Here is a 56,469-nt window from a genome sequence, read left to right on the forward strand (position 1 = left end):
GAGTGAAACGATTGGGTGAATTGATCCGCGAGATGCTGGTGTAGCGTTGTCTTTTCCCGGACGTTTATCTGACGATAAACATAAAAATGGCGCTGTATCCGCAACAGCGCCATTTTCGTTAAAAACGCCTCTAATGGAACAATGCGGCCGTCTGTTGCAGCGTGACCCATACCCCCCATAGCAACGGTACGCCAACAATCAGCCATGCCAACGCTACAACAGGCTTACTGCCAGGAGACGCATTCCATTCGAGTACAGCATTGGGATTCACGTTATACATTGAGCGAGCAGCCGCCAGCTCTGCCTCTGTCATATAGTATTTATCTGCGACCGGGCGAATCATCAGGTTACACAATAGTCCCAGCCCCAGCATCGCGGCCAGAATATAGAGAGTTATGTTGTATACATCAGCCTGAGGTACACCGGCGTTTAGCTGATATTCGCGCAGGTAGTTCACCAGCACGGGCCCCAGTACACCCGCTGCGGCCCAGGCGGTTAACAGCCGGCCATGAATTGCGCCCACCATTTGCGTCCCGAACAGGTCGGCCAGATAGGCGGGGATCGTGGCGAAACCGCCGCCGTACATTGAGATGATGATGCAGAATGCAATCACAAACAGTACCACATTACCCATTTGCCCCAGCCAGGGGACGGAGGCGTACAGCGCAATACCGATGGAGAAGAACAGGGCAAAAGTCGTTTTGCGCCCAAACCAGTCAGAGCAGGACGCCCAGAAAAAACGACCGCCAATATTGAACAGGCTCAACAAACCGGTAAAGCCCGCTGCAATAGCGGCGATACTGGTCAGCTGCGAAGCATTAAGTTGATTGTAGGTGAGCGTATTGCCCAGCAGTTTGCCGGCAAAGACTTCCTGCAGCAGCGGCGAAGCCATGCCGATAATACCGATACCAGCGGAAACATTCAGGCAGAGTACGGCCCAGCACAGCCAGAACTGCGGTGTTTTACAGGCCACGCTGACGTGCACATGCCGTTCTGTTATTTTCATCTTGTTAGCCTTAGGTTCCGGAGGCGTCCAGCCAGCCGGTTTCCAGCCAATTGGCGGAATACGGTAAGCAATAGCGCCTGAAACCATAAAGAGGGTGTAGATAACCGACATGACCAGGAAGCTCTGCCACACCCCTAAACCATCCGCGCTGGCAAAATAGGTCATCAGCTTATTCGCCAGAGGCGCGCCAACCATCGCCCCCCCGCCAAACCCCATAATTGCCATGCCTGTTGCCATACCACGCTTGTCGGGGAACCAGCGAATCAGGGTTGAAACAGGCGAAATATATCCCAGTCCCAGACCTATCCCGCCGATAACGCCAGAGCCGAGCCATAGCATCCATATCTGATGCAGATAGACGCCAACGGTTGAGATGAGCAGGCCACCGCACCAGCATAGCGTGGATACCAATCCAACTTTGCGTGGCCCGGCCTTCTCCAGCCAGGTGCCCCAGATTGCGGCAGAACAACCAAGAAAAATAAAAAACAACGTATATGTCCAGCCGAGCATAGAGATTTTCCAGTCACAGGTGGTTGAAATCACCTGCTGAAAAAAACGCATGTTTGCTGGACAGGTTACAGGTGCCGTAATACCAATTGCTTTTGAAAGCGGTAACCAGAAAACAGAGAAGCCATAGGCCATACCAATACATAAATGGATTGCTAATGCTGCAGGCGGGACAAGCCAGCGGTTAAATCCCGGCCTGGCGATAATACGTGCTTTTGAAAAAAATGGCGGCGGTGCGTTATTAGCTGGCGTCGGTGGTGCGACATCCAGAGTGTCATTATCCATATATCCTCCATTCTGTCTGGGCCTTAAACTGCTATTTGAAGGCATCTATGCTCGGCTTGCAGGTCTTTATTAACAGACCTTTCTTTTAAAGCATTTTCCATACCAAAACTAATGGGGGTTATATCGACGATCTATTTCAGTCTGTCGGCGAATGGATTGCGGCATAACTCGCCTCATCCATAAGAACCGCCAGCAGGCTGCTGTATTGCGGGGTGGAAATCCGTGTCTGGCGTACTTTTTGCGTTATCTGCCCCCCCGGTTTTGCCGCTTCGCAACGAGGCCAGTACGATTCAAAACGGTTCATCTTTTTTCTGCTCATTCGAATGATTTTGGGGGTAAATATGACCGTTTAATTTTATGATAGAAGCTTATTGATAATCGCCAATATAGTAATTTCCCTGATGTTTAATCATATTGGGCAATTAATGGTGAATGTGTTTTTTACTAAATTGACATAAAGGGCTATCAAAGTGATATCAATATATCGGCTATCATTTTTGATATTATTGCTCCGCCATTAGTCATAGGAAATATGCATAGTCGTTTTCTCCGGCTAACTCCTTGTCTATAATCCATAAAGTTATCCAGAGTATCTCGTTTTTTGCGTAATGCGCCCCTTGTCACAACCTGAATAAATTTCTCCTGGGGCCATAACGTGCCGTCTACTGTTATTAAGGGAGATATTTTTACGGCACGGCTGCCGCTAATTTTCTTGTGACAGGAGTAAGACCCGATGAGCAAAAAAATTGCCCGTGGTAGCCTTTGTGTGCTGGGTATGGCTTTTCTGACGGCGCAGGCCGCGGAGCCGCCGGTGTCTCTCGATAAAGGCGAAGGCCGTCTCGATATTATCGCCTGGCCGGGATATATCGAACGGGGACAGACGGATAAAAGCTACGACTGGGTCACCCAGTTTGAAAAAGAGTCCGGCTGCCAGGTAAATGTTAAAACCGCCGCAACGTCTGACGAAATGGTCAGCCTGATGGCTAAAGGCGGCTACGATCTGGTGACCGCATCCGGCGATGCGTCTCTGCGCCTGATTATGGGTAAGCGCGTGCAGCCGATTAACACCGCGCTGATCGCCAACTGGAAGACCCTCGATCCGCGTGTCGCAAAAGGCGCATGGTTTAACGTCGGCGGTAAGGTTTACGGCACGCCGTATCAATGGGGGCCTAACCTGCTGATGTATAACAGCAAAACGTTCCCGACCCCGCCCGATAGCTGGAGCGTGGTCTTTGTGAAACAAACGCTGCCGGACGGCAAAACCAATCAGGGCCGCGTGCAGGCCTATGACGGGCCGATTTATATTGCCGACGCCGCGCTGTTTGTCAAAGCCACGCAGCCGCAACTGGGCATCACCGATCCCTACCAGCTTACCGAGACGCAGTACCAGGCGGTACTGAAAGTGCTGCGCGCTCAGCACCCGCTGATTCATCGCTATTGGCACGATACCACCGTACAGATGAGCGATTTTAAAAACGAAGGCGTGGTGGCATCCGGCGCCTGGCCGTATCAGGCCAACGCCCTGAAAGCAGAAGGTCAACCGATCGCCACCGTCTTCCCGAAAGAAGGGGTAACCGGCTGGGCGGACACCACCATGCTGCATAGCGACGCCAAACATCCGGTGTGCGCCTATAAATGGATGAACTGGTCGCTGACGCCGAAAGTTCAGGGCGATGTCGCCGCCTGGTTTGGTTCACTGCCGGTGGTCCCGCAGGGCTGTAAAGCCAGCACGTTGCTGGGCGATAAAGGCTGCGAGACCAATGGCTACAATGCGTTCTCGAAAATTGCGTTCTGGAAAACGCCGGTGTCTGAAGGCGGGAAATTTGTTCCCTACAGCCGCTGGACTCAGGATTACATCGCGATTATGGGCGGTCGTTGAGCAGCCAGGGGCGAAGAGAATGCACGCGGTTGAATTTGATAACGTTTCGCGGCAATACGGCGATGTGCGGGCCGTGGATGGCGTCAGTATCGCCATTCGCGACGGTGAATTTTTCTCGATGCTGGGGCCGTCAGGCTCCGGCAAAACGACCTGTCTGCGTCTGATTGCCGGGTTTGAGCAGCTTTCCGGTGGGACGATACGTATCTTTGGTCAATCGGCCAGCGAACTGTCCCCCTGGCAGCGCGATGTGAATACCGTTTTTCAGGATTACGCGCTGTTTCCGCATATGTCGGTGCTTGATAACGTCGCCTATGGGCTGATGGTCAAAGGGATCGGTAAAAAAGAACGCCATGCCCGCGCTCATGAAGCGCTGGAGAAGGTCGCGCTCGGTTTTGTCCACGCGCGCAAACCCGCGCACCTTTCCGGCGGTCAGCGTCAGCGGGTCGCGATAGCCAGGGCACTGGTCAATCAGCCGCGCGTTTTGCTGCTGGATGAACCGCTGGGTGCGCTGGATTTAAAACTGCGCGAGCAGATGCAGGTTGAACTGAAAAAACTGCAACAGGATCTGGGGATCACCTTTATTTTTGTTACCCACGATCAGGGCGAGGCGCTCTCGATGTCCGATCGCGTCGCGGTGTTTAATCATGGACGCATTGAACAGGTTGATGCGCCTCAGACACTCTACCTGCGGCCTAAAACGGCGTTCGTTGCCGGATTTGTCGGCACCGCCAATGTCTTTAACCCTGCGTTTTCACAAAAATTGTGCGCGATGCCGGGGATGTGGTCGCTGCGCCCGGAACACATTCGTTTGAATGTTGCCGGAGAGGTTCAGATTGAGGGGGTGGTGCAGGCGGTACAATATCAGGGCGCTGCGACACGCGTCGAACTGAAACTGGCGGGAGGCGAAAAGCTGCTGGTGAGTCAGGCGAATAGTGATGGCGGCTCGGCGTTGAACGCGCCGCCGGTAGGGCAAACGGTGCTGGCCTCATGGTCGCGGGAATCAATGGTGCCGTTAGAGAGTGGAGACTGAGATGACCCTGGCTATTCCGTCGACTTCCGGTGGACGTCTGTCCGGATTCTTCTGGCGCAGGCCTTCGCTGGCATTGTTTTTACTGCTGTTGGGGCCGCTAATGTGGTTTGGCATTGTCTATCTGGGCTCGCTCCTGACCCTTTTATGGCAAAGCTTTTACACCTTCGATGATTTTACCATGTCGGTCACCAGCGAACTGACGCTGGCCAATCTGTGGGCGTTATTTAGCCCGGCAAATTACGATATTATTGTGCGCACGCTGGTGATGGCGCTTGCCGTCACTCTCGCCAGCGCCATTCTGGCGTTGCCGATGGCCTGGTATATGGCGCGTTACACCCGCGGCAAAATGAAGGCGTTTTTTTATATCGCGGTGATGCTGCCGATGTGGGCGAGCTATATCGTTAAAGCCTATGCCTGGACATTGTTGCTGGCGAAAGATGGCGTGACGCAGTGGTTTTTGCGGCATCTCGGGCTGGAAAGCGTGCTGAGCATGGTGCTGACTATTCCGGCGGTGGGGGGCAGTACGCTGTCGACTTCCGGGTTGGGACGTTTTCTGGTGTTTGTCTATATCTGGCTGCCGTTTATGATCCTGCCGGTTCAGGCGGCGCTGGAACGATTGCCGCCATCGTTGCTCCAGGCCTCCGCCGATCTTGGCGCATATCCTCGCCAGACCTTCCGCTACGTGGTGCTGCCGCTGGCGATTCCCGGCATTGCCGCCGGGTCGATTTTTACCTTCTCCCTGACGCTGGGCGACTTTATCGTCCCGCAACTGGTGGGGCCGCCGGGTTTTTTCATTGGCAATATGGTTTATTCCCAGCAGGGGGCGATCGGCAATATGCCGATGGCGGCAGCGTTTACCCTGGTGCCCATTGTCCTGATTGCTCTCTATCTGGCGTTGGTGAAACGTCTGGGGGCATTCGATGCACTCTGAACGCGCACCGCTGTTACTCAAAGCCGCAACCTGGGGGGGCGTACTGTTTCTGCATTTCCCGCTGCTGATTATCGCGCTCTATGCGTTTAATACCGAAGATGCCGCTTTCAGCTTCCCACCCCAGGGCCTGACTTTGCGTTGGTTTCATGAAGCGGCGGGGCGCAGCGATATCATTGAATCTGTGACGTTGTCACTAAAAGTGGCCGCGCTGTCGACAGCCATTGCGCTGATACTTGGCACGCTGGCTGCAGGTGCTCTGTGGCGCAGCCGTTTTTTTGGCAAAAACACCGTGTCGCTGCTGCTGCTGTTGCCGATTGCGTTGCCGGGCATTATTACCGGCCTCGCGCTGCTGACGGCTTTTAAGGCAGTGAATCTGGAGCCTGGGCTGCTGACCATCGTTGTGGGTCATGCGACGTTTTGCGTGGTGGTGGTGTTTAACAATGTTATTGCCCGTTTTCGCCGGACGTCGTGGAGCCTGGTGGAAGCATCAATGGATTTAGGTGCAACGGCCTGGCAAACCTTCCGTTACGTGGTGCTCCCCAATTTAGGGTCGGCGTTGCTGGCGGGGGGAATGCTGGCGTTTGCCTTGTCGTTCGATGAAATTATCGTGACCACATTTACCGCTGGCCATGAACGTACGCTGCCGCTCTGGCTGCTTAACCAACTGGGGCGTCCGCGGGATGTGCCAGTCACCAACGTGGTCGCGTTGCTGGTGATGGTGGTGACGATGATACCAATTTTGGGGGCCTGGTGGCTCACCCGTGACGGCGACACCAGCGCTGAAAACGGAAAATAATATACCGATACAGGATGCATGCTATGCAAAATAACCTTTTGATTAACGGTAAGTTAGTGGCTGGAGAAGGCGAGAAGGTGCCGGTATTTAATCCTGCCACCGGTGAGGAGATTTTGTCGATCGCGGAAGCCAGTGCGGCACAGGTCGATGCGGCGGTTGAGGCCGCCGATCGGGCGTTTGCCAGCTGGAGCCAGACTACGCCGAAAACCCGCGCGGAGTGCCTGCTTAAGCTGGCGGAGGCGATTACCGAAAATGCGCAGGCGTTGGCCGAGCTGGAGTCCCTCAACTGCGGTAAACCGCTGCACTGTGTGGTCAATGATGAACTACCGGCGATAGCCGATGTGTTCCGTTTTTTTGCCGGGGCAGCACGCTGTCTGCCCGGTATGGCCGCAGGCGAGTATCTCGAAGGACATACATCCATGATCCGCCGTGACCCGGTTGGCGTTGTTGCCTCTATTGCGCCGTGGAACTATCCGCTGATGATGGCGGCCTGGAAGCTGGCCCCCGCACTGGCGGCGGGTAACTGTGTGGTGATCAAACCTTCAGAAATTACGCCATTAACCGCGCTGAAACTGGCTGAACTGGCAAAAGATATTTTTCCCGCTGGGGTGCTGAACGTGCTGTCTGGTCGAGGGGCCAGCGTGGGTGATCCCCTGACCGCACACGCAAAAGTCAGAATGGTGTCATTGACCGGTTCGATTGCCACCGGGGCGCATATTATCAGCCATACGGCGTCGTCGATTAAACGTACCCATATGGAACTGGGTGGCAAAGCGCCGGTGATTGTCTTTGACGATGCGGATATTGACGCAGTGGTTGAGGGCGTAAGAACCTTCGGTTTTTATAACGCCGGTCAGGATTGTACCGCCGCGTGCCGTATTTATGCCCAGGCCGGTATTTATCAACAGCTGGTGGAGAAACTCGGCGCAGCGGTCGCCAGTCTGAAAATGGGGTCACCGGACGATGAAACGACGGAACTGGGGCCGCTCAGTTCCCTTGCGCATCTGGAGAGAGTCAGTGCCGCTGTGGATGCCGCTCGCGCGTTGCCGCATATACAGGTCGTTACTGGGGGAAGCAAAACGCCAGGAGAAGGTTACTACTATCAGCCCACGCTGCTGGCGGGGGCAAGACAGGAGGACGCCATCGTACAGCGTGAGGTATTTGGCCCGGTAGTCAGCGTTACTTCATTTGCCGATGAAGAGCAGGTGCTCGACTGGGCTAATGATTCACAGTATGGCCTGGCATCGTCGGTATGGACCAGGGATGTTGGCCGGGCGCATCGCCTGAGCGCGCGTTTACAGTATGGCTGCACCTGGGTGAATACGCATTTTATGCTGGTCAGTGAAATGCCGCATGGCGGACAAAAAAGCTCCGGCTACGGCAAGGATATGTCGATGTACGGTCTGGAAGACTACACCACCATCAGGCATGTGATGATCAAGCACGGGTAGGATAATCAGGGGTATCGCCTGTTTCATGAGGACGCCAGGCCGCGTCATTACATGACGCGGTATAATGCGAAAGTCAAAGGCTGTGTTCAGGTGAAAGTCTGACTGCCTTTCAGGTATTCTTCAGTGAAACAGTGAGTCTGGTCCTCAACAGCGATGTCGTTCACAGGATGGCGAAGTCAGGGTACAGGAGGTTGAGACAAAAAAAGATGGCGGAATACCTGCAATTAATCGTTATGCAGCAACGGATTTATTATTGATTAAAATGATTAGCAGGCTAATGTTTTGTTTTTTTCCTCGGCAAACTTGTTTGTCGGCGATCGCGAAGATAAGAAATAAGATTATAAATCGCAGTCACCAGTAAAATTAACGCCACAATAAGCACGGCGATTTCGGTCATGTACCACCTCAAAATCAAATGAGCAAAAAATGATCTTTATATAATTTTCGCTTATGAATTTATAATTTTGTGCAAAACATTGCAAATGATATTTTTTGTCATTTAAACCTGTATCCGTTATACGCAGACAGAGTAATTTAATTATAATTAATTGATATTTATCGTTTTTTTATGGTGGTTGTGCGTTTTTCCGCATACGGCTATCGCCCGGTCCCTGCCAAAAATGGTGATCGTGATATCGCCATGGGAACGCAAATGTATAAAATTTAATGAATATTGCGGATGGTTCGCTTATTTTCAACTTATCATTCGCAATAAAAGTAACCTTCTTTATTCAGCGGCAGCTATCGATAGTGGAAATAAACCATAATGATAATGCTGTTATTATCCGTCGGCGCCAGCCCTATTCAGTGCATGGCCTAACAGAGGTATTGGTGCAGCTACGCTGGGCCTACCGTGCGCTGAATCAGCCAGATGATAATTTAACGGGGCGGGGCGTTTGACTTCCTGTCGCGGCTCATGCGAACATTCGGCGCAATATGTGACTTGGTCGTTGATATTATTTTGAATAAAATAGCGTGTATTCTTTTTGTCGCTTGTGCCACCGCGATTGTCTACGGAAATTTTCCAGCCAGGCGAATCATTGGATGTGAAAAGCAGGGTGTTACGGAATCTATCTGTGTTGCAGCGGAGTGGGATAGTGAGAAGGTCGATCTGTTACCGGCCTGGGATCCTGAAAACCTGAAGATGCTGGCCATACAAAAGAACGAGTCCGCTGCCGGTCCTTTCAAATCATAACATGCAGCTTTTGATGGCTATTTTTTGAGAGCGCATATACGAAATTAAAACTAACAATATCCGGCTGATAAGCACATGCGTTGCGCCAGCATACTCAGAATGATTTTTTGCTAAAGACGTTCGCAACATCATCCATATAAATATTCCTCGACAGGTATAATACCCGCTCACAGATTACACTGGCGGATAAAACCGCTTTTAGCGTGAAACCTGCCACCCGCTTTATCACGTGGCAGGCTCTGACCTATTCCGGGATGTGAAAGGGTATTGCGCAGCACGCTATGACTTGTCAGGGAAGGAAGAAAAAATGACTTTATACCAGAAAATGCTAATTTTTTATGCTGTTATGGGGTGTATTTGCGCCATAATCAGCTGGTTTTTAACTAAGGATAAACTCTGGGTTCGCCTGCTGGCGGCGTTGCTGATCGGCGCGACCTGGCCGTTTAGCTTTCCGATGGCGCTGCTGATCTCATTGTTCTGATGGAGACCGGCAGTTAATCTCAGGATAGTCGGGTAAAAAAGAGTCATGTTTAACGGCAGTTATTCGACGAAGGCTTTCTTTTCGCTTTCTTTATCCAGGGGAACGGTCACGGGCCACCGTGCATCCGTTCCCCCGACGCGCCTTCTGCAGAACGTCAACTTACCGATAGCGTTTTTAATCTCCTGTAAGAATTTAATTACCGCTGGCGGCCAGGAAACCTAAAACGGCAGTTCACGCGGGCGAGTTTGCAGCGTGATCCAACGTAACTCAGTAAATTCCGCAATTCCTGCGCGTCCGCCAAAGCGGCCATAGCCCGAGGCTTTACAGCCGCCGAACGGCATTTGTGCCTCATCATGCACGGTGGGGCCATTAATATGACAAATGCCGGTTTGCAGATTTTGCGCCAGATTCCAGGCCCGGGCGCTGTCTGCGCTGTAGATCGCTGACGAGAGGCCATATTCACTGTCGTTGGCGACGGCCAGTGCTTCCGATTCATTTTGTACGCGAATAATGGATTTCACGGGGCCAAACGACTCTTCACGCCAGATGCGCATTTCCCGGGTTACGCCATCCAGCAACGTGGCGGGCATCTGCGTCGAACTGGCCGTGCCCCCGGCTAACAGGCGTGCCCCTTTCGCCAGCGCATCTTCGATCAATGCGTTGCAGTGAGCCACGGTTTTCATATCAACGACCGGACCGAGAAGGCTGGCGGGCAGGGCGGCAGCCCGGTGGGCAAGCAGGGCTACAAACTCTTCTGCGACGGCCTCATCAACGATGATCCGTTCTGTCGACATACAAATTTGCCCGGCATTGGCGAATGCACCAAAAATTGCGCCTGCCGCAGCCTGTTCGAGGTCGGCGTCATCCAGTACCAGCAGCGGCGCTTTGCCACCCAGTTCGAGCACTGCGGGCTTCAGGTGTTCGCCACAGGTGCGGGCGATTATCCTGCCCACCGCAGTGGAACCGGTAAAAGTGACACGGCGCACGGCAGGATGGGCGATCAATGATGCCACCAGGTCTGGCGCGTCGTCGGGGGTGCAGGTCAGATAGTTGACCACGCCGCCGGGAAAACCCGCGGCCGCAAGGGCATCAATAATCAGCCCCTGGGTCGCAGGAGACAACTCTGCGCCTTTAAGAATAACCGCATTGCCGCAGGCCAGCGGTGTGGCAATGGCACGCGTCGCGAGGATCAACGGGGCATTCCAGGGCGCGATGCTGAGCACTACACCCGCCCCCTGACGGATGCCCATCGCCAGGTTGCCCGGCACATTTGAAGGGATGACCTGGCCCTCAATCTGGGTCGTCAGCGCGGCGGCTTCGCGCAGAATATCAGCCGACAGATGAACATTAAAGGCGGCCCAGTGTGCCGTTGCCCCGGTTTCCGCCGCCATGGCGGCAATAAAACGCGCCTCGCGTAACAGGATTTGCTCTGCGGCCTCCAGCAGAAGGCGGCGACGTTCAGCCGGCGGTGTGTCGCGCCATCGCAAAAATGCGCCGTCAGCGGTATCAGCGCAGCGACGGGCATCCTCCAGGCCAGCGGCGCTGGCAATAGAGGCAATCTCTGCCGTTAATGGGTTGTGACGGGTAAAGGTGGCGTGAGTGTCGGCATCGTGCCACTGGCCGTTGGTGTACAGATTGCAGGTTATTGTCATTGTTAGCCTCTCCTGAGGTGGCGATTTTGCCGAGTGTAGCGGGTTGCTACGCGGCATAGTGCTAACGGGGCGGTTATCGCCCCCTTTTTTAATAACCTTCTGCAAACATCACATTTATTAGTGAAGCAAAGGTAAAAAAACAGACGGATGTTGAATTAATCGGCAACCTGGCAGTTTTTAGCATAACCTGATACCGATTGATTATTTGCCGGTTGAATTCACTTGTGCTGTGATTAGAGCACTTATAATAAATTGATAAGGCTTATAACCATGTCTACAAGGAAAACCGTTCTTGCGCTGGCGTTGAGCGCACTATTGCCAACGGCCAGCGTGCTGGCGGCGGGGAATGACACGTTGGTCTATTGCTCCGAAGCGTCGCCGGAATCTTTTAACCCACAAATTGCCAGCTCAGGGCCTTCTTTTGTCGCCAGTTCACAGGTGCTGTATAACCGCCTGATTAACTTCGACCCGGTAAAGAATACGCCAATACCTTCGCTGGCAACCGCATGGACCGTCTCTCCGGACGGCAAAACCTGGACTTTCACTTTGCGTAAGGGCGTGAAATTCAACAGTAATAAATATTTTAAGCCGACCCGTGATTTCAACGCCGATGATGTCCTGTTCTCAGTTCTGCGCCAGAAAGATGATAAACACCCGTACCACAATGTTTCGCAAGGGCATTATGAGTATTTCCACGATGTCGGCCTGGATAAGCTGATTAAAGAGGTCAAAAAGATCGATGATTACCACGTACAGTTTGTCCTCAACGAGCCGAACGCGGCCTTTCTTGCCGACTGGGGGATGGATTTTGCCTCGATCCTTTCTGCCGAATATGCCGATGCGATGCTGAAAAAAGGCACGCCGGAATATGTTGATACCTGGCCTGTCGGCACAGGCCCTTACGCGCTGCAGCAATATAAAGCGGATTCACTGATTCGTTATATCGCCAACCCGCACTACTGGGAAGGCCCCGTCCCGACCAAACATCTGATTTTCTCGATCACACCAAACGTCGAGACGCGTCTGGCGAAGCTGCAAACCAACGAATGCCAGATTATTCCGGCACCGTCGCCGGTACAGTTCCCGCTAATTAAAGGCAATAAAGACCTGGCGCTCCATTCGGTGGAAGCGCTGAACGTTGGCTATCTGGCGTTTAACACCGAGAAAAAACCGTTTGATAATGTGCTGGTACGTCAGGCGCTTAACTACGCCACTGACAAACAGGCGATCGTAAAAGCGGTCTTTCTGGATTCCGGCAGGGTAGCGAAATCGCCGATCCCGGCCAATATGCTCGGTTATAAGCAGGATCTGCCGGATTACAGCTATGATCCGCAAAAAGCGAAAGCGCTGCTTAAGCAGGCCGGGCTGCAAAACGGCGCTGAAGTGACCCTGTGGTCCATGCCGGTGCAGCGCCCGTATAACCCAAATTCGCGGCGTATCGCGGAGATGATCCAGAGCGACTGGAGCAAGGTAGGGGTTAAAGCTAAAATCGTCACTTATGAATGGGGTGAATACCTTGCGGGGATGCGTAAAGGTGAGCACGACAGCGCGCTGTTTGGCTGGATGTCCGATAATGGCGATCCGGATAATTTCGCCGGTACGCTGTTAAGTTGCGACAATATTAAGACCGGCTCTAACGTCGCCCGCTGGTGCGATAAGTCATATGATGCGCTGGTGAAAAAGGCTATCCTGGTCAGTGACCCGCAGGAACGCGCCAGACTATATGGTCAGGCGCAGGACATTTTTTACCAGCAGGCCCCCTGGATCACGCTGGCAACTGGTAAAACCTTCTACGCCACGCGCAGTAACGTCAGTGGCTATAGCGTGAGCCTGATGGGCAGCGATTTTTCCAAAGTAAAACTTAATTAAGCTGCAAGGAGATATGCATGTCGCATCTGGATGAGGTCATCGCCCGCGTGGATGCCGCAATTGCGGAAGGCGTCATTAGCCATATGAATGAACTGCTGATTGCCCTGAGCGATGACGCCGGGCTGGGACGTGAAGAGCGGTATAGCCAACAGCAGCATTTACGTACGGCTATTGCTCAACATGGGCGCCAACAGCAAGAGGCGCAGGACGCGCGCCGGGAGCACCTGACCCGCGGCGGCGAGATTCACTAAATACGCCTCATTGCCTGTTTTAATCGCGAGATGATTACAGGCGTAAATTCCGCGCTAAAACTGGCGTCTGGCCACCAGCCAGGCGCCAGCCACCAGCATCACCGCGCCACAGAGCGGGCCGATGAGCGCGCGAATTGGGACGTTGTGCGCACGAAGCAGATCAATCACCAACCCGCCGACCAACTGGCTGGCAATCAACAGCGCAATCGTCGTCGTCGCCCCGACGTGCTGGTAGCCGTTGATGCTGGCAAAGACAAAAAACGATCCCAGCAGGCCAGGAATGAGCGTCCACCACTTTACGCTGTACGCCAGTTCCTGAAACCCGGCAACGCCATGACGTAGCGCCAGTATCGTTACGAATATCACAATTCCCACCAGCGAGTTGAGCAGCATCGCAATCAAAATCGTGGAAGCGGACTGGGTGATTCGCACCATCAGCGTATTCTGCAAGACCAGCCCGACGCCAGCGGCAATCAGGCAGGCCAGGGTCAGCGACTGATTCATGCGCTGCCGTCCGGATCGCGGCGATCGTCGAGCTGGAGTTGCATAAAGGTCAGATCCAGCCAGCGACCAAATTTTGTGCCTACCTGCGGCATTTGTCCGGTCGTGATAAAGCCGAGGGCCTTATGCAGATGCAAAGAAGCCTGATTCTGCGCTTCAATGCCCGCGACCATCACGTGTTTGTTCTGGCGCTTCGCTTCGCTAATTAAGGCAACCAGCAGGCTGCGGCCTGCGCCTTTTCCCTGGTGTTCCGGATGAACATAAACAGAGTGTTCAACGGTATGACGAAACCCGTCAAAGGCACGCCACTCCCCAAACGAGGCATATCCGGTAATAATGCCGTTTTGTTCGCTGACCAGTACCGGATAACCGGCCAGTTGTCGGGCCTCAAACCAGGCGATACGGTTATCGGTATCCACGGTTTTATCATTCCAGATAGCGGCGGTATGCATCACCGCATGGTTGTAGATTTCAGCGATTGCCGCGCAATCATCTCTGCTGGCATGGCGAATGGTCATGGCGAACCTCAATGGTTGTACACTATAGTAGTACGATATTATTACAATAATGGAATTAACGTTGTCATCCGTTTCGGCCATTTTATTTGATAATGTTCAGGAATAAGGGCTGAGATGCCTGTCGTTATCGGCTTGTTGCCGATAATTTCATACACTATATTGTCACAATATGACTATCTTAGAAGATAACCTTAACCAGCGCATCAGCGCACGAATCCGAATCGAGCGGGAGTCCCGGGGCTGGTCGCTGAGCGAGCTGGCGGAGCGGGCGGGGGCTTCGCGGGCGATGATCCACAAGATCGAACGCGGTGAAAGCAGCCCCACTGCGTCGATGCTTGGGCGACTTTCCGGCGCTTTCGGCATGAGCATGTCGACGCTAATTGCCAGGGCAGAGATGCCTGAAGGCAAACTCCTGCGTTTTGCTAACCAACCAGTGTGGCACGATCCCCAGAGCCACTATCTGCGCCGTCACGTTTCGCCGCGCAGCGATTTGCCGATTGATCTGGTGCAGGTGGCGCTACCGCCCGGCAGCGATATTCCGATGCCCGCGGCCTCTTATGCGCAGGCCCGGCAGCTAATCTGGTTACAGCAGGGTGAACTGGTCTTTATCGAAGGCAACACCCGCCACGAGATGCTGGCGGGAGATTGTCTGGAGTTGGGCCCGCCTGCTGATTGTCGCTTTATTAATGAATCCACGCAGCCCTGCACCTACCTGGTGGTTCGCCTGAACCAATCTGCCTCATAATGTCAATGCGCTTTGCCCGAAAAGAGGCTAGCCTCAGTACAGGCATGTCAAAAAAGGAGTTTGTTATGGCTTTCAATCCACAACGCCATCGCCGCTGGCTGCTGGCCTCTCGTCCGCATGGCGAACCAACCAGAGACAACTTCCATCTGGAAGAGGGAGATGTCGCTTCTCCGGGGCCCGGGCAACTGCTGCTGCGTAGCGTGTTTTTATCATTAGACCCCTATATGCGTGGCCGAATGAGCGACGCGCCGTCCTACTCGCCGCCGGTGGCGATTGGCGAGGTGATGGTGGGCGGCACCGTGAGTCGCGTGGTGGAATCAAATCACGCTGATTTTCACCCCGGTGACTGGGTTCTGGCCTATAGCGGCTGGCAGGATTATCAACTCTCCGATGGCAGCGGGCTGGTGAAGTTAGGCAAGAACCCTGAACATCCTTCCTGGGCGCTGGGTATTCTTGGAATGCCTGGTTTTACCGCTTATATGGGATTGCTGGATATTGGTCAGCCGAAGGCGGGCGAAACGCTGGTGGTCGCAGCCGCCACCGGCCCGGTTGGCGCCACCGTCGGGCAGATCGCGAAGCTGAAAGGTTGCCGCACAGTGGGAATTGCCGGTGGAAGTGAGAAGTGTCGCTATGCAGTAGAAACCCTTGGTTTTGACGTATGTATCGACCATCGTGCGCCTGATTTTGCGGTTAAATTGCTCGAAGCCTGCCCGCAGGGGATCGATATTTATTATGAAAACGTCGGCGGTAAAGTGTTCGACGAAGTGCTACCGCTGTTAAATACCTCGGCCCGGGTACCGGTGTGTGGTCTGATCAGCGGCTACAATGCCACCGCGCTGCCCGATGGGCCGGATCGTCTGCCGTTGCTGATGGCGACGATCCTGAAAAAACGCATTCGTATGCAAGGGTTTATTATTGGCCAGGACTACGGCCACCGCATTCAGGAATTCCAGCAGGAAATGGGGCGCTGGGTGCAGGAAGGGAAAATCAAATACCGCGAGCAGGTGGTCGAAGGGCTTGAGAACGCGCCGCAAACCCTGATTGGTCTGCTGAGAGGCGAGAATTTCGGTAAGGTGGTGATCCGCGTTTCTCCTGATGATTAACGCATTTCCCGGCGGCGCAGGCCGCCGGTGCGCCGGATAATCGCGAAATAACAACAGATTATGCATAAAACTTCAGCCGTTCGGCCAGCAGGTCAACAAACGCCTGGCGGTCAACATTCAGCATTACTGTGGTCTTCGGCTTCCTGCCGGTCAGGTTATAAAAATCGACTACCGTCATTCCCTGCGTGTCAGCCGCCCTCGCAGAGCTGGTAAACGCACAAGGGAAAAGACCACTGGCGGCATTCTGGGGAGACGGGACAACGTCATCATCAGATGGACAGAATTTCAGAACAGGCAGCTCAGGCCGCTACGGAGGGCAGGTTAACCCGAAATATGGGCAGGAGCCCGGACGACAGTTTTATACCCATATATCGGATCAATACAGCCCGTTTTACACCTGTATAATCAGTCGAGTCAGGGATTCAACCCATGTGCTGATGGCTTGCTGTACCGCGAAAGTGACCTGGAAATCAGGGAGCATTACACCGATACCGCGGGTTTCACCGATCATGTCTTTGCCCTGATGCATCTGCAGGGGTTTGCGTTCTGTCCGCGAATCAGGGATCTCCACGACAAGAAGCTGTTTATCAAAGGGAAAGCGGGCCAGTACCCGGCGCTTCAGTCACTTATATCAACGACCAGCCTGAATCTGAAAGAGATCGAAATTCACTGGCGTGAAGTGCTGCGTCTGGCGACCTCGATAAAGCAGGGAACCGTGACAGCATCTCTGATGCTGAAAAAGCTAGCCAGCTACCCCAAGCAAAACGGACTTGCCAAAGTACTGAGAGAAATTGGCCGCATTGAGCGAACGCTGTTTATGCTCGACTGGTTCCGCGATCCTGCACTGCGTCGGCGGGTACAGGCGGGGCTGAATAAAGGTGAGGCACGTAACGCACTGGCGCGGGCGGTATTTATGCACCGCCTGGGAGAAATCAGGGACAGGAAGCCGGAAAATCAGAGCTATCGCGCCAGTGGTCTGACGCTTCTGACGGCTGCGATCTCGCTGTGGAATACTGTGTATACCCAATAAACTTCAAGACGCGGGTTTGAGTACCTGAAAGTGATCGTTAATTCTGGACGTCAGAGAACCCGCTATTCCCGGTAGCGTATGATCGAAAAATTCAGATATTGTATCCCTGAACTCCCTGCTACTACCGAAGTAGCGATTATTCCGGGCATGTTCGTTCATTAATTTCCACATTCGTTCTATCGGATTCAGGTCTGGACTGTACGGCGGGAGATAGTGGAGTTTTATATTTACCACTTCCGCCCAGTCTTTCACTAAAAGTGAACGGTGATAACCCGCACCATCCAGAATAACATGAACTTTCTGGTGATAATCCGGATAAATTTTACGTATCTCATTGAAAAAACGAGATACGTTGTATTCATTAATCGTTTTATATTCGCAGATTATCGGGTGTCCCGGAGCCTTCAGATTCAGCGCCCCCATAATATTCAGCCGTGTACGACTGCCTGTTGTTTTTACCGCTTTTCTCTGGCCTTTGCGTATCCAGCCATAACTGATTTTAGTGGCCTGAGTCGGATGGACTGCATCAATAAAAAGAACCGGTTCATCACCCGCGGTGGCTTTGAGTTCTTCATAATATTCAATGAATTGCTTTTGTTTCTCTTCACTGAATTTATGCGGGACGCCTGACGGTTTTTTGTAAGTAAAGCCGTTACGATGCAGCCACTTGTTCATTCCCGGAACGCTGAAAACGATATTCCATGTCCGGGCAACAAACTCGATAACTTCATGGGTATGGTGAAACAGATTATCGGTCAACTGGCTGATTAAAAAGCTCGTTTGCTCGGCATTAAGTTTACTGTCTGAACCGCCATTTTCGGGTTTCAGTTTCCCTTTGTTCAGAAACTCGCTGATATGGTGGTCAACGGTTGTCTGATGCAGGCGCAAAGCCTGAGCGATCATAGCGGAACTCCAACCTTCGGAAGCCAGAAGAATGGCTTTAATACGATCTCTGACCCGCCCGTCACGACTGGAGTCATGAAGACGTTCAAGGTCATTTTTTTGTTGGTCGGTGATGAAGATTTTCATGGGGGACAGCATGCTCTCCTGTTACTGAAAAATCAAGCATCTTCAATGATCACGGGTATATATGGAAAGGGCGATCGAAGCCCTGAAGCGTAAGGGACTAAAGATCAGCGAACAACTGCTGTCGCATTTGTCGCCGTTAGGCTGGGAACACATCAATCTGACAGGCGATTATATCTCGGATACCGGCTTCCGGTAAGTTTCGTCGGCTGAGGCCCGCTAAAGTAGAAAGGTCAAAAAACAACCTTAACGTACAATAATTTTCGATATCCAAACTGACCCCTCTATGCGCCTTTGGCGCATTCCTGGAATGCCTGCGCGCTGCTCGGCATTCTTAGGGGTTTGACGCTCAATGGAACGATTTCACACGTTAAACCTATTTAATCCGATAAATCAAAACATTGTGGACAGTGAAAAATGCGCCTAAAACGGTGTCTTTTTAATCGATAAATGGCACTTAACGGACACCGCTGTCCATTAATCGATTTTTCAGACGACTTTTCTCGCCTAGCGTGAGTTTTATTTCCGTTGAGCGTCAGATCCCTGACTCTGCTGCGACACCCACTGTTCGGTGGCTTTGAAGCCACAAACGCTACAGACTTTTGACTTGCAGCTCTACCAAAAAACGGAATCGAATGTAATTTACAATTTCTTACATAAATTCACTTTATGCATACATTTTGGTTGTGTGATATTAAAAGAACACTTTATATTAAAGTTTATAATAAGGTTTTTTATGACAAATATCAGAGAGTTGAGTTTTGATGAAATAGCCATAGTCAGTGGTGGTGAAGGGCATGGATCGGAAGTTAATCGTGACAAGCGGGACGCAAGAAATGCTCGCAATTCTCTTATTCAGGCTCGTCCATACAACGGACCCACTTATATTTACAGTGATCCGAGTACAGTCAAATGCGCTGATGCTGTCTTTGGTGGGATGATCGGAGGCGCAATTAAAGGTGGTGTTGTTGGAATGGCCAGGGGAACTATTGGTGGAGCCATTACCGGTCAGTGTCTTTCCGGCGGGGGAAATGGTAACGGAAACGGAAGTAAAGCTGGTTCCAGTAATTGCTCAGGAAGTAACGTCGGTGGTACCTGTAGTCGATAAGTAAGTATCAATGGAGGATACTATGGTGGTTTTTAAAATATTGTCTTTTATATTAAGTTTATTACTGGGTTTTGCGCTGTTAAGTGGTTCCTCCATAATCAACCTATCCTGGTTTTCATTTCCTGAGAGCTTTTCAAAAATAGTAATTACATTGATCACCTTATTTTCCACCGCTAGATTTACAGATATAGTTTTAGCGAAAATGAGGAAAATCATAAAGTGATGCCTGGTAATGAATGATCGTATGAGCCAATTTATATATAGCAAACACAATACTATTATTTTTTTTATAGTAGTTGCTATATCTACGATTGTGACGCTATCGCCAGCCGTGACGCTACATTATGTTGAACTGGATACTGCTTTTTACATTGTGTTTGTTACAGAAATTTTGATTTCAACTTTTGTTTATTTGTTTTATCTAAGAAAACTTTTTGAATCCAGTATAGAAATACAGGCGAGCTTAGTTTCAGTTAAATACTCAGTCGCTTCGCTTCTTATAATCATTGTTATACAGTTTGCTGTTTACTGCTATAGAGACTATTTGTATAATTACGAACCGACGCAGATAAACTGGATGACATTTTTAGTAATGACACTGGTAGTACCTTACTATGAAGAAATTGTGTACAGAGGTTGTGCTTTCGGGGTTATATGTTCAATCTACAGGAAGAATCTGTTCATTCCTTGTGTGGTTACGTCTGTGTTTTTTTGTCTAATGCATGGGCAGTATTATAACTTATTAGATCAGATGATCCTTTTTATTATATCGATGCTATTATTTTTAGTTAGAATAAAAAGTAGATCACTTTTTTATCCTATGCTTGTACACTCAGGCATGAACTTATTTGTTATTTTGTTAAACATTCAAAATATATTATAATTATGAGTATATTCAGGGAGGAAGCATTAAAGCATCACAGTGATGCCGAATACGGAAAGATTATCTTACCTGTATCATTTGGAATGTCTGTGTGCGCCATTGCTACGATATTTCTGGCTCTGGGCGCTGCATTATTTATTTGGTATGGAAGTTATACCCGCAAGGCTCATCTTACCGGTATCGTTATGCCTTCATCAGGACTGGTGAAAATAACACCGAAATACGCCGGATATGTCACCCGACAGACTGTTTCAGAAGGCCATCATGTCGTCGCTGGTGAACCCGTTTACCATGTCAGCGGCGAACATTATAACGGACAGGGCACAGGTATGCTGGCTGCCATGAGTATGTCCCTGAGAACTCAGTATACTATGCTGACTTCTCAGCAGGCTCTGGAATTGCATGACAACAGTCAACAGCAGCAAGCCATGCATCAGCGAATAGCGTCCCTGAAACAACAGGTTAAAAGTGCAGAGCAGCGTCTGGCGCTTGCCGGGCACCAGGCTGTGCTGGCTGTGTCCATTATGGGGCGTTATAAAAAACTTTCTGGTACACATTACGTATCAGATATCGAATATCAGCAGAAGCAAATTGAAGTTTCTGCGGCACAGCAAAACATTGAGGATCAGCGCCAGGGGCTTCTGCAACTACGTACTGCAATGGCGGCTGCTGAAGATGACCTTAACCATCTTATCGTTCAGGGAGAAAGCCGTAAGGCTGAGATAGACAGGCAGTTACAGGGGATCAGGCAACAGCAGGACGAAGTGGCCGGACAGGAGAACTTTACGTTGACGGCACCGGTATCCGGTACCGTTGCGGCGGTGCTGGTCAGGCAGGGACAATCCGTCAGAGCGTCGGAGCCAGTGATGACAGTAGTGCCGGATGACGCCAGCCTGCAGATAGAGCTCTATGCCACCAGTCAGAATGCAGGGTTCATCCAGCCGGGGCAGCGTGTAGCACTTCGGTTCGCCGCCTTCCCTTATCAAAAGTTTGGCGTTCAGTACGGGACTATCCGTGAGATAAGCCGTACAACGTTGACTCCTTCAGATTTACTCTCTGTATCCCCCGTAACCTGGAAAGAGAACGAAGGGCACTATCGCGTCATCGTCGAACCTGAGAATACCTTTATTCTGGCTTATGGAAAAAAAGAACCCCTGCGCCCCGGCATGGCCCTTGAGGGTGATGTCAGTCTGGATACCCGCCATTTGTGGGAGTGGCTGACAGAACCGCTCTGGAGTCTGAAAGGAAAACTGTAATGAATACACTTAAATGGGCAGCGAGAAAACAGCTTCCCCTCATCCGTCAGACAGAATCAGCGGAATGTGGTCTGGCATGTCTGGCAATGGTGGCCAGCTGGCATGGTCTGCAGACGGATCTACCCACACTCCGTGAACGTTTCAGTATTAGCACTCAGGGAATGACCCTGCAAAGACTGATTGAGTGTGCGGCCGGTATCCGGTTGTCTTCCCGCGCCGTAAGGCTGGAGCCGGAGGACCTGAAGTCCCTTTCTCTCCCCTGTATTCTCCACTGGAACATGAACCATTTCGTTGTGCTCTATAAAGTTCGTGGGAGCAGGCTGGTCATTCATGATCCGGACAAGGGAAAGGTAGCTCTATTTCTACAGGATGCAGGAAAACATTTCACCGGCGTCGCGCTGGAACTGACACCAGCCAGCGATTTTACCGCACGTGATGAAAGAAAAAAAATCCATTTGCGCCAACTGTCAGGTAAGACTTCGGGCCTGTTGCCATCAATGGTACGAATTATCGTTTTTGCTCTGGCGCTGGAAATCCTGGCACTCGCAAGTCCGCTTCTCAACCAGTTAGTAATTGACGAAGTACTGGTGGCTGCCGACAGGAGTCTGTTGACCGTCATTATTATTGCGTTGCTACTGCTGTCTCTGACACAGATGCTTCTCTCACTGGCACTTCAGTGGGCCAGTATTACCCTGTCCGTCAATTTCAACATGCAGTGGACAGCCCGGGTTTTCCATCATCTGGTGCGTCTTCCACTCGCCTGGTTTGATGCGCGCAGTAAGGGGAGTATCAATGCCCGTTTTGATGCAGTGAACACCATCCAGCAGGCGCTGACCACGCAGGTACTGGAAGGTATTTTGGATGTATTGCTCGTGATAACTGCGCTCTGCATGATGCTGCTATACAGTCCGGAAATGACGTTGATAGCCGCACTGGCCGCGATTCTCTACGGTTTGCTGAGAGCTCTATGGTATCCGTCCCTTCGACAGTCAGCAGAAGATGCCTGGGACGCAGGAGCCAGGGAGTCCGGGTATTTTCTTGAAACCCTCAATGGTATTCTGAGCCTGAGAATTAATGGTGTGACAGCGCATCGTGAGGCCGCCTGGCTGAATCTTAACGTCGTTCGCAGAAATACACAGCTGCGGCAGAGCCGTCTGCTGATGTGGTATGACATTGCGCATACCCTGACCGGTAGCATAGTATCGGCGGTAATTTTATGGAAAGGTGCCGGGGAAGTATTGAATGGTACGTTTACTGTCGGCATGTTGGTTGCTTATTTGTCCTATCAGATGCGTTTTTCATCCAGTATCAGCAGCCTGACCGATAAGTTTTTTTCCTGGCGGATGCTTGATGTCTACAACGAACGCCTAGCTGATATTGTGCTGACTCCGACAGAAGACCATCAGCGACAACCACCTCAGGAAGACAATTATACTTCTGTCTTCCCGTCCCCATTACGGGGATATGTGACAGATGATGCCCACCCCCCTTTATCCCTTGATCACATTACCTTCAGTCACAAGGGCGGGAATAAACCGTTACTCCGTGGGGTGTCGCTAACACTCCATCCAGGTGAAGTGGTCGCCATTACCGGTAAATCAGGATGCGGAAAATCGACGCTGGTGAAACTTATTCTTGGAATTCATGTCCCTGATGAAGGAACGGTCAGAACATTTGGCATACCGCAAACAAACCCCGATTATTTTCAGGTACGCCAGCGGATTGGTACCGTACTGCAGGATGATCACCTTTTCAGGGGATCTATTGCAGATAACATCATTTTCTTCAGTGAAGACCGCAATCAGGAAAGAATGGTCCATTGTGCCCGTCTGGCGCTCATTGACATCGACATCATGGCAATGCCGATGGGATATCAGACATTAATCGGTGAAACCGGTGGTGGGCTTTCCGGAGGGCAAAAGCAACGTATTTTGCTGGCAAGAGCGTTGTACAAAAAACCGGGTTTTTTGTTACTAGATGAAGCAACCAGCCACCTTGATGTTGAGAGTGAAATCCAGATAAGCCAGACGCTGCGCGAACTGGAACTACCTGTCCTACTGATTGCCCATCGTCCCGGAACCATTGCCTCTGCAGACAGGGTTCTGTCTCTGGCTGACGGATATTTTACTGAATTGAAACATCAGCGGGTAATGCCTCCAATTAGTAGAACATGTATTTCTCAATGAAGGAACCGATGAGTTTTTCATGCAGTTCAACAGAATGTGAGAAACAGATAGTCCGGCGAGCCAGACGCTTGATTGATAGGATTTAAAACCCCAAAATGGACAAAACTTAACCACAAAATGGCATGCTGAACTGACGCGGTTTTGTTGTTTTACCAATTAATCATTCAGCACTCATCGGTATTGTGTAAGCGTTAAGTAAGCGCCGTATTGACGGCTATCAACGTGGATTTGCGCTTTGTGGGTCACATCCAGTCCGGCCATTACCACAGGAATTCCTGACTGGAAAACGATCTCGGCGGCTTCCGGGTCGACATAGATATTAAATTCGACCGCAGGTTGCCAGTTACCCAGCACCATCGCGCCGCCCATAATCACAATGCGGGCGATTTTGGCATGCAGGTCAGGGTAGCTGTTGAGCAAGAGGGCGACGTTGGTTTGCGGCCCGGTGGCGACGATAGTTACCGGCTCAATGCTTTCACGCAGGGTTTTGGCCATTAACTCTACGGCGGTACAGGCGTGTGGGGCAAAGCCTGGCCGGCAGCGCCGGGCCATCAAGCCCGCTTTCGCCATGCACATTATCAGCGATAATCAATTCCCGCATCAACGGCTTGAGCGCGCCGCCAGCAACCGGAATATCCGGACGTTTAAGCAGGGTCAGCATCCGTAGCACATTGCGCAATGTTTTGTCCGGCGTCTGGTTTCCGGCAGATGACGTGACGGCTTTCACATCAAGTTCAGGCGACGCGAGGGCAAGAACGAGGGCAATCGCGTCATCATGACCGGGATCGCAATCAATAATAACGGGGAGTGTCATGGTGGTTCCTTATTGGCATTGTTTTGTGACAAGGATAACGCTTTGAAAGAAAGTGGACGAGAGGCGGAGTTGCGAAGCGTGATGGAGAGTGGATTAAGCATGAAGCGCGCAGCCCTGGAATAGGGCTGCGCTAAAGGCGTCTTACTCAAATCGCCATGCGAGATCCAAACCGATACCGTAGTTACGTCCCGGTGCTGGTTCAAAGTAGCGGCCGTTGGATTCATTAACGATAACCGAGCCCGCATAGCGGCGGTCGAACAGGTTATCGACGCGGCCAAACAGGTCGATATCCAGCTTGCTGTAGTGCCATTTATAGCCGGTCGTCAGGCCGACCACCGTCCATGAAGGCGCTTTCGCGGTATTTTTGTCATTGGCCATCATATCGCTCAAATAGCGAATATCACTGCCTGCGTACCAGCCGTGCTCGGGCTGATAGCCGAAGGAGGCATAGCCCATATTACGGGCGATCCCCGGAATACGATTGCCTTTGCAATTGGCATCGTTGCAGACATTTGTGCGATAGGTTGCATCCAGCCAGGTCCAGGCCGCTTTTAAACGCCAGCTGTCGCCGAACTGCTGATCCAGCCCCAGTTCCATACCTTGTCGACGGGTCTTACCTGCGTTCTTGTAGCTGGTGCGCCCGCCGCTGCTGGCGTCGACAACAATCTCATTATCGGTATCGGTCTGGAATAGCGCCGCCGTTAACAAACCATTGCCGATACGCGTCTTGCTGCCAATTTCCACGGTTTTATTGGTCGACGGTTTCAGGGCAAAATTAAGCCCGCTTTGGTTGCCGGAACGGTAAGAAAGTTCGTTAATCGTTGGGGTTTCAAAGCCGCGACCGGCGGACACATACAGATTCCACGCGTCGGTGACGGCATATTTCAGCGATCCTGCGGGTAGCCACTTATGATAACTGGCGTCGCCGCTGTCATCACCATTGCCGGAGGTAATATAGTCATCATTGGAATCGAACCATACCGAGCTGTAACGAACGCCCGCATCCAGCGAAAGTTTTTCGCTGAGCTGCCATCGGGTTTGCAGGTAGGGATCGAGATTCCACATCAGGTTACGTTCGTTACGGCGCAGATTGCCTTTTTCTCCGTACTGCACTGCACCGTTGCTGATCACGAAGTTTTCGAAACCTTTACGCCGCTCAGTCATGGTTTCGTAATCAAGGCCGGTGGTAAAGGTGACTGGTACCAGCAGTTCGCCACGGTGGGTCCAGCGGGTATCAATTCCCTGATAGTGTCGCGTCAGTTCAATCACGCCGCCAGCGTGGCTGGCATTGAGCTGTGGATCGCGGGGAATGGACTGATACTGCGTGGTTTCGCGCTCTCCGGCGTACATCATTACGCTCAGGTCATCCTGCTCGCTCAACTGGCGCGCGTAGCGCAGGCCTGCCTGGGTCTGCTTGATGGTTTTACGGGTGTTGTACTGATCGCCGCGAGGAGACTGGCGCGGATTGTTCTGCCATTCGTCATAGCTCAGGCCGCCTGCGTCATTAGCTTTGATATCCACGCTGTTAAACAGCAGCGTCAGTTTGCTGGCATCATCAATCCGCACGCCCAGTTTGGCGTTCGCGAGATTTTTACGCGCACCGCTATGGTCGCGGGAACCGTGGGTGGTGAAACGGTTGGTGGAAACGACATAGTCGACATCCCCCGCATGGCTTCCATCGCCGACCGCACCGGTCGCTTTCAGACCGTAATGCCAGGTGCCGAAGCTGCCATAATAGCTGCTGGCCTCAATGGTTGGCGGCTGACTGCCGGTCTGGCTGGTGGCATTAATCACCCCGCCGGAAGAGTTGCCATATAATGCTGAAAAAGGCCCGCGCAGGATTTCAATTGAATCAAGACTGGCAATATCAATATTTGACGTCTGTCCCTGACCATCAGGCATGGTAGCCGGAATGCCATCGACGTAAATACGCAGCCCGCGTACGCCGTAGGTCGAACGGGAACCAAAACCGCGAACAGAAAGCTGCAGATCCTGGGCATAGTTTTGTCGGTTTTGTATCTGTAACCCCGGAACCGCGCCCAGCGACTCAGAAAGGTTTACCCGTGGTGCGGCCTGGCGCATTTCATCGCCATTAACCACGCTAACGGCGGCGGGGGTATCGAGTTCAGAAACCGTGGACGGCGTGGCGGTGACCAGCAGGGTTTGTTCAGCGGCGCTGGCCGTTGGCTGCGTGGCAAAAAACGGTAAAAGCAGAGAGGGCAGCGCGGTGGCGCGCACGGAAAGGATTTTCATTAAAGTGACTCGCAAACGAACCAAACGGAACATAACGCTATATGTTAACTTGTTTGTAAATATTTTGAAAAGAACTAGCGGCATTTAAGTTAACGAATGACGAGGGGTTGGTGATATCCCGGGCATAAAACAGAATTAACGCTCCACATTAAGATAAATAATGATTACTATTCGCATTCCGAAGAGTAGCGCAAGGCAATGATTTTGCGCCACGGAAGCACCATCGACCCGGCATATATTTGTTTTATCAAAGGGAGTTCTCATGTCATTACGTCATCTGTCCGCGCCACGTCTGCGCCGTTCACTCTTGTTAACTTCGTTACTGCTGGCAGGAAGCTTCAGCGCCCATGCGGCGGAAGAAATGCTGCGTAAGGCCGTCGGCAAGGGGGCATACGAAATGGCCTATAGCCAGCAGGAGAACGCGTTGTGGGTCGCCACTTCGCAAAGCCGTTCGTTGGATAAAGGCGGAATTGTTTATCGTCTCGATCCAACGACGCTCGACGTGACGCAAATTATTCATAACGATCTGAAACCGTTTGGCGCGACCATCAACAACGCCACCCAGACGCTGTGGTTTGGCAATACCCTTGACAGCACGGTAACAGCTATCGATGCCAAAACCGGCAAAGTGAAAGGGCGTCTGGTGCTGGATCCGCGTGAGCGTAGCGAAACCGTGCGTCCGCTGGCTCCACGTGAACTGGCGGTTAATGAGAAAACGAACACGATCTATATCACCGGTCTGGGCAAAGAGAGCGTGATCTGGGTGGTTGATGGCGATAAGCTGACGCTAAAAGATACCATCGCCAATACCGGCGCGATGGCGACAGGCCTGGCGGTGGACCCGGAGGCGAACCGTATCTACACCACGAACGCCGATGGCGAACTGGTGACAATCGACAGCACAACCAACAAGATCCTGTCGCGTAAGAAGCTGCTGGATGATGGGAAAGAGCACTTCTACCTGAACCTGAGCCTGGATACTGCCGGGCATCGTGCCTTTATCACCGACAGTAAGCAGCCTGACGTGCTGGTGGTCGATACGCGCAATGGTAACGTGCTGGAGAAAATCGCCGCGCCAGAATCGCTGGCGGTGCTGTTTAACCCGGCCCGCAATGAGGCCTACGTGACCCATCGCAAAGCCGGTGAAGTGAGCGTGATTGATGGTAAGACTTACAAAGTGGTTAAAACCTTCAAAACCCCGACGCATCCGAACAGCCTGACGCTCTCACCTGATGGTAAAACGTTGTACGTCAGCGTGAAGCAGGAATCAACGCGCCAGAAAGAAGCCACCCAACCGGATGATGTTATCCGCATTGCACTGTGATCTGGACAGGAGGGAAAATTCCCTCCTGTGAGTTGTACTCGCATTTTTGCCGGATGACGGTTTTGCCTTATCCGGCCTGTAAAATCCATCATTTCCCGTCAGCGAAGCGCCGCCGGGTGACTGCTGCAAACAGCACTTGCGACTATGCTGCGCGAAGAGGTCATCCTTGCTTTTTTCCTGAATCACCTTCTGTTACAAACACTTATTAGCCGGGTAAATATAATGGTTATACACTTAAGACTTTCCTGCCTTCGCGGGAAAGGGATATTCATTCTGGAGAAAAGATGAAAAAATCATTAATGGTTGTCTGCGCTGGCACGCTGCTGGCTCTTCTGGCGGGCTGTAGCTCAAACTATGTGATGACGACGAAAAGCGGACAGACGATTGTAACGCAAGGCAAACCAAAGCTGGATAAAGATACCGGCATGACCAGCTATACCGATGAATCAGGCAATAAACGCCAGATTAACAGCAGCGACGTTGCGCAACTGGTGGAAGATAATTAAGTCCTGAAGTAGCGGTTTGCCCACCGGGGCAAACCGTAAACGTGATTGATTACTGCTTTTCAATACCTGGCGCGGTGCTGTGAATAGCATGCACGCGTTTACGCACGCCAAACCACCCGGCCACCAGCAATACGGCAATCAGCGGAATTGAGCCAATAGTATAAGTGCCATTCGGGTAATCGAACGCCATCAGCACCAGTACGCTAAGTAAAAACAACAGAGTCAGCCAGGAAGTAAAAGGCGCCCCTGGCATCCTGAAGCTGACATCCGCCGCTTTTCCTTCCTTTATGGCCTGACGCAGACGCATCTGGCAAATCACAATAAATCCCCACGACGCGATAATGCCCAACGAGGCGACGTTAAGGACAATTTCAAATACCTGTGAAGGCACCAGATAGTTGAGGAACACCCCGACCACATAGACCGCCAGCGTCGCCAGAATGCCGGCATAGGGGACGTGATGACGGCTCATTTTCGACATAAACTTCGGTGCGGATCCCCCCATCGACATGGATCGCAGGATACGCCCGGTGGAATAGAGGCCGGAGTTAAGGCTGGAGAGGGCGGCGGTTAACACCACGATATTCATGATGCTGCCAACATAGGGTACGCCGAGCTTTGAGAAGAAGGTGACAAACGGACTCTGTCCGGCCTGGTAGGCGTTCCACGGCAGGAGCAGCACCAGCAGCAGTACCGAACCAACGTAGAACAGACCGATACGCCAGATCACGCTATTAATGGCGCGCGGCACCATGGTCTGCGGATCTTTACACTCGCCTGCGGCGGTGCCCACCAGCTCAATGGAAGCGAAGGCGAAAACCACACCCTGTACCAGCACCAGCGCTGGCAGCAGGCCGTGCGGAAAGAGGCCGCCGTTATCGGTGATCAGGTGAAAACCGGTGGCATTGCCGTCCAGCGGCTTACCGCTGCCGAGAAAGACAGTCCCCACCACCAGAAAGATAACAATCGCCAGCACTTTCACCAGCGCAAACCAGAACTCCATCTCGGCGAACCATTTGACGCCAATCATATTCATGGTGCCGACAATCGCCAGCGCGCCGAGGGCGAAAACCCACTGGGGAACGTCGCCGAATGCGCCCCAATAGTGCATATACAATGCGACGGCGGTGATATCGACAATCCCGGTCATCGCCCAGTTAATAAAGTACATCCAGCCCGCGACGTAGGCCGCTTTCTCACCGAGAAACTCACGGGCGTAGGAGACGAAGCTACCGCTGGAAGGGCGATGAAGAACCAGTTCGCCCAATGCACGTAAAATAAAAAACGAAAAGATACCGCAAACCAGATAGACCAGCGCCAGGGCGGGACCTGCCATCTGTAAGCGTGCGCCCGCGCCGAGAAACAGGCCGGTACCGATAGCGCCGCCGATGGCGATCATCTGTACCTGACGGTTGCCCATCGCCTTGTGATAGCCGGAATCCTGCGCGTTTAGCCAGTGGCGTTTCGCGGCGTGCTGCTCCGCCACGCCAGAATGTTTTGTCTTCATTGGTGTCGCTATTTTCCTGTCAGTGTCGATGAAGTAGGTTGTGATGCCGGCTTTCTCATCATTCTGATGAATGAGATAAGCCAGCATGGCGGAGAATCCTACACGCATCGCAAAACAGACGCACGTAAAACATGACGAGACAGCACTTGCTTATAGATCAAGGAGATCGGATCGCTCAGCGCAGAAGGCGCGCCGGGAGGACGCCGGAAAAATTTTGCTCATCGTTTTGTGGTAATTACGCTATGATGCTCGGCCCGCATTTGCCCGAGAGACAACGATGAAAATCAATGTAGTAGGGACCAGCGGCGTCGGCAAATCTACTCTCGCGCGTCGGCTGGCTCAGGAACTGTCATTACCCTATATCGAAATGGATGTACTCTACTGGTTACCTCAGTGGCAAGGCACGCCAGATGATCTGTTTTTCGCTAAACTCGCCGCGGCTACCGCCGGACCTGGCTGGGTCCTTGACGGCAACTACAACCGCAGTCGTCCGGTAAAATGGCGCGATGTGGATCTCGTTGTGTGGGTGGATTACGGTTTCTGGCGCACCCTCCGCCAGGCGGTATCGCGAGCGGTTTCCCGTGCTTTTCACCAGCAAGAACTGTGGCCAGGTACCGGCAATCGCGAAACGTTCCGTCGTTCTTTCTTTAGTCGCGAATCCATTATTCTCTGGACGCTGAAAACCTGGCGTAAGAATCGCCAGCGCTATCAGGCGGATATGTTCGATCCGCAGTATCAACATATCCGCTTTGTGCGTTTACGCAACCAACAGCAGGCCGAGGCGTTGGTGCGCGAGCTGCAGCACCTGAGCTGAGCGCGGAACAGGCCCAACGCCCTCGTCTCCCGAGTCTTTGATACCGCTGCGGATTTCGCATATCTAATTTTTAGCAGAGCACATGTAAATAAATTGTTTCTCACAGACTCCGTGCGCTTCTCATAATGCAGGCATGTTAATTGATATGAGCCTGCAAAATGTCTTATCGAATCAGTATACTGGATAAAAGTCCGCTAGCGGCCGGGGAGACGGCTGCCCAGGCGCTGGCGCGTACATTAACGCTCGCGCAACAAGCGGAAGCCTGGGGATATCACCGTTTCTGGATTGCCGAACATCACAATACCGACCAGCTCGCGAGTCCGTCGCCGGAACTGGCAATCGCCTGGATACTCGGGCAGACTCGCAAAATTCGCGTCGGCTCCGGCGGAGTAATGCTGCAACACTACAGCCCGTACAAGGTTGCGGAAAACTTCAATATGCTCTCCACTCTGGCTCCGGGCCGTGTCGATCTTGGCGTCGGCAAAGCGCCAGGCGGCCTGCCGCTCTCCACCCGCGCGCTACAGCAGGGGCTCAACCCGCAGGAAAAGGGCACGTTCTCTGACCAACTGGCACAACTGGATAACTGGTTGTCACTAACCTATGCCGAGAGCGATGAGAGCGTGCGCGCAACGCCGATCCCGCCGTGTCGCGCCGAAGGTTTTCTTCTTGGATCCAGCATCGAGAGCGCAGAACTGGCGGCGCAGCTTGACTGGAACTTTGTCTTCGCAGCCCATCTCAACGGCGATAAAAAACTGCTGAACCAGGTGCTGACTCGCTGGCGCGAGCTTAGCCACCGCGCAGCGATTATTGCCGTTCAGGTGGTCGTGGCGGAAGATGCCGCTACGGCGACGGAGCTGGCGAAAGCCGTGGAGCTGTGGGGCGTTGAACTGGAAAATGGACAGCGTGTTACCGTCGGTAGCGAGGCCCAGGCCGCAGCGTTTGCTCGTCAGGCTGGCAGCAAGCCAACACGGATAGCCCGTCGCAAATCGGCCGTACTGTTCGGTACAGCTGAGGAGGTTAAGGCGCAGTTGGATGCATTACAGTCTGCCTTGCGTATTGACGAGTTTATTATCGACACGCCCATTACCGAAGGCACCGCGCGTCTGAATTCCTTACGTCTTCTGGCCCAGGCGCACCTCAATACGGAGGTGCGGCAATGAGCTTTGCTGAACAGTTAATTCGCTGGCGGCGCGAACTGCACCAGTACCCGGAACTCTCGTTGCAGGAAGTTGATACCACCGCGCGTATTCGCGACTGGCTACAGAGCGGGGGGCTGACCCTGTTGCCGTACGACCTGAAAACCGGCGTGGTCGCGGAAGTCGGCTCCGGCGATAAAGTGATTGCCCTGCGTGCCGATATTGACGCACTACCTATTGAAGAGGCGACCAGCGTGCCGTTCCGCTCGCAAAATACCGGGGTAATGCACGCCTGTGGGCATGATATTCATACCAGCGTGATTCTTGGTGCCGCCTTGCTGCTAAAGCAGCGCGAATCACAGCTTGCAGGACGAGTACGTGTTTTATTTCAACCTGCTGAAGAGAATTTTGGCGGTGCGAAAATCCTGATTCGTGCCGGGGTGCTGGAGGATGTTGCCGCTATTTTTGGCATGCATAATGAACCGGAGCTGGCGGTGGGCGAATTTGCCACCCGCGGCGGTCCTTTTTACGCGAACGTCGATCGCTTTATTTTCAAAGTGACGGGCAAAGGCTCGCATGCCGCGCGTCCACATGAGGGTAAAGATGCCATTCTGCTGGCAAGCCAACTGGTGACGCTGCTGCAAAGCGTCGCCAGCCGCGAAGTGAACACGCTTGATTCGGTGGTGCTTAGCGTAACGCGGTTCCAGGGGGGAAATACCTGGAACGTACTGCCAGAAAGCGTTGAGCTGGAAGGGACGCTACGTACCCACAATAGCGAAGTACAGCAACGAGTTAAGGCGCGGGTCAGCGAAATTGCCGCAGGATTCGCCAGCGCCTTCGGGGCGCAGATCAACGTGTTTTGGTATGCCGGCCCGACGGCGCTGGTTAATGACGAACGTTGGGCGACTTTCGCCAGAGAAGTGGCGGATAAGTCCGATTACCGCACGCGTCAGGCGGATTTACATCTCGGCGGCGAAGATTTCGCCGTTTATCTCCAGCACATTCCCGGGGCGTTCGTCAGTATCGGTAGCGCCAGCGAATTTGGTCTCCACCATCCGGCATTTAACCCGGATGAGCGTTTAATTGCACCCGCTGCGCATTATTTCGCTGAACTGGCGGAACAGGCGCTTCAACAATTATAATTTTAAATAAAGGCAGGAATAAGTATGTCTGAACAACGGCAACTGCGTCTTGGCACCATATTGCATGGCGCATCGGGAAATATGTCAGCCTGGCGTCATCCAGCCGCGCTGGTGGATGCCAGCATTAATTTTGATTTTGTTAAACAGACGGCGATAAAAGCGGAAGAGGGGAAGTTTGATTTTATTTTTGTTGCCGACGGTCTATATATTAATGAGAAATCAATTCCGCATTTCCTTAATCGCTTCGAACCATTAACCGTATTATCCGCGCTGGCGTCTGTAACCTCGCATTTAGGGCTGGTCGGCACCCTGTCGACCTCTTACAGCGAACCCTTTACAACCGCCCGACAGTTTGCCAGCCTCGACCATCTGAGCGCCGGTCGCGCTGGCTGGAACGTGGTAACATCGCCGCTGGAAGGTTCGGCGAAAAACTTTTCCCGCACACAGCATCCCGATCATGCGTTGCGCTATCGGATCGCCGATGAATATTTGCAGGTGGTGAAAGGGCTATGGGATTCATGGGAGCAGGATGCTTTTGTGCGTAATAAAGAGAGCGGGCAGTTTTTTGATAAAAATAAACTACACACGCTTAATCATCATGGCGATTTCTTTAAAGTCGCGGGTCCGCTAAATATTGCCCGCACACCGCAAGGACGGCCCATTATTTTTCAGGCTGGCGCTTCCAGCGATGGTAAAAAACTGGCAGCCAGTCACGCCGACGCTATTTTTACGCATCAGGCATCGCTGGCGGAAGCGCAGGATTTTTATCGTGATGTCAAAAGCCAGCTTGCAGCACATGGTCGTCGGGAAAATGAACTGCATATTTTCCAGGGCGTCAGCGTAATCGTTGGCGATAGCGCCGAGGATGTGGAGCAGCAATATCAGACAACCGCCGCACTGGTGTCAATTGACGACGCGCTGAATTATCTTGGCCGTTATTTTGAGCATCATGATTTTTCCCAATACCCGCTGGATGAAGCTTTCCCGGATATTGGCGATCTTGGACAAAACAGCTTCCGCAGCACCACCGACGAGATTAAACGCCATGCGCGCGAGCGTGGGCTCACGCTGCGCCAGGCGGCGCTGGAAGCCGCCAGCCCTCGCCCGCGCTTTGCCGGTACTGCCGAAGAGGTCGCTGACGGTTTACAGCTATGGTTTGAACAGCGCGCGGCGGACGGATTCATTATCCAGGGCGGGACACCGGATACTTTCCCGCGATTTGTGGATCAGGTGGTGCCGATTCTTCAGCAGCGAGGATTATTCCGCGAGGCGTATCCCGGCACTACGTTACGCGACAGTTTGGGGCTGGCTGAGCCCGTCAATCAATTCGAAAAACAATAACAGAGAACACTCGCTATGCAGAAAAAATCATTGTTACTGGCATTTGCGCTGGTCGCTAGCGCCTCATCATGGGCCCAGAGCGTCGATATCAACGGCACCAGCGTGAGTCTGGAAGCCAACAAAACACCGATTCATACGGCGAAAAACCCACAGGCTATTGCTCAATTGCCGAAAGGATTGCATCTCGCAGTGCCGGGTGAGTTGACCGTCGCGGTGGCTGCGCTTAATTCGCCGCCTCTGACCGTCTTTTCAGACGATAACAAAACCCTGCTTGGCAGCGAGGTGGATATCGCCCGCCTGGTGGCCGACAGCCTTGGGCTGAAGTTAAATGTCGTTCCCACCTCGTGGGAAGACTGGCCGCTCGGCGTGGCGTCCGGTAAATATGATGCAGCGATCAGCAATATTACCGTCACTAAAGCGCGCAAGGAGAAATTTGATTTTGCCACTTACCGCAAAGATTCACTGGGCTTTTACGTTAAGAGCAACAGCCCGTTGAACAAAATAGATAAAGCGGAGGATATCGCCGGGCTGCGGATCATCGTCGGCTCTGGCACTAATCAGGAAGCAATCCTGCTGGCGTGGAATAGCGAAAATATTAAGAAAGGACTGAAGCCTTTTACGCCGGTTTATACCAAAGATGACGCTGCGCAAACCCTGGCGTTGCAGTCCGGGCGGGCCGACGCCTATTTTGGCCCCAATGTGATTGGCGCGTGGAAAGCAGCGCTGACAGGGAAAACCAAACTGGTCGGCAGCGTTGATGGCGGCTGGCCTAAAGCGGCGCATATCGGTGTGGTGTTGAAAAAAGGCAACGGTCTGGTTAAGCCGGTGCAAACCGCACTGAATGGTGTGATCCAGAACGGAGACTACGCGAAAGTACTGCATCGCTGGGGGGAAAGCGTGGAAAGCATTCCGCACTCGGAAATTAACCCTGCCGGTCTTGGCGACTAACGGGAGGCGGTATGACAGATATTTTCCGCGATGTGTCTCCGGAAGCGCCGGAACTGCAGCCGATTATTGAGGGCCTGTTTGCCGAGTATGCATCACGCTACGGCGACTATTTCTCCCGTCATGCGGAAATCGAGCTAACCGAATGGTATCTGGCGCCGCAGGGGCTGTTTATTGTACTGGAGCGGGAGGGAGAAATTATCGCGACCGGCGCGTATAAGCCGAAAGACCACCATACGGCTGAAATCAAACGGATCTGGACTCATCGTCGCCTGCGCCAGCAGGGGCTGGCGGCGAAAGTCGTGCAGGAACTGGAGCGTCGGGCACAGCTTGCGGGCTACAGTCATATCTACCTGACAACCGGTTTTCGTCAGCCGGAAGCGGTACGGCTCTATCTGAGTCAGGGGTATAAGGCGCAGTTTGATCTCAGCCGGGACCCGGAAGAGTACAGCCAGCCGCCGTTCGATGGCCGACTACGCTTCACTAAAGCGCTGGCGGTCAGCGCACTGAGCCAAAGCGCTTAAGGAGCCAATATGTATACTCATGAAACAATTAAAGTTGTTCCCGCGCGCTATCCGTTGCGGGCAGTGGGAGCGGCGCTGGCTTTACTGGTGCTGGCGGTCGTGATTCAGTCCGTAGCCTTTAACTCTCGCTGGGAGTGGGGCGTCTTCGCCCACTGGTTCTTTGACCCGGTGATCCTTGAGGGGCTGGGGCAGACTCTACTGCTGACTCTTGTGGCTACGATACTCAGCGTAATTTTAGGCGGGCTGCTGGCGCTGGCCCGTCTCTCCAGTTCGTGGTTGTTAAGCAGCCTCGCCTGGGGCTATATCTGGCTGTTCCGTTCACTGCCACTGATTGTGGTGCTGATTATTCTCTACAACTTCTCTTATCTTTACGACAAGTTATCAATAGGCATCCCGTTTACCAGTATAAGCTGGGCCAGCTACGACACTATTAACGTGCTGGGGCAGTTTTCTACCGCCGTTGTTGGGCTAACGCTGGTGCAAAGCGCCTATACCGCTGAAATTATTCGCGGGGGCTTCCTTGGCGTCGATCACGGCCAGTATGAAGCCGCTGCGGCACTGGGGCTTTCGGCCAGCCGCCGCACTCTGCGCATCATCCTTCCGCAGGCGCTGCGCACCATTTTACCTGCGGGTTTTAATGAAATTATCAGCCTCGCCAAAGGGACGGCGATGGTCTACGTGCTGGCGATGCCGGAACTGTTTTATACCATCCAGATGATCTACAACCGCACGCAGGAAGTTATTCCGCTGCTGATGGTCGGTGCTGCCTGGTATCTGGCTATCACCAGTGTGCTGTCGCTAATTCAGTATCTGGTCGAACGCGGTCTGGCGCGCAGTGAGCGTCGTTCTGCTGTCAATAGCGCCCGTGGTAGCCGTCGTATTGAATCCATTCGTCGCTCACAACCGCAGGAGCCTGCTCATGTCCAACTCTCTTAATGGTCATATCTCCATTACCGGCGTCAGTAAATATTTTGGCCGCCATAAAGCGCTGGACGATGTGTCGTTGGAAATCAAACCCGGCACGGTTACGGTGATCCTTGGACCATCGGGTTCGGGAAAATCGACGTTGCTACGGACGATTAATCATCTGGAGCGCGTTGATGAAGGCTTTATCCAGATTGATGGCGACTATATCGGCTACCGACGTAAAGGCGACAAGCTATATGAGTTAAAGGAGAAAGATATTCTTCGGCAAAGGATCAACGTCGGCTATGTGTTTCAAAATTTCAATTTGTTTCCGCACCTGACGGTGCTGGAAAACCTGATTGAAGCGCCTGTCGCCCATAAAAAGGCGACCCGTAAAGAGGCGGTCGAGCAGGCGTATAAACTGCTGGATGTGGTGGGGTTGCGCGATAAAGCCGATGCCTGGTCGCGGCACCTTTCCGGCGGCCAGCAGCAGCGTATCGCAATTGCCAGAGCGCTGGCGCTCAACCCTCGGGTTATTCTGTTCGATGAACCGACTTCCGCGCTTGATCCAGAGCTGGTGGGCGAAGTGCTGGATGTTATTAAAAAGCTGGCGCGCTCCGGTACTACTCTTGTCGTGGTGACGCATGAAATTGGTTTTGCTAAAGAGGTGGCGGATCAGGTGGTGTTTATGGTTGACGGAAAAATTGTTGAGCAGGGCAGCAGCGATGAAGTGCTGAACCATCCTCAGCAGCAGCGTACACGGCAATTTTTATCGAGGGTGCTACCGGCATGAAAAAAGGACTTTTAGCGCTCGCGCTCTTCACCCTGTCTGCAGGCGTGCAGGCAGCCATCGATCTGCGCGCCAATGAACAGCCGCTACCGGTCATCCGCGATGAGCAGGCGATCGCGAAGATCCCGGCAAACTATAAATTTGTTGAGCCGGGTACGCTGACGGTGGCTATTTCGGCGCTTAATTCACCGCCGCTGGCGCTTCTGGCCAGCGATAATCGCACGCGTATTGGCAGCGATCCCGATATTGCCCGGCTGCTGGCCGGGAGCCTTGGACTCAAACTGAAACTGGTGCCCACCGCCTGGGAAGACTGGCCGCTGGGGATCGCTGCCGGGCGTTATGACGTGGCGTTAGTCAATATCGCCGTGACCGAGCAGCGCAAAGAGAAATTTGATTTTGCGACTTATCGCGTCGATTCATTGGCTTTTTCTGTTAAATCAACCAGCGATATTAGCCACATCAGCGGTCCGGCGGATCTCGCCGGTAAAAAAGTGATTGTCGGTTCAGGAACGAATCAGGAGCGGATTTTGCTTGGCTGGAATGCCGAAAACAAAGCCGCCGGGCGTCAACCTGCGCTACCGGTTTATTTAACCGATGATGCTTCAGGCAACCTCTATATTCAGTCCGGGCGGGCTGATGTTTTCTTTGGGCCTCAGTCGACGGCGGCTTATAAAACCGCGTTAAGCGGCAAAACGAAAGTCGTTGGGCTGGGACCGAAGAAAGCCTATGTTGCGACCACCACTAAAAAGGGAAACGGGCTGGTGTATGCCCTTCAGGCGGCGTTAAATGGCGCTATTGCTCGTGGAGAGTACCAGAAGATACTGGCCCGCTGGGGCGAGAAGGGCGAAGAGGTGACACAGTCGCAGGTCAATCCACCAGGGATCACCTACTAAAAGCTCACTGCTTCGCAGGCGCTGGATGCGAAGCAACGGATCTACCACGCAAAGCATATAATCAACGTCTCCGGCAGGGGCAACGAAATGCCGCACGGAACGAATTTAAAATATAAAAAGAGAATCAAACGTTGCCTGCTATGATAGTTTTATTATTCTGATAATAAGGAGCCTGCTATGCCGCATGTGGATATTAAATGTTTTCCCCGCGATCTGAATGATGAACAAAAAACGGCGCTGGCCGCCGAGATTACCGAGGTGTTGATTCGCCATCTGAACAGCAAAGAAAGTTCGGTGAGCGTGGCCCTGAAACAGATTGAACCGAGCGACTGGCAGCAGGTCTGGGACAGCGACATCGCCCCACAGATGGCGCAATTGATTAAGAAGCCCGGCTACAGCATGTAATCGCGGGCTTCCCGGTTATGGCGCTCAACATGGGCGTATTGTCTACCGCGTTCGTGTTAAAAACCGGCATTATTTTAAGGATACATGTTGTTCCTTTGCCCACTGACGCAATCGGGCGCAGGCGTTGGTATAAGGCGATGAGGTATTCAGTGAAATCATCCGCCCCAGCGTCCACTTGCCATACCAGGGATGCGCGTAGAGCGCGTCGTCGTTACGTGCTGCAATGTGGGCGATAATTTGCCGTTTCGCCTGATGCAGGGCGGTCAGCAGCGAAGGGTAGTCCAGCGAAGGGTAATCGAGGTAGAACTTTTGCGCCAGCAGCCCGAGCTGGTTCCATTTAAAGTCGGTCTCCGGGAAGTCGATGGGCTGTTGTGCAGCGTCGTGCGCCAGCCATTTGAGAACCAGTTCGTTCCATCCCAACAGGTAACAAACCAGATCGCGAACGCTCATCATGGTACCTTGCGCATGGCCGGGAAGGGTCTTTTCCTCCGTTTTATCTTCAGGGATATGCGCCAGATAACCGGCTAATTTAGCAAAGTTTTTCTCAATAGCTTCCAGTAGCTGAGCCTGAGTCTGCGGTATGCTCATCGCGAGTTCCTTTCTGAGTTGATGATTTGGCTATACAGCCGTTCCGCGGAGAGTGCCGCGCCTCTCTCCGGGTTAACGTTTGCCCTGTTTGCGGCTACGCTTCCGGGGTATTGGCCCGCACGTGGCGGCCGCTGGCGACAAAATTCCCGGTACCGAGATGATGCAATGTATTGATTTTATCATCGTCGAACTGCCAGCGTCCGGTGACAAAGGCGCGTTCATCGGCGGCGGCGGAAACCACTTCGCCAAACAATGTGTCGTACTGCTCCATGGCCGCCGTTGACGGCAATAGCCGACACTCCATCCACGCCAGACACTTCTCTTCAATCAGCGGTAATCCCAGTTCCGGGCCCTGCACGACCGGAATGCCGTAAGCGTTAAATTTATCTTCATCACGCCCGCTGATGCTACCGACGGCATACGTCCAACTGGCGGCCTCCACCCCAGGAACAACGATGCCGAAGGTGCCGTTGCGCTCAATAATCTCTCGCGTCCAGGCACTTTTATCCACCACAATCGCCAGTCTCGGAGGCGCAAACTCCACGGGCATCGACCACGCGGCGGCCATCACATTGCGGCGCTGGGAACGCGTGTCATAGCTGGTGATCAGAATGGTCGGACCATGGTTAAGCAGGCGGCTGGCGTACTGGAGTTCCACGTGGCGAAAACGGCTCATATGCGTTCCTTGATAAATTGGGCTGATGCCAGACAACACGTTAATCCGCAATGGAAATGTAATCAATACGTCATACAGTCGCCCTATAGTCGGCATCACAAAGTCCCAAAGAGGATAACAATATGTTAGCTCCCCTGTATTTGTCACAGGTGAGCGTGGGCCTGCGGGTGTTGACCGCGGGTAGAACATCATTTTTCCTGGGGGGAGGATGATTGTGCGCACGCTTACCACGATCAAACTTGACGGCATTTCTTTCGCCTTCGGCACCAATACCGTTCTTAATCAGCTCGATCTGCATATCAATGCGGGCAGCATTGTCGCGTTGCTGGGGCCATCTGGTTGCGGCAAAAGCACGCTGCTGCGACTGTTAGCCGGGCTCATCGTACCGGCCAGCGGCACGATTCACTTCGGGGATCGTCTGGTGGCGAAAAGCGGCTGGGGAATGCCGCCGGAGAAGCGCGATCTCGGCATGGTTTTTCAGGATTATGCCCTGTGGCCGCATATGACGGCCGCGCAGAATGTGGCTTTTCCGCTGCGTATGCGCGGCGTTGCGCGTCACCAACGACACAAGCGAGTCGATGAGGCGCTGGCAATGGTTGGGCTGAACGGGTTTGCGGATCGGAAACCGTCCGCGCTTTCCGGCGGTCAGCAGCAGCGGATCGCTCTGGCTCGCGCCATCGTTGCGGAACCGCGTGTACTGCTGTTCGATGAGCCGCTTTCCAATCTCGACAGCGAACTGCGCGAGTCGCTGTGCGTGGAAATGAGTCGCCTGCTGCGTCAGCTTGGCATCACTGCCGTTTACGTCACCCACGATCGCCGCGAAGCTGAACTGTTAGCCGACAAGATTATTCATCTCTCTGCGGGCAGCATTGCCGCCGTCCGTACCGTTACGTCATCCTCAGGGGAACTCGCATGAAAACCGTTATCACCGTTAAGAAAGGAGTTGCGTTCGCGATTATGTTATCGGCCACCATGATATCCAGCGCCCATGCGCTCACCGTATATACCGCCGGTCCGGGCTCCCTGGCGAAAAAACTTGCCAGCGGTTATGAGAAGAAAACCGGCGTGAAGGTGAATATTTTTCAGGCCACGACCGGCAAGGTGATGGCGCGACTTGAAGCCGAACAGGCTAACCCACAGGCGGATGTGCTGATCTCCGCCTCCTGGGATACCGCAGAGGATTTGCATAACCGCGGCTGGCTGCTGCCATATGAGAGCGCCAATGCCGATAAGGTTCCGGCAAACCTAAAAAGTAGCGATTATGTCGCACAAGGTATTGCTGCGCTGGGGATCGTCTGGAATACCAAAAGCGGCACCCCGGAGCCGAAGGAGTGGCGGGATCTCACCGAACCCGCCTTCAAAGACAACGTGACGACGCCCGATCCGGCACTCTCCGGCGCCTCGCTGGATCTGCTGATCGGCTTACAGAATGGCATGGGCGAAAAGGCCTGGACACTGTTTGCCGACCTGAAGAAGAACGGCATGGTGATCAGCGGGCCAAATGCCCAGGCGGTCACGCCGGTGATGCAGGGGGCAAAAGCGGCGGTGTTCGGCGCGGTGGACTATGTCTCTTATGGCAATATCCATCAGGGGGAATCATTGAAGGTGATTTTCCCGGCAAGCGGTACGGTGACGGCCCCGCGTCCGATGATGATCCTCAAAACCACACAGCATGCTGACGATGCCAAAGCCTTTGTCGATTATGTCCTGTCGCCGGAGGGGCAGACGATGGTTGCCGACGCCTGGCTGATGCCCGCCCGTAGTGATATTCAGGCGAAACGCCCACCGCTTGATGAACTGAAAATTCTGCCAACCGTCAGCGATGGCAACAGCGAACGCCGCGCTGTGCTTGCTCGCTTTAATACGCTTTTCGCACAATAAATTTTACGTCTTCGCTACCGAGAGCGGGATTTTTATCCGGGCCAGCGTTGCCGGAGGCGTCGCGTATTTTCAGGAATATACCGTGAAACAGAAACTGATTTCCGGCATCACGTTGACGGCGCTACTGGTGCTGGTAGCGTTACCGCTTTTCTTTATTCTTCTTCAGGCGATTTTTCCCCAGTTCAGCGCCGGTAGACTGACTGGGGCGTTGAGCGGCATATCAGCGCTGCTCGCCGACCCGCAACTGCCGACAATGCTTGGCGGTACGCTTTGGGTGGCCAGTGGCGTGGCGCTGATGAGCATGCTGATTGGCCTGCCGCTGGGCGTGCTGCGCGGATTATTCAATCTGCCACTCCCGCGTCTGTGGGATGTATTGTTTCTGATCCCGTTTCTTACGCCGCCCTATATTGCCGCGTTGTCATGGACGTTAATGCTGCAAAGCAATGGCTATCTGCAACAATTGACCGGCTGGGATCTCAACGATCTGCTTTTCAGCCGCTACGGGATCGTACTGGTGATGACCCTCAATATCTTCCCGGTGATCTATTTTGCGGTTTCCCGCAGTCTGCTGGCCAGCGGCCAACGACTGGCGATAGTGGCCAGAGTCCACGGAGCCAGCGCATGGCGGGCGTTCTGGCACATTACGTTGCCGATGCTTTCCCCCGCGCTGGCGGCGGGGATGCTGCTGGCCTTTACCCTGGCGATTGAAGAATACGGCGTTCCGGCGGCACTTGGGTCACGGGCGGGGCTGGTGATGCTTACTGTCGGGATAGAGAAAAAGCTCGCCGACTGGCCCATCGATCTGCCCGGCGCCTCGCTGCTGTCGTTATTGCTGATTGCGGTGGCGCTGCTGGCATGGTGGCTGCAAAAGCGGCTGGTTGGCGATACAGAGGTGACCAGCGTGATTGGCAAACCCGGAGAAAATAGCGGCGCGGATCTGGGCTGGCTGGTCACGCCGGCAGTGCTGCTGATGGCCTGCGTTGGCGGCCTTGCGGTCGCGCTGCCCGAGGCCTCCATGCTGCTGACCAGCCTGACGGGAACGTTATCTGGCGGTCTGCACCGTGACAACTTTACCTTTCGCCATTTCGACGCGTTGTTTGCTCAGCAGGGCGACGCGCTGTCAGCGCTGGGAACCAGTCTCTCTCTGGCGCTGGCCTCAGCATTGATCGTCGGCCTTATTGGCTTACTGGCCGCCTGGCTGGTGCAGGTACAAAAAATGAAAGGGAGCGCGATTATCGATGCATTATCACTATTGCCCGCGGCGCTGCCCGGAGTGGTGGTGGGCGTCGGGCTTATTCTGCTGTGGAATCAGCCATTCTGGCCGGTTTCACCTTATAACACCGGGTTTATGTTGCTGCTTTCCTATTGTTGCCTGTTGCTGCCCTGGCCCGTGCGTTATGTCGGCAGTGCGCTGCGCCAGTTGGGCAATAATCTTGAACCTGCGGCACGGGTGCACGGCGCTTCGCCGTTGCAGGCACTGCGTTTGATCGTGCTGCCGTTGGTATTTCCGGCACTACTGGCGGCGATGTTGATGGTGTTTGCCATCGCCTCCCGCGAGCTGGTGACCTCCCTGCTGCTGGCGCCGGCCGGAACGCAAACTGTGGCGGTATTTATCTGGCGTCAGTTTGAACAGGGGTCGGTAGGGCAAGGAATGGCGATGGCCTCGCTGACGCTGTTTACCGGTCTTGGGTTAATGCTCAGCGCGCTGGCATTGATGCAGCGAGGCGCCCGGGGGTAGAATCCGTTGAACAAAAAACACGGTCGGGTGGAAAAATAAGCTATAAATATCGGACACCGATTGCTGGAGAGATTGATGAGTCCATTTTTAAGCGCGTATTTTTCCCGGCTGGGCTGGACGGCGAGGCCGGATGTGTCCATTCACACTCTGCGTGAATTGCATCTCCACCATAATTGCGCCATCCCCTTTGAGAATCTGGATGTTTTACTGCCCAGAGAGATGCATCTCGACGATCGGACGCTGGAAGAGAAACTGATTCATGCCCGACGTGGCGGATACTGCTTTGAGCAAAACGGCCTATTCGAGAGAGCGCTGCGAGAGATGGGTTTTCATGTTCGCAGTTTGTTGGGGCGGGTGGTACTGGCCAGTCCACCGCATATGCCGCCGCGCACCCATCGCCTGCTGCTGGTGGAGGTTGACGGCGAACGCTGGATTGCCGATGTCGGTTTTGGTGGTCAGACCCTGACCGCGCCGATTAAACTGCTGGCTGATATTGAACAAGCCACGCCGCACGGCGAATATCGCCTGATTTATGAAGCGGATGAGTGGACGTTGCAGTTTTGTCATCATGGTCACTGGCAGTCGATGTACCATTTTGATTTGGGTCGCCAGTATGCGTCTGACTATGTGATGGGCAATTTCTGGTCGGCGCACTGGCCGCAATCGCACTTCCGCCACCATCTGCTGATGTGCCGCCATTTGCCGGACGGTGGCAAAATGACGTTAACCAATTTCCACTTTACCCGCTGGGACAAAAACCATGTGGTTGAGAAGATGGATTTCCCGGATGTCCCGGCGCTGTATGACGCCCTGCACAGTCACTTTGATCTCGGCGTGAATGACGCTAAATATGGTTTTAGCGAAGCAGAACTGGCGGCGGTGATGGCGGCGTTTGATACCCATCCCGAAGCGGGAAAGTAATGGCGGTGCGCATTTTGCGCGGCAATTCAGCGGACGCATGGGGAGAAACGCTGACGTTGAATTTTCCCCTTCAGAGCTGAAGAGAGAGCTCCATCGCTGCCCGTCGCAGCGGTGCAAGGGCCTTTTCTTTCAGTGCGCTGGCGTTGGTACATCCCGCCGGAACACCCACGTTAAGCGCCGCCATGACCTGACCGCTACGGGAGAGCAGCGGTACCGCCAGGGAACATAGCCCCACCTCGATTTGTCGGTCAGCGAGGGCATAGCCCTGCATGCGCACTCTGGCGATCTCTTCGCGTAATCCTGAGGCGTCGCAAAGCGTATGCGGAGTATAGCGAATCAGGTTCGCACGTGACAGCGTCACCTCAAGCTGCGCTTCCGGCAGGGCACTCAGCAGGACGCGCCCCATTGAAGTGGCCCACGCCGGTAAACGACTCCCCCGCCCAATATCCACGCTCAGCAGATTATTAACCGCCGCGCGGGCAATATACAACACGTTATCGCCATCTAAAGTGGCGGCAGAGCAGGTTTCCCCGAGGGTTTTACCAAGATTATCCAGCGTACTCTGCGCCGCTTTTGCCAGCGGCGTACCGGCAAGGTAGGCGTGGCCAACCGCCAGTACGCGCGGCAGCAGTTCATAGCTGCGTCCATCCGGGCTATGCACCATACCGAGTGCGGCGAGGGTATAAAGACAGCGACGCACCGCGGCCCGGGAGATCTGCGTTTTCTGGCTGAGCTGGGAGATGGTCAGGCGCTGACGCTGAGGGGTGAAAGCGCTCAGGACTTCAAGCCCTCGCGCCAGCGATAACATAAAATTAGGGTTGTGCTCCAACTGACAGGCGATGAGAGCATCTGGATTTTTTTCTCGCATATAACCCCTCTTTAATAATGGAAGACACCGCGCATGGAACATCACTATATCGCGGGTAAAAAACGCGGCGATTCCTTGTGCTGGTTTTACCACAACGATCACACTATTAACCTCGATTTAACATATGCGTCGATAATCGCACAACATTTCGATTATCGCCGTTGACCGTCTCCATCATGCAGACCTATTGTCAAAAGCACCGTTACCCCACGTTATGTTCAGGGGCATGAAAAGTTATGTATTTTATGAGCAGGTAAACAAGATGACCGCGACCATTGAACGAATTGAACACTGGCTGGTAGATGTTCCGACGATTCGCCCGCATAAACTCTCCATGGCCACAATGGGCTGTCAGACGCTGGTGATAATCCGCATGACGCGCTCGGATGGCATTTGCGGGATTGGCGAAGCCACCACCATCGGCGGTCTGAGCTACGGCGCTGAAAGCCCGGAAGGGATCGCGTCGGCGATTAACGATTATCTGACGCCGTTGCTGAAGGGCCAGCCAGCCGATAATCTCAATGCCCTGACCGAGCGGATGAACCGCGCCATTAAAGGCAACACGTTCGCCAAATCAGCCATCGAAACCGCGGTACTGGATGCGCAGGGTAAGGCGCTGAATATGCCGGTTTCGGCTCTGCTGGGCGGGGCGCTGACAACCACGCTACCGGTACTGTGGACGCTGGCAAGCGGCGATACAGAGAAAGATATTGCGGAAGGCGAAAGAATGCTGGCGGAAGGTCGCCATCAGGCATTTAAGTTAAAAATTGGCGCTCGCGAGCTGACGACCGATCTGCGACATACCCGGGCAATTGTTGAGGCGCTGGGCGATCGGGCCAGTATTCGCGTTGACGTCAATCAGGCATGGGATGCCACCGTGGCGGCAAAGGGGTGTCGCGAACTGGCGGCGATGGGGGTAGACCTGATTGAACAGCCGGTCAGCGCCCAGGATAGCGCCGCGCTGGTGCGGCTCAGTCAGCACATCGACACCGCCATGTTGGCCGATGAAGCCGTCGCGACTCACTACGATGGCTATCGGTTGGCTCAGCAAGGGTTCTGCGGAGCATATGCGCTGAAGATTGCTAAAGCGGGCGGGCCAAACAGCATACTGGCGTTAGCCAGAGTGGCGCAGGCGGCGGGGATCGGGTTGTATGGCGGTACCATGCTCGAAGGGACCGTCGGCACCGTGGCGTCGCTCCATGCCTGGTCAACACTGCCGCTTCAGTGGGGTACCGAGATGTTTGGCCCTCTGTTGCTCAAGGATGACGTGGTCAGCGTCCCGCTAACGTTTGCCGAAGGGCAGGTCGTTCTGCCGCAAACGCCGGGGCTCGGTGTTGAGCTGGATGAAGAAAAATTGCGCTTTTATAGCCGCAAAGTGTAATGGAGGATCATCATGTTATTTAAAGTCGAGATGACCGTGAATATTCCGCCGGGATTACCAGCCGATGAAATAGAGGAGATTAAACTGCGGGAAAAAAACTATTCACAGCAATTACAGCGGGAAGGCAAGTGGCGACATATCTGGCGTGTCGCCGGTCTGTACGCCAACGTCAGTATTTTTGACGTCCAGGATGTGGATGAACTGCATCAAATTTTAATGGCTTTACCATTATATTCCTTTATGCAAATTCGCGTCGAGGCGCTTTGCCGTCACCCCTCATCAATTCGCCAGGACGATCGCTAAAATAAACACTATCTGACCTCGTGCCAGGGAAACCTGGCGCATACCCTACAATTAAAAGTGAGCATGATTATGAATAATATATTTGTCCAACAAGACGCCGTGCAAAAATTATTACGTGACAGTGCGGGTTTAAATACTACTGGCGGCGATGAGCGTTTTAAATCCATTATTCACCAACTGCTGGAAAATATTTGTACGCTGATTGATGAGTATAACGTGACAGAGGAAGAGTTCTGGCACGCGGTAAATTATCTGCATGAATTAGGAGGCCGCCAGGAAGCGGCACTGCTGGCCGCGGGTCTTGGCCTGGAGCATTTCCTCGATCTGCGGCAGGATGCCATTGATGCCGCAGCGCAGCGTGAAGCCGGGACGCCACGGACGATTGAAGGGCCCCTGTATGTAGCTAACGCGCCGCTGGCGGAGGGATATACTCGCATGGATGATGGCAAAGATGCCGGGGAAGTGATGTGGCTGTACGGTCAGGTGAAAGATACCCAGGGCCAGCCGGTCGCCAATGCCATTGTCGATATCTGGCACGCCAATACCCTCGGCAACTATTCTTTCTTCGATCAAAGCCAGAGCGAATACAACCTGCGACGCCGTATTCGTACCACGGCTGATGGTCGTTATAGCGTACGTAGCATCCTGCCATCCGGCTATGGCTGCCCGCCGGATGGGCCGACCCAAACGTTGCTGGATCGGTTAGGTCGCCACGGTAATCGTCCGGCGCATATCCACTTCTTCGTTTCCGCGCCGGGCTATAAGCATCTGACCAGTCAGATAAATCTCAATGGCGATAAATACCTGTGGGATGACTTCGCTTTCGCCACCCGTGATGGTCTGATTGCCGATCCGGTTAAGGTGACTGATCGTGCGCTTATTCAGCAACGCGGACTGGAGGGGGAACATACCGAAGTACGCTTTGATTTTACCCTGTGCAAAGCGCTTAGCCCCGATGAAGAGCGGCGCGGAACGCGCCAGCGTGCGCAAGAGTAAGGCGCGGCGCTAATTATTTTCTCCGATCCTGTCGCGATCGGAGAAATCTCTGAAATTACCGGTTCACAACAGTTTTATTCCTGGATTACGCAGGAGGATTCGCTCATGAAAAATTTCTTCACAACATTAAAAGATAAAATCAGCAATGCACTAATGGTTGACCGTGAAAAGCATATATATCGTTGCCATCGTTCAATATTTACCGATCGGCAGTTATTTGATCTGGAAATGAAGTATATTTTCGAAGGGAATTGGGTATTTCTCGCCCATGAGAGTCAAATTGCAGAGCCGGGTGATTATTATACCCTGACGCTTGGCCGTCAGCCGGTTATTATCACCCGCGACAAAAAACATCAACTTCATGCATTAATTAATAGCTGCGCCCATCGCGGAGCGATGTTATGTCGACGCAAAACCGGTAATAAAAACTCATTTACCTGCCCGTTCCACGGCTGGACATTCAGCAATAATGGCAAACTATTAAAAGCCAAAGATGAAAGCACCGGCGGCTATCCGAATACCTTCAAACATGAAGGTTCCCACGATTTAAAGCAACTGCCGCGGTTTCAATCCTATCGTGGATTCCTGTTCGGCAGCCTGAATGCAGAAGTACAGCCGCTCGAAGAGTACCTTGGCGAAACGTGCAAGATTATCGACCTCATTGTCGATCAGGCAGCGGAAGGGCTGGAGGTACTTAACGGGTCGTCCAGCTATATCTATGAGGGCAACTGGAAACTGGGGGCCGAAAACGGTGCTGATGGCTATCACGTGAGCGTGGTGCACTGGAACTACGCCTCAACCATGTCGCGCCGTAACTACGCCGCAGAAGGAACGCATGCCGTTGATGCTAACGGTTGGTCGAAGAGCGTCGGCGGCGGTTACGGTTTTGATAACGGTCATATGTTGCTGTGGACCCGGCTGCTGAATCCGGAAGTCCGTCCGATTTATCCGCAGCGCGACCGTTTGCAGGCTGAATTCGGTGAGTCCCGCGCCGACCAGATGGTCAACGAAACGCGCAATTTATGCCTCTATCCCAACGTTTATCTGATGGATCAATTCTCGACGCAGATACGCGTGATCCGCCCGATCGCAGTGGATAAAACCGAGGTAACTATCTGGTGCTTTGCGCCGAAAGGTGAGTCAGACCAGGCACGGGCGCTGCGTATCCGTCAGTATGAAGACTTTTTTAACGTCAGCGGCATGGGAACGCCGGACGATCTTGAAGAGTTCAGCGCCTGCCAGCGCGGCTACCTTGGTGAAAACCTGGCGTGGAGCGACCTCAGTCGCGGCGCACTGCACTGGGTCGACGGACCGGACGACCATGCGCGGCAGGCGGGATTCAGTCCGCTGCTCAGCGGCGTAAAATCGGAAGATGAGGCGCTGTATATCGCGCACCACCATCACTGGCAAAACGTGATGCTCAGGGCGGTGGAAAAGGAGCAACAGCGTTACGAGCAGTCGATCACTCAACGCGTGGAGGTGGCCTGATGTTGACGATCGAACAGGTTCGCCAGTTTCTTTATTACGAAGCCCGACTGCTGGATGACCGGCAGTGGGATGAATGGCTGAATTGCTACAGCCCCAAAGTGGTTTACTGGATGCCCGCCTGGGGCGATGACGACAAGCTGACTGACGATCCGCAGCGCGAAATTTCGTTGATTTATTACCCCAGCCGCGAGGGGCTTGAAGATCGGGTTTACCGGATTAAAACCGAGCGTTCCGGAGCCAGTACTCCCGAGCCGCGCACCACCCATATGATCAGCAACATTGAACTGCTTGGCCACAGCGGGCAGGGCGTTGAGGTGCGCTACAACTGGGTAACCTATTGTCACCGATACCAGCATACCGATGCGTGGTTTGGTTCCACCTGGTGCACGCTGGCTGAAAGCGACGGCAAACCGTTAATTACCCGTAAAACCGTGCGTCTGAATAACGATTACATTCGTCAGGTGATTGATGTTTACCATATTTAAGAGGTGCCTATGACCTTCAATATTGCGCTCAATTTTGAGGACGGTATTACCCGTTTTATTCAGTGTCACGCGGGAGAGAAAGTACTGGACGCCGCCTATCGCCAGAAGGTGAATCTACCGATGGATTGTTCGGATGGCGTTTGCGGCACCTGTAAATGCCATTGTGCCAGCGGTGAATATGGCATGGGTGAGGATTACCTTGAAGACGCGCTCAGTGCGGAGGAGGCGGCGGCGCGTCAGGTTCTGACTTGTCAGATGGTGCCGACCAGTGATTGCGTCATTGATGTTCCGGTGGCGGCGGCACAGTGCAAAACCATGCTGACCACCGTTGGCGCTGAAGTCCGGCAGATTCGTTTACTCTCTGATACGACAATTGAGCTGGTGGTTAAACTGGACGAAGCCCTGGCTTTTCTGCCCGGACAGTACGTTCATATTCAGGTTCCGGAGACCTCGCAGGTTCGCGCCTATTCATTCAGCTCACGCCCGGGCGAAGTGGAAGGCCGCTTTCTGATCCGCAACGTGCCAGGCGGGCTTATGAGCCAGTGGCTGACGCAGCGCGCGCGCCCTGGCGATCGTCTGACCCTGAGCGGCCCGATGGGCAGTTTTTATTTGCGCGGCGGCGATCGTCCGCTGCTTATGCTGGCGGGCGGAACCGGCTTAGCTCCACTGTTATCAATGCTGCAAACGCTGGTTGCGCAGGGAAGCACCCGGCCTGTGACGTTGCTGTATGGCGTGAATCGTGATTGCGACCTGGTGAAAACCGACGTTCTGGAGGCCTGTATCGGCCAGCTACCAGGCTGTCGCTGGCTGCCCGTGGTTGCCGACGCGCAGAGCGCATGTCCACGGCGTGGTTTTGTCACTGCGCATCTTGATGATGCCATGCTTAATAATGGCGACGTCGATATCTATCTGTGCGGGCCGCCGCAGATGGTCAATGCGGTATCTACGGCGTTGCGCGAGCGGGGGATCGCGCCTCGCGGGTTCTGGTATGAAAGGTTTATCGCCAGTCAGCGTGTCGTGGCATAAGGAGTAAATATGCGATTTATCGATAAAGTCGTGGCTATCACGGGCGCTGCGCAGGGTATTGGCCGACAGACGGCAGAGCAGGCAGCCCGCGAAGGGGCCCGTTTGTTGTTAATTGATCGTTCAAGCCATGTGCATGCGCTGGCGACGGCACTGACAGATTCCGGCAGCGAAGTACTGGCGCTGGAAGCCGATCTTGGGCAATGGGAAAGCACCGAGCGGGTGTTTGCGGAAGGCGTGGCCCATTTTGGCCGCCTTGATGTGTTGATTAACAACGTCGGCGGCACAATCTGGGCACGGCCATTCGTCGAATATCAGCCCGCGCAGATTGAAAAAGAGATTCGCCGTTCACTGTTTCCTGCGCTGTGGGGCTGTCGTGCCGCGCTGCCGTGGATGCTGGCGCAGCATAAGGGCTGTATCGTCAATATCTCGTCGGTGGCGACGGCAGGCGTGAACCGGATACCCTATTCAGCCGCAAAAGGCGGCGTCAACGCGTTGACCCGTTGCCTTGCGCTTGAATATAGCGAGAGCGGCATCCGTATCAACGCCGTGGCGCCGGGGGGAACCGAAGCGCCTGCGCGTCTGACGCCGCGTAATGATGAGCAGCCATCGGTGCAGGAGCAGCAGTGGTATCAACAGGTCGTGACGCAAACGGTGGCCAGCAGTCTGATGCACCGCTATGGCACCCTGGTGGAACAGGCCAATGCTATTTTGTTTCTCGCCAGCGATGAAGCCAGCTATATCACCGGGGTCACGTTGCCGGTAGCCGGGGGCGACCTCGGTTAGCGCCGGGTCGCCTGCCAACAGAGCAGGGAGCCGATACACACCATCCCGGCGCCCTGCCAGAATGACCACGAAAGCGCGGCGCTCAATAAAACCGCCGCCAGCGCGGAAGAGAGCACCGGGGTAAAATAAGAGACGGCAGCCAGCAGGCTGACGTTGCCATACAGGATCCCAACGTTCCACGCAGCGTACCCGAATCCCAGGGCAACCGACACGGCGATCAGTTTGATCATCACCGGCCAGCTAAAAACCATCGGCGGCTGCTGGCTGAAGAGGAATTTTAACCATAAAGTCAGGGCAGTGAGCAGAACAAACAGGGTAATCGCGTTTTTGCCTTTGGCGTATTTAGCGGTAACCGTACAGTAAGCAGCCCAGATAAAAGCGCCGACAAAAGCCAGGATATAGCTCAACGGACTGGAGAACACATTGCTGATTATTTCATGGGTATTCAGGCCGTGCTCGCCGCCTAATACCCATGCGACGCCAAATAAAGCCAGTAATAAACCCGGAATGGTCAGCCAACTGCTTTTTTGCCCGTTAAATAGAATGGCGAACAGCACCGTCAGGCTTGGCCACAGATAATTCACCATTCCCACTTCTATTGCCTGTTGACGGGTCGCGGCGAATCCCAGCGAGAGCGCCAGGCAAATTTCGTAGCTGACGAACAGCAGGCTGCCCGTCAGCAAATAGGGTCGGGGGATCTGGCGTATTTGCGGGAACCCGACGGTAAAAATCAGCAAAACAGCGCTCAGGGTGTAGATCATCGCCGCGCCGCCCACCGGGCCCATTCCCTCGCTGACGCCACGAATCAGCCCGACCATCGAACTCCACAGGATGATAGCGGCGAATCCAATCAGTGTGGCTCTTTTCTTCTCCATAATTAACCCGATACGGTTCAAATGCAGTCGGTTTTTATAACACTTTTCTTGCCTGCAGGGGATATTTCCCGGCTGCTGAAGGTGCTGGCTACGCTCACGGAGCGTATTGAGGAGATGAATTTGACGCAAAGAAATCAGGCGTTTTCTACGAGGCGCGCTGAGTGGGTGTGACGGGTGCAGGGGGCATGGCCATTAATATGCCTTGTCATTCTTCATGAAGGCGATCACCCGCTGACGCATCCGGGGATCGGTTGTGTTAAATCTCCGTCGAATGTTATATTATAACATATCAAATAAAACAGTGTAAAATGTGTGCCTTTTGCCTTTCTTTTGAAATGATAGTGATTATCATATTTTCGGTATGCGGCAGAAAGATGAGAAAAAAAGGGGCGTTGCAGCCCGTCTGAAAGAGGCGAAAGTCTGCGAATGGAGGTAAGTTTGACAACGTGTTGTACGTCCATTGAACCGGTTCTCAGCGTCAATATTGCTTCATTGCTGCGTCCTGGCGGCGGCGAAGTGCTCGCCGATATTCATTTTAATGCCGCCGAGGGAGAGTGTCTGGCGGTGATTGGGCCCAATGGCAGCGGTAAAACCTCGTTATTGCGGGCGATCGATCAGGAACTGACCTCGCTGGATGGCGATATTCGCTTGTTCGGTCGTTCCGTTTGCACCTTGACGCGGCAGCAACGCGCGCAGCAGATTGCGGTACTCGCACAGAACGACACCCCCGATATGCGGCTAGCGCTCGAAGACTATGTCGCCCTCGGGCGTATTCCCCATGCGAGAGAGGTGTCGCGCCACGAACATGAAGCCATTGTCACCCGGGCGATTAATGATACGGGATTGCAAAAATTGCGCAAACGTTCGCTCGCTGCCTTATCCGGCGGTGAGCGGCAGCGGGCCGCCCTGGCGCGAGTGCTGGCCCAGTCGCCAAAACTGGTATTACTGGATGAACCTACAAACCATCTTGATCCCCATGGCCGGGTTGAACTGCTTTCATTAGTGAAACGTCAGGGCATTACGGTTGTGGCGGTATTGCACGATCTTTCGCTGATTGAGTCCTTTGCCGATCGCGTTTTGCTTTTATCGCATGGGCGTGCTGTGACCTGGGATGTACCGGAACGGGTGCTTGTCTCCGAGTGGCTTTATCCAGTCTTTGGATTGACCAGTTTTACTGTACCGCATCCCGGGACGGGGAAGGCGGTGCGGATTTTTGAGGTTCCAGGTTATGCGCAATAACGATATGAGGGTAAATAATAATGAATAAATGGTTTGCAGGCATGGTAGCTGTTCTGGCCGTTTCAGCGGTGAATGCGGCTGAGTATCCCGTTACCATTGAAAGCTGCGGGACGCCAGTCACGTTCACCCAGGCGCCGAAAAGGGCGGTGATTCACGACCTTAACATGTCGGAAATGGCTTTTGCACTCGGGTTACAGGATCGTATCGTGGGATTAACCGGTATCACGGGCTGGTACAAAATGACGCCGGAATTTAAAAAGGAGATGGGGTCGATCCCTGAGCTGGCGCCGAAATATCCCTCGCTTGAAACACTGCTGGCAGCGAATCCTGATTTCTTTTTCGCGGGCTGGAATTACGGGATGAAAGTTGGGGGAGAAGTCACGCCTTCCGTACTTGCAAAATATGGTATCAAGACGTTTGTTTTGAGCGAAAGTTGCGTGTTTACCACGGATAAGAAACATAAAGCGACAATGAACCTGTTGTATAACGATGAGCTGACGCTGGGCAAGATTTTCGGCAAGCAGCATGAAGCCCAGGCGCTGGTCGATAGCTGGAAAAAAGCGTTGAATGCGCTGCCTAAGCCGCCGAAAGGCGTTAAACCCCTGAAAGTGTTCGTCTACGATTCCGGTGAAGATAAACCCTTTACCAGCGGTCGATACGCCATGCCGACAGCCATTATTGAAGCGGCTGGAGGGAAAAACGTGATGGACAATCTGGACATCAGTTGGGGAACCACTTCCTGGGAAAGCGTCGCAACGGCGGAGCCTGACTTTATTATTCTTCTCGATTACCAGACCGGCAGCGGTGCGGATGCGTTGCGCCGTTTCCTCGAAAATCACCCCTTAATGAAAGAGACGCCGGCAGTGAAGCATCATCGTTATCTGAAGCTACAATACGCGGAATTAACGCCGGGTCCGGCCAATATTAACGCAGTCGAAAAACTGGCTCACGCCATGTATCCGACAACAACCCAATGAGTTGTACTAAATATCGCTATTACTGGGCAATATGGGGCGCGTTGCCCGTGTTAGCCGGATTGATGCTGCTCAGCGTTGCCAAAGGCAGCGTGCCGTTATCGTTAGTGCAGGTGTTGGGGGCCTTGAGGCTTGTTGATGTGCCGGTGCCGGAGATGGTCAGCCGTATCGTTATTGATTTGCGCGTGCCCAGAACGCTACTGTCAGTACTGGCCGGAGCGATACTGGCCATCGTCGGTGGGCTTTTGCAGACAACGACGCGAAACGATCTGGCCGATCCGTTTTTATTCGGGCTTTCCTCCGGTGCATCTGCGGGGGCTGTACTGGTGATGACCCGCTTCGGTGAACGACTCGGGGCGTTGACGCTACCGGCTTCGGTATTTGTCGGCGGTATCTGCTCGGCGGTGGCGGTGATGCTGCTGTTTCATTTTAAGAAGCAGCGCAGTGCCGAACATTTAGTTATTTGCGGGCTGGCAATCTCCTTTTTATTTGGCGCGCTGACCAGCTATCTGATTTTTTCCGGCGACCAGCGGGCTGCCAGTTCTGTGTTGTTCTGGTCGCTGGGAGGGCTCGGTCTGGCGCGTTGGGATAATTTACCCTATGCCGTGTTGAGTCTGCTATTTCTCTGCACGTTCATATTATTACGCTGGCGTTCGCTGGATGGTTTACTGGCCGGTGAACAGACGGCGCAGTCATTGGGCATTAACGTTGGTCGTCTGCGGATGGAGGTTTTTTTCTGCTGCGCGCTGGCAACCTCGCTTCTGGTGGCTTTAACCGGGGTGATTGGCTTTGTCGGACTGATGATTCCGCATATGTGCCGGTACTTTTCCGGCGTTAAGCATCTGCTGTTACTTCCGCTATGCGGCCTGTGGGGCGCGGTGCTTTTGTGCGGTGGTGATATTGTCAGCAGAACATTGCTGGCTCCGCAGGAACTGCCTATCGGCATCATTACGGCGGCAATCGGCGGTTTGTTTATTATTATTCTGCTTGCCAGAAACCGGACGTAAACCTATCTCCAGGCATTGTTAATAGCAAGAGAACATCGGGTTATGAAGGGGGTAAAAAGGCCGCCGTCTGGCGGCCTTCAGATTGCTGACAAAGTGCGTTTTTCCGGAATTGCCCGACGGCGCTTCGCTTGCGCGGGCCTACGAAAAACCCATAACATGATGATATTATTGGTTTTACATGCCAGGTAAGGCGATAGCCGCCACCCGGCAGAAATGCGAGCACAATATCTAAATCAGGTTTGTCATCAGCC

Annotated in this window: 54 protein-coding genes and 6 pseudogenes (1 of these 60 running past the window's edge); 44 read left to right on the top strand and 16 right to left on the bottom strand. The window is 53.4% G+C overall.

Going from position 1 to position 56,469, the window contains the following annotated elements; all coding sequences use genetic code 11:
• Nucleotides 1-44, top strand: partial view of an aminotransferase-like domain-containing protein gene (locus FE839_RS18410; protein ID WP_138362227.1) — the 3' portion only. It extends 1,369 nt beyond the left edge of the window; the window shows 44 of its 1,413 coding nt (coding positions 1,370-1,413); its start codon lies off the left edge, out of view; its stop codon occupies nucleotides 42-44.
• An 86-nt stretch (nucleotides 45-130) separates the two neighbouring features.
• On the opposite strand, the gene FE839_RS18415 is transcribed toward FE839_RS18410, so the two are convergent.
• A complete protein-coding gene (locus FE839_RS18415; protein ID WP_138362228.1) occupies nucleotides 131-1,798 on the bottom strand; it encodes an OFA family MFS transporter in 1,668 nt (555 codons plus the stop codon).
• A gap of 136 nt (nucleotides 1,799-1,934) precedes the next feature.
• Nucleotides 1,935-2,102, bottom strand: coding sequence for a hypothetical protein (locus FE839_RS24695; RefSeq protein ID WP_171034913.1), 168 nt, complete (start codon nucleotides 2,100-2,102; stop codon nucleotides 1,935-1,937).
• A gap of 429 nt (nucleotides 2,103-2,531) precedes the next feature.
• Here FE839_RS24695 and ydcS point away from each other — a divergent pair, with 429 nt between their 5' ends.
• The 5 genes from ydcS to patD are packed head-to-tail and all read left to right on the top strand — an operon-like array spanning nucleotide 2,532 to nucleotide 7,885.
• Nucleotides 2,532-3,677, top strand: a complete 1,146-nt coding sequence (gene ydcS, locus FE839_RS18420) for a putative ABC transporter substrate-binding protein YdcS (RefSeq protein WP_138362229.1) — start codon at nucleotides 2,532-2,534, stop codon at nucleotides 3,675-3,677.
• A gap of 19 nt (nucleotides 3,678-3,696) precedes the next feature.
• Nucleotides 3,697-4,707 carry an ABC transporter ATP-binding protein gene (locus FE839_RS18425; protein ID WP_138362230.1) on the top strand — a complete coding sequence of 337 codons (1,011 nt, stop codon included), beginning with the start codon at nucleotides 3,697-3,699 and terminating at the stop codon, nucleotides 4,705-4,707.
• Between the two features lies 1 nt (nucleotide 4,708).
• The gene (locus tag FE839_RS18430; protein ID WP_138362231.1) at nucleotides 4,709-5,638 is read left to right on the top strand and encodes an ABC transporter permease; all 930 of its coding nucleotides are present in this window, start codon (nucleotides 4,709-4,711) and stop codon (nucleotides 5,636-5,638) included.
• Nucleotides 5,628-6,434: an ABC transporter permease gene (locus FE839_RS18435; protein WP_138362232.1), complete on the top strand. Its 807-nt coding sequence runs from the start codon at nucleotides 5,628-5,630 to the stop codon at nucleotides 6,432-6,434. Before FE839_RS18430 ends, FE839_RS18435 begins: the two co-directional genes overlap by 11 nt.
• Nucleotides 6,435-6,457: 23 nt before the next feature.
• A complete protein-coding gene (gene patD / locus FE839_RS18440) occupies nucleotides 6,458-7,885 on the top strand; it encodes an aminobutyraldehyde dehydrogenase (protein WP_138362233.1) in 1,428 nt (475 codons plus the stop codon).
• 274 nt (nucleotides 7,886-8,159) lie between these two features.
• Here patD and FE839_RS18445 read toward each other — a convergent pair whose 3' ends face one another.
• Nucleotides 8,160-8,282: a small membrane protein gene (locus FE839_RS18445; protein WP_138362234.1), complete on the bottom strand. Its 123-nt coding sequence runs from the start codon at nucleotides 8,280-8,282 to the stop codon at nucleotides 8,160-8,162.
• A 269-nt stretch (nucleotides 8,283-8,551) separates the two neighbouring features.
• Between FE839_RS18445 and FE839_RS18450 the strand changes: the two genes are divergently transcribed.
• The 3 genes from FE839_RS18450 to FE839_RS18460 all read left to right on the top strand — a co-directional run bounded on the left by FE839_RS18450 (nucleotide 8,552) and on the right by FE839_RS18460 (nucleotide 9,561).
• Nucleotides 8,552-8,785 (top strand): hypothetical protein, encoded by a 234-nt coding sequence (locus tag FE839_RS18450; protein WP_138362235.1) that lies wholly within the window; start codon nucleotides 8,552-8,554, stop codon nucleotides 8,783-8,785.
• A gap of 16 nt (nucleotides 8,786-8,801) precedes the next feature.
• Entirely contained in the window at nucleotides 8,802-9,080 is a 279-nt protein-coding gene (locus FE839_RS25035; protein ID WP_138362236.1) for a hypothetical protein, read from the top strand.
• 307 nt (nucleotides 9,081-9,387) lie between these two features.
• Nucleotides 9,388-9,561 carry a GhoT/OrtT family toxin gene (locus tag FE839_RS18460; RefSeq protein ID WP_138362237.1) on the top strand — a complete coding sequence of 58 codons (174 nt, stop codon included), beginning with the start codon at nucleotides 9,388-9,390 and terminating at the stop codon, nucleotides 9,559-9,561.
• Between the two features lie 218 nt (nucleotides 9,562-9,779).
• On the opposite strand, the gene FE839_RS18465 is transcribed toward FE839_RS18460, so the two are convergent.
• Nucleotides 9,780-11,213, bottom strand: coding sequence for an aldehyde dehydrogenase (locus FE839_RS18465; protein WP_138362238.1), 1,434 nt, complete (start codon nucleotides 11,211-11,213; stop codon nucleotides 9,780-9,782).
• A gap of 270 nt (nucleotides 11,214-11,483) precedes the next feature.
• Between FE839_RS18465 and FE839_RS18470 the strand changes: the two genes are divergently transcribed.
• Complete coding sequence (locus FE839_RS18470; protein ID WP_138362239.1) at nucleotides 11,484-13,082, top strand: ABC transporter substrate-binding protein; 1,599 nt, start codon at nucleotides 11,484-11,486, stop codon at nucleotides 13,080-13,082.
• Between the two features lie 17 nt (nucleotides 13,083-13,099).
• A complete protein-coding gene (locus tag FE839_RS18475; RefSeq protein ID WP_138362240.1) occupies nucleotides 13,100-13,333 on the top strand; it encodes a DUF2526 family protein in 234 nt (77 codons plus the stop codon).
• A 54-nt stretch (nucleotides 13,334-13,387) separates the two neighbouring features.
• On the opposite strand, the gene FE839_RS18480 is transcribed toward FE839_RS18475, so the two are convergent.
• Nucleotides 13,388-13,837 (bottom strand): DMT family transporter, encoded by a 450-nt coding sequence (locus tag FE839_RS18480; RefSeq protein ID WP_138362241.1) that lies wholly within the window; start codon nucleotides 13,835-13,837, stop codon nucleotides 13,388-13,390.
• Nucleotides 13,834-14,352 carry a GNAT family N-acetyltransferase gene (locus tag FE839_RS18485; protein ID WP_138362242.1) on the bottom strand — a complete coding sequence of 173 codons (519 nt, stop codon included), beginning with the start codon at nucleotides 14,350-14,352 and terminating at the stop codon, nucleotides 13,834-13,836. Before FE839_RS18485 ends, FE839_RS18480 begins: the two co-directional genes overlap by 4 nt.
• Before the next feature lie 169 nt (nucleotides 14,353-14,521).
• Here FE839_RS18485 and FE839_RS18490 point away from each other — a divergent pair, with 169 nt between their 5' ends.
• Nucleotides 14,522-15,097: a helix-turn-helix domain-containing protein gene (locus FE839_RS18490; protein ID WP_138362243.1), complete on the top strand. Its 576-nt coding sequence runs from the start codon at nucleotides 14,522-14,524 to the stop codon at nucleotides 15,095-15,097.
• Nucleotides 15,098-15,162: 65 nt separating this feature from the next.
• Nucleotides 15,163-16,200 carry an NADP-dependent oxidoreductase gene (locus FE839_RS18495; protein ID WP_138362244.1) on the top strand — a complete coding sequence of 346 codons (1,038 nt, stop codon included), beginning with the start codon at nucleotides 15,163-15,165 and terminating at the stop codon, nucleotides 16,198-16,200.
• Nucleotides 16,201-16,258: 58 nt separating this feature from the next.
• Here the strand turns inward: FE839_RS18495 and rihA are convergent.
• Nucleotides 16,259-16,387 (bottom strand): annotated as a pseudogene (gene rihA, locus FE839_RS18500) (pyrimidine-specific ribonucleoside hydrolase RihA); the annotation flags it as partial.
• Between the two features lies 1 nt (nucleotide 16,388).
• Between rihA and FE839_RS18505 the strand changes: the two are divergent.
• Nucleotides 16,389-17,227: pseudogene (locus tag FE839_RS18505) on the top strand (Tn3 family transposase); the annotation flags it as partial.
• A 6-nt stretch (nucleotides 17,228-17,233) separates the two neighbouring features.
• Here the strand turns inward: FE839_RS18505 and FE839_RS18510 are convergent.
• Nucleotides 17,234-18,259 (bottom strand): IS630 family transposase, encoded by a 1,026-nt coding sequence (locus FE839_RS18510; RefSeq protein ID WP_171034923.1) that lies wholly within the window; start codon nucleotides 18,257-18,259, stop codon nucleotides 17,234-17,236.
• Between the two features lie 55 nt (nucleotides 18,260-18,314).
• Here FE839_RS18510 and FE839_RS18515 point away from each other — a divergent pair.
• From FE839_RS18515 to FE839_RS18540, 5 genes and pseudogenes are all read left to right on the top strand, one after another.
• A pseudogene (locus tag FE839_RS18515) lies at nucleotides 18,315-18,506 on the top strand (Tn3 family transposase); the annotation flags it as partial.
• 357 nt (nucleotides 18,507-18,863) lie between these two features.
• On the top strand, nucleotides 18,864-19,364 hold the full coding sequence (locus FE839_RS18520) for a hypothetical protein (RefSeq protein ID WP_241675645.1): 501 nt from the start codon (nucleotides 18,864-18,866) through the stop codon (nucleotides 19,362-19,364).
• 577 nt (nucleotides 19,365-19,941) lie between these two features.
• Entirely contained in the window at nucleotides 19,942-20,247 is a 306-nt protein-coding gene (locus FE839_RS24925; RefSeq protein ID WP_260607866.1) for a CPBP family intramembrane glutamic endopeptidase, read from the top strand.
• 2 nt (nucleotides 20,248-20,249) lie between these two features.
• Nucleotides 20,250-21,503 carry an HlyD family secretion protein gene (locus FE839_RS18535; RefSeq protein ID WP_138362247.1) on the top strand — a complete coding sequence of 418 codons (1,254 nt, stop codon included), beginning with the start codon at nucleotides 20,250-20,252 and terminating at the stop codon, nucleotides 21,501-21,503.
• The gene (locus FE839_RS18540) at nucleotides 21,503-23,689 is read left to right on the top strand and encodes a peptidase domain-containing ABC transporter (RefSeq protein WP_138362248.1); all 2,187 of its coding nucleotides are present in this window, start codon (nucleotides 21,503-21,505) and stop codon (nucleotides 23,687-23,689) included. Before FE839_RS18535 ends, FE839_RS18540 begins: the two co-directional genes overlap by 1 nt.
• Here the strand turns inward: FE839_RS18540 and FE839_RS18545 are convergent.
• The 3 genes and pseudogenes from FE839_RS18545 to pqqU all read right to left on the bottom strand — a co-directional run.
• Nucleotides 23,664-23,762, bottom strand: a pseudogene (locus FE839_RS18545) (IS1 family transposase); the annotation flags it as partial. The gene FE839_RS18540 and the pseudogene FE839_RS18545 overlap by 26 nt on opposite strands.
• A gap of 134 nt (nucleotides 23,763-23,896) precedes the next feature.
• A pseudogene (locus FE839_RS18550) lies at nucleotides 23,897-24,503 on the bottom strand (nucleoside hydrolase); the annotation flags it as partial.
• 141 nt (nucleotides 24,504-24,644) lie between these two features.
• Nucleotides 24,645-26,756, bottom strand: coding sequence for a TonB-dependent receptor PqqU (pqqU, locus tag FE839_RS18555; RefSeq protein WP_171034914.1), 2,112 nt, complete (start codon nucleotides 26,754-26,756; stop codon nucleotides 24,645-24,647).
• 262 nt (nucleotides 26,757-27,018) lie between these two features.
• On the opposite strand from pqqU, the gene yncE reads away from it, so the two are divergent.
• Entirely contained in the window at nucleotides 27,019-28,080 is a 1,062-nt protein-coding gene (gene yncE, locus FE839_RS18560; RefSeq protein WP_138362249.1) for a 7-bladed beta-propeller protein YncE, read from the top strand.
• A 284-nt stretch (nucleotides 28,081-28,364) separates the two neighbouring features.
• Nucleotides 28,365-28,586 carry a YgdI/YgdR family lipoprotein gene (locus FE839_RS18565; RefSeq protein WP_138362250.1) on the top strand — a complete coding sequence of 74 codons (222 nt, stop codon included), beginning with the start codon at nucleotides 28,365-28,367 and terminating at the stop codon, nucleotides 28,584-28,586.
• A 49-nt stretch (nucleotides 28,587-28,635) separates the two neighbouring features.
• Here the strand turns inward: FE839_RS18565 and ansP are convergent, their stop codons facing one another.
• On the bottom strand, nucleotides 28,636-30,093 hold the full coding sequence (gene ansP / locus FE839_RS18570) for an L-asparagine permease (RefSeq protein ID WP_138362251.1): 1,458 nt from the start codon (nucleotides 30,091-30,093) through the stop codon (nucleotides 28,636-28,638).
• A gap of 277 nt (nucleotides 30,094-30,370) precedes the next feature.
• Here ansP and FE839_RS18575 point away from each other — a divergent pair, with 277 nt between their 5' ends.
• The 9 genes and pseudogenes from FE839_RS18575 to pptA all read left to right on the top strand — a co-directional run bounded on the left by FE839_RS18575 (nucleotide 30,371) and on the right by pptA (nucleotide 38,989).
• The gene (locus FE839_RS18575; RefSeq protein ID WP_138362252.1) at nucleotides 30,371-30,907 is read left to right on the top strand and encodes an AAA family ATPase; all 537 of its coding nucleotides are present in this window, start codon (nucleotides 30,371-30,373) and stop codon (nucleotides 30,905-30,907) included.
• Nucleotides 30,908-31,065: 158 nt separating this feature from the next.
• Nucleotides 31,066-32,067 carry an LLM class flavin-dependent oxidoreductase gene (locus tag FE839_RS18580; RefSeq protein ID WP_138362253.1) on the top strand — a complete coding sequence of 334 codons (1,002 nt, stop codon included), beginning with the start codon at nucleotides 31,066-31,068 and terminating at the stop codon, nucleotides 32,065-32,067.
• Nucleotides 32,064-33,185, top strand: a complete 1,122-nt coding sequence (locus tag FE839_RS18585; protein WP_138362254.1) for an amidohydrolase — start codon at nucleotides 32,064-32,066, stop codon at nucleotides 33,183-33,185. The genes FE839_RS18580 and FE839_RS18585 overlap by 4 nt, the downstream gene beginning before the upstream one ends.
• Nucleotides 33,186-33,209: 24 nt before the next feature.
• A pseudogene (locus tag FE839_RS24930) lies at nucleotides 33,210-35,474 on the top strand (NtaA/DmoA family FMN-dependent monooxygenase).
• Between the two features lie 11 nt (nucleotides 35,475-35,485).
• On the top strand, nucleotides 35,486-35,995 hold the full coding sequence (locus FE839_RS18600; RefSeq protein ID WP_138362257.1) for a GNAT family N-acetyltransferase: 510 nt from the start codon (nucleotides 35,486-35,488) through the stop codon (nucleotides 35,993-35,995).
• 9 nt (nucleotides 35,996-36,004) lie between these two features.
• Complete coding sequence (locus FE839_RS18605) at nucleotides 36,005-36,931, top strand: amino acid ABC transporter permease (RefSeq protein WP_138362258.1); 927 nt, start codon at nucleotides 36,005-36,007, stop codon at nucleotides 36,929-36,931.
• Nucleotides 36,915-37,694: an amino acid ABC transporter ATP-binding protein gene (locus FE839_RS18610; protein ID WP_138362259.1), complete on the top strand. Its 780-nt coding sequence runs from the start codon at nucleotides 36,915-36,917 to the stop codon at nucleotides 37,692-37,694. The genes FE839_RS18605 and FE839_RS18610 overlap by 17 nt, the downstream gene beginning before the upstream one ends.
• Nucleotides 37,691-38,584 carry an ABC transporter substrate-binding protein gene (locus tag FE839_RS18615; RefSeq protein ID WP_138362260.1) on the top strand — a complete coding sequence of 298 codons (894 nt, stop codon included), beginning with the start codon at nucleotides 37,691-37,693 and terminating at the stop codon, nucleotides 38,582-38,584. The genes FE839_RS18610 and FE839_RS18615 overlap by 4 nt, the downstream gene beginning before the upstream one ends.
• A gap of 177 nt (nucleotides 38,585-38,761) precedes the next feature.
• Nucleotides 38,762-38,989, top strand: a complete 228-nt coding sequence (gene pptA, locus FE839_RS18620; RefSeq protein WP_138362261.1) for a tautomerase PptA — start codon at nucleotides 38,762-38,764, stop codon at nucleotides 38,987-38,989.
• Between the two features lie 69 nt (nucleotides 38,990-39,058).
• On the opposite strand, the gene FE839_RS18625 is transcribed toward pptA, so the two are convergent.
• Together FE839_RS18625 and FE839_RS18630 are read right to left on the bottom strand one after the other, a co-directional pair.
• Nucleotides 39,059-39,577 (bottom strand): ClbS/DfsB family four-helix bundle protein, encoded by a 519-nt coding sequence (locus FE839_RS18625; protein WP_138362262.1) that lies wholly within the window; start codon nucleotides 39,575-39,577, stop codon nucleotides 39,059-39,061.
• 94 nt (nucleotides 39,578-39,671) lie between these two features.
• Nucleotides 39,672-40,253: a flavin reductase family protein gene (locus tag FE839_RS18630; RefSeq protein WP_138362263.1), complete on the bottom strand. Its 582-nt coding sequence runs from the start codon at nucleotides 40,251-40,253 to the stop codon at nucleotides 39,672-39,674.
• Between the two features lie 211 nt (nucleotides 40,254-40,464).
• Between FE839_RS18630 and FE839_RS18635 the strand changes: the two genes are divergently transcribed.
• The 4 genes from FE839_RS18635 (at nucleotide 40,465) to nhoA (ending at nucleotide 44,793) form a co-directional block, all read left to right on the top strand.
• Nucleotides 40,465-41,169, top strand: a complete 705-nt coding sequence (locus FE839_RS18635) for an ABC transporter ATP-binding protein (protein WP_171034924.1) — start codon at nucleotides 40,465-40,467, stop codon at nucleotides 41,167-41,169.
• A complete protein-coding gene (locus FE839_RS18640; RefSeq protein WP_138362265.1) occupies nucleotides 41,166-42,134 on the top strand; it encodes an ABC transporter substrate-binding protein in 969 nt (322 codons plus the stop codon). The genes FE839_RS18635 and FE839_RS18640 overlap by 4 nt, the downstream gene beginning before the upstream one ends.
• An 82-nt stretch (nucleotides 42,135-42,216) precedes the next feature.
• Nucleotides 42,217-43,872 carry an ABC transporter permease gene (locus tag FE839_RS18645; protein WP_138362266.1) on the top strand — a complete coding sequence of 552 codons (1,656 nt, stop codon included), beginning with the start codon at nucleotides 42,217-42,219 and terminating at the stop codon, nucleotides 43,870-43,872.
• A gap of 75 nt (nucleotides 43,873-43,947) precedes the next feature.
• Nucleotides 43,948-44,793, top strand: a complete 846-nt coding sequence (gene nhoA, locus FE839_RS18650; RefSeq protein WP_138362267.1) for an N-hydroxyarylamine O-acetyltransferase — start codon at nucleotides 43,948-43,950, stop codon at nucleotides 44,791-44,793.
• A 70-nt stretch (nucleotides 44,794-44,863) separates the two neighbouring features.
• Here the strand turns inward: nhoA and FE839_RS18655 are convergent, their stop codons facing one another.
• Complete coding sequence (locus FE839_RS18655; protein WP_138362268.1) at nucleotides 44,864-45,661, bottom strand: IclR family transcriptional regulator domain-containing protein; 798 nt, start codon at nucleotides 45,659-45,661, stop codon at nucleotides 44,864-44,866.
• 214 nt (nucleotides 45,662-45,875) lie between these two features.
• Between FE839_RS18655 and FE839_RS18660 the strand changes: the two genes are divergently transcribed.
• The 7 genes from FE839_RS18660 to benD all read left to right on the top strand — a co-directional run bounded on the left by FE839_RS18660 (nucleotide 45,876) and on the right by benD (nucleotide 52,123).
• Entirely contained in the window at nucleotides 45,876-47,042 is a 1,167-nt protein-coding gene (locus FE839_RS18660; protein ID WP_171034926.1) for a muconate cycloisomerase family protein, read from the top strand.
• Between the two features lie 12 nt (nucleotides 47,043-47,054).
• On the top strand, nucleotides 47,055-47,345 hold the full coding sequence (gene catC / locus FE839_RS18665; protein ID WP_138362270.1) for a muconolactone Delta-isomerase: 291 nt from the start codon (nucleotides 47,055-47,057) through the stop codon (nucleotides 47,343-47,345).
• A 69-nt stretch (nucleotides 47,346-47,414) separates the two neighbouring features.
• Nucleotides 47,415-48,341 carry a catechol 1,2-dioxygenase gene (gene catA / locus FE839_RS18670; protein WP_138362271.1) on the top strand — a complete coding sequence of 309 codons (927 nt, stop codon included), beginning with the start codon at nucleotides 47,415-47,417 and terminating at the stop codon, nucleotides 48,339-48,341.
• Nucleotides 48,342-48,446: 105 nt separating this feature from the next.
• Nucleotides 48,447-49,829 (top strand): Rieske 2Fe-2S domain-containing protein, encoded by a 1,383-nt coding sequence (locus tag FE839_RS18675; protein WP_138362272.1) that lies wholly within the window; start codon nucleotides 48,447-48,449, stop codon nucleotides 49,827-49,829.
• Nucleotides 49,829-50,314 carry a benzoate 1,2-dioxygenase small subunit gene (gene benB / locus FE839_RS18680; RefSeq protein WP_138362273.1) on the top strand — a complete coding sequence of 162 codons (486 nt, stop codon included), beginning with the start codon at nucleotides 49,829-49,831 and terminating at the stop codon, nucleotides 50,312-50,314. Before FE839_RS18675 ends, benB begins: the two co-directional genes overlap by 1 nt.
• Before the next feature lie 9 nt (nucleotides 50,315-50,323).
• A complete protein-coding gene (gene benC, locus FE839_RS18685; RefSeq protein WP_138362274.1) occupies nucleotides 50,324-51,340 on the top strand; it encodes a benzoate 1,2-dioxygenase electron transfer component BenC in 1,017 nt (338 codons plus the stop codon).
• A gap of 9 nt (nucleotides 51,341-51,349) precedes the next feature.
• Nucleotides 51,350-52,123: a benzoate diol dehydrogenase BenD gene (gene benD, locus FE839_RS18690; protein WP_138362275.1), complete on the top strand. Its 774-nt coding sequence runs from the start codon at nucleotides 51,350-51,352 to the stop codon at nucleotides 52,121-52,123.
• Here benD and yddG read toward each other — a convergent pair.
• Entirely contained in the window at nucleotides 52,120-52,998 is an 879-nt protein-coding gene (gene yddG, locus FE839_RS18695; RefSeq protein ID WP_138362276.1) for an aromatic amino acid DMT transporter YddG, read from the bottom strand. The genes benD and yddG overlap by 4 nt on opposite strands.
• Before the next feature lie 426 nt (nucleotides 52,999-53,424).
• Here yddG and FE839_RS18700 point away from each other — a divergent pair, with 426 nt between their 5' ends.
• From FE839_RS18700 to FE839_RS18710, 3 genes are read left to right on the top strand one after another with little or no spacing between them, the layout of a single operon-like run.
• Nucleotides 53,425-54,237, top strand: a complete 813-nt coding sequence (locus FE839_RS18700) for an ABC transporter ATP-binding protein (protein WP_138362277.1) — start codon at nucleotides 53,425-53,427, stop codon at nucleotides 54,235-54,237.
• A gap of 20 nt (nucleotides 54,238-54,257) precedes the next feature.
• Nucleotides 54,258-55,214, top strand: a complete 957-nt coding sequence (locus tag FE839_RS18705) for an ABC transporter substrate-binding protein (RefSeq protein ID WP_138362278.1) — start codon at nucleotides 54,258-54,260, stop codon at nucleotides 55,212-55,214.
• A complete protein-coding gene (locus FE839_RS18710) occupies nucleotides 55,211-56,218 on the top strand; it encodes a FecCD family ABC transporter permease (RefSeq protein WP_138362279.1) in 1,008 nt (335 codons plus the stop codon). Before FE839_RS18705 ends, FE839_RS18710 begins: the two co-directional genes overlap by 4 nt.
• Nucleotides 56,219-56,469: the final 251 nt, after the last annotated feature.

It is taken from the genome of Klebsiella indica, assembly GCF_005860775.1.
Classification (GTDB): domain Bacteria; phylum Pseudomonadota; class Gammaproteobacteria; order Enterobacterales; family Enterobacteriaceae; genus Klebsiella; species Klebsiella indica.

Coding starts and splice junctions, on each gene's coding strand:
- nhoA (WP_138362267.1), top strand. CDS start 43,948: ATGAGTCCATTTTTAAGCGCGTATTTTTCCCGGCTGGGCTGGACGGCG.
- FE839_RS18630 (WP_138362263.1), bottom strand. CDS start 40,253: ATGAGCCGTTTTCGCCACGTGGAACTCCAGTACGCCAGCCGCCTGCTT.
- FE839_RS18415 (WP_138362228.1), bottom strand. CDS start 1,798: ATGGATAATGACACTCTGGATGTCGCACCACCGACGCCAGCTAATAAC.
- FE839_RS18450 (WP_138362235.1), top strand. CDS start 8,552: ATGAATATTGCGGATGGTTCGCTTATTTTCAACTTATCATTCGCAATA.
- catC (WP_138362270.1), top strand. CDS start 47,055: ATGTTATTTAAAGTCGAGATGACCGTGAATATTCCGCCGGGATTACCA.
- FE839_RS18610 (WP_138362259.1), top strand. CDS start 36,915: ATGTCCAACTCTCTTAATGGTCATATCTCCATTACCGGCGTCAGTAAA.
- FE839_RS18430 (WP_138362231.1), top strand. CDS start 4,709: ATGACCCTGGCTATTCCGTCGACTTCCGGTGGACGTCTGTCCGGATTC.
- FE839_RS18480 (WP_138362241.1), bottom strand. CDS start 13,837: ATGAATCAGTCGCTGACCCTGGCCTGCCTGATTGCCGCTGGCGTCGGG.
- FE839_RS24695 (WP_171034913.1), bottom strand. CDS start 2,102: ATGAACCGTTTTGAATCGTACTGGCCTCGTTGCGAAGCGGCAAAACCG.
- FE839_RS18615 (WP_138362260.1), top strand. CDS start 37,691: ATGAAAAAAGGACTTTTAGCGCTCGCGCTCTTCACCCTGTCTGCAGGC.
- FE839_RS18475 (WP_138362240.1), top strand. CDS start 13,100: ATGTCGCATCTGGATGAGGTCATCGCCCGCGTGGATGCCGCAATTGCG.
- FE839_RS18710 (WP_138362279.1), top strand. CDS start 55,211: ATGAGTTGTACTAAATATCGCTATTACTGGGCAATATGGGGCGCGTTG.
- benC (WP_138362274.1), top strand. CDS start 50,324: ATGACCTTCAATATTGCGCTCAATTTTGAGGACGGTATTACCCGTTTT.
- FE839_RS24925 (WP_260607866.1), top strand. CDS start 19,942: ATGACATTTTTAGTAATGACACTGGTAGTACCTTACTATGAAGAAATT.
- FE839_RS18460 (WP_138362237.1), top strand. CDS start 9,388: ATGACTTTATACCAGAAAATGCTAATTTTTTATGCTGTTATGGGGTGT.
- FE839_RS18675 (WP_138362272.1), top strand. CDS start 48,447: ATGAAAAATTTCTTCACAACATTAAAAGATAAAATCAGCAATGCACTA.
- FE839_RS18655 (WP_138362268.1), bottom strand. CDS start 45,661: ATGCGAGAAAAAAATCCAGATGCTCTCATCGCCTGTCAGTTGGAGCAC.
- catA (WP_138362271.1), top strand. CDS start 47,415: ATGAATAATATATTTGTCCAACAAGACGCCGTGCAAAAATTATTACGT.
- FE839_RS18700 (WP_138362277.1), top strand. CDS start 53,425: ATGGAGGTAAGTTTGACAACGTGTTGTACGTCCATTGAACCGGTTCTC.
- benB (WP_138362273.1), top strand. CDS start 49,829: ATGTTGACGATCGAACAGGTTCGCCAGTTTCTTTATTACGAAGCCCGA.
- FE839_RS18425 (WP_138362230.1), top strand. CDS start 3,697: ATGCACGCGGTTGAATTTGATAACGTTTCGCGGCAATACGGCGATGTG.
- FE839_RS18470 (WP_138362239.1), top strand. CDS start 11,484: ATGTCTACAAGGAAAACCGTTCTTGCGCTGGCGTTGAGCGCACTATTG.
- ansP (WP_138362251.1), bottom strand. CDS start 30,093: ATGAAGACAAAACATTCTGGCGTGGCGGAGCAGCACGCCGCGAAACGC.
- FE839_RS18580 (WP_138362253.1), top strand. CDS start 31,066: ATGTCTTATCGAATCAGTATACTGGATAAAAGTCCGCTAGCGGCCGGG.
- FE839_RS18660 (WP_171034926.1), top strand. CDS start 45,876: ATGTTCAGGGGCATGAAAAGTTATGTATTTTATGAGCAGGTAAACAAG.
- yncE (WP_138362249.1), top strand. CDS start 27,019: ATGTCATTACGTCATCTGTCCGCGCCACGTCTGCGCCGTTCACTCTTG.
- pqqU (WP_171034914.1), bottom strand. CDS start 26,756: ATGAAAATCCTTTCCGTGCGCGCCACCGCGCTGCCCTCTCTGCTTTTA.
- FE839_RS18490 (WP_138362243.1), top strand. CDS start 14,522: ATGACTATCTTAGAAGATAACCTTAACCAGCGCATCAGCGCACGAATC.
- ydcS (WP_138362229.1), top strand. CDS start 2,532: ATGAGCAAAAAAATTGCCCGTGGTAGCCTTTGTGTGCTGGGTATGGCT.
- FE839_RS18485 (WP_138362242.1), bottom strand. CDS start 14,352: ATGACCATTCGCCATGCCAGCAGAGATGATTGCGCGGCAATCGCTGAA.
- FE839_RS18445 (WP_138362234.1), bottom strand. CDS start 8,282: ATGACCGAAATCGCCGTGCTTATTGTGGCGTTAATTTTACTGGTGACT.
- FE839_RS18585 (WP_138362254.1), top strand. CDS start 32,064: ATGAGCTTTGCTGAACAGTTAATTCGCTGGCGGCGCGAACTGCACCAG.
- yddG (WP_138362276.1), bottom strand. CDS start 52,998: ATGGAGAAGAAAAGAGCCACACTGATTGGATTCGCCGCTATCATCCTG.
- FE839_RS18575 (WP_138362252.1), top strand. CDS start 30,371: ATGAAAATCAATGTAGTAGGGACCAGCGGCGTCGGCAAATCTACTCTC.
- FE839_RS18600 (WP_138362257.1), top strand. CDS start 35,486: ATGACAGATATTTTCCGCGATGTGTCTCCGGAAGCGCCGGAACTGCAG.
- FE839_RS18540 (WP_138362248.1), top strand. CDS start 21,503: ATGAATACACTTAAATGGGCAGCGAGAAAACAGCTTCCCCTCATCCGT.
- FE839_RS18640 (WP_138362265.1), top strand. CDS start 41,166: ATGAAAACCGTTATCACCGTTAAGAAAGGAGTTGCGTTCGCGATTATG.
- FE839_RS18605 (WP_138362258.1), top strand. CDS start 36,005: ATGTATACTCATGAAACAATTAAAGTTGTTCCCGCGCGCTATCCGTTG.
- FE839_RS18510 (WP_171034923.1), bottom strand. CDS start 18,259: ATGAAAATCTTCATCACCGACCAACAAAAAAATGACCTTGAACGTCTT.
- FE839_RS18465 (WP_138362238.1), bottom strand. CDS start 11,213: ATGACAATAACCTGCAATCTGTACACCAACGGCCAGTGGCACGATGCC.
- benD (WP_138362275.1), top strand. CDS start 51,350: ATGCGATTTATCGATAAAGTCGTGGCTATCACGGGCGCTGCGCAGGGT.
- FE839_RS18435 (WP_138362232.1), top strand. CDS start 5,628: ATGCACTCTGAACGCGCACCGCTGTTACTCAAAGCCGCAACCTGGGGG.
- pptA (WP_138362261.1), top strand. CDS start 38,762: ATGCCGCATGTGGATATTAAATGTTTTCCCCGCGATCTGAATGATGAA.
- FE839_RS25035 (WP_138362236.1), top strand. CDS start 8,802: ATGCGAACATTCGGCGCAATATGTGACTTGGTCGTTGATATTATTTTG.
- FE839_RS18705 (WP_138362278.1), top strand. CDS start 54,258: ATGAATAAATGGTTTGCAGGCATGGTAGCTGTTCTGGCCGTTTCAGCG.
- FE839_RS18625 (WP_138362262.1), bottom strand. CDS start 39,577: ATGAGCATACCGCAGACTCAGGCTCAGCTACTGGAAGCTATTGAGAAA.
- FE839_RS18535 (WP_138362247.1), top strand. CDS start 20,250: ATGAGTATATTCAGGGAGGAAGCATTAAAGCATCACAGTGATGCCGAA.
- FE839_RS18495 (WP_138362244.1), top strand. CDS start 15,163: ATGGCTTTCAATCCACAACGCCATCGCCGCTGGCTGCTGGCCTCTCGT.
- patD (WP_138362233.1), top strand. CDS start 6,458: ATGCAAAATAACCTTTTGATTAACGGTAAGTTAGTGGCTGGAGAAGGC.
- FE839_RS18565 (WP_138362250.1), top strand. CDS start 28,365: ATGAAAAAATCATTAATGGTTGTCTGCGCTGGCACGCTGCTGGCTCTT.